Raw genomic sequence first — 55,238 nt, forward strand, 5'->3', positions numbered from 1 at the left:
ACGCGGCCCGCCAGCACATTCTCAAGGGTAATGTCGGTTAGCGGCTTGCCGCCAGGCGTCCGGATTTTCTCCGGGCAGCGGGTGGCTAATGGGTAATCCTGCGCGGTCATGATGTTGTCGTTCATGGTCATTCCCTTACCAGTGCAATATGCAACGTGACAGGCGCAGCATCCTGCACCACGTGTTTGGTTTCTTTGATGTGAAACAGCGCGGCCTTGGCCATAAATTTAGGGCGCACCATCTGGTCATTGACCACTGGCACCGGCGAAGGCGACTCTTTGCGTGCATAGCGTGCGGCGTTTTTACCAATCTGACGATAGGTTTCCAGCGTCAGCAGCGGAGCCTGAGAAAACAGTTCCAGGTTACTTAGCGGCAGCAGATCGCGCTGATGAATCACCGTGGTTCCTTTCGACTGGATACCAATCCCAATGCCTGAGCCGCTGAGATTTGCCGCATCCCATGCCATAAAAGAAACATCTGAGGTGCGCAGGATCCTCACTACTCGCGCATGCAGCCCCTCTTCTTCGATGCCAGCAACCAGCTCTTTCAAAATCGCGTTGTGCGGCATATCAATCAAGGTTTTATGCTGATACTTATCAAAGGCCGGGCCGACGCCTATCACGACTTCATCCACGCGTTCGTCCGCTTTAGCCGCCTCGCCTTCGCTCACCTGTAAGATGAAAACCGGCTTACGTTCAGTTGTGCATTCCACTGTGTACCGCCTTATTCGATCGAGCCGGGCTGAACCACGCCCGCAATATTTTTAATTTCCGCCCAGCGTTCGGCACTGATGCGATAGCCGGTACCAGGTCCCTGATAATCATTGATGTCGTTGACGGCGCTGACGACGTCGAACTGGCGATCCAGAATAGCCGACGTTTGCAGGTAATCACCGGTAACACGCTGTCTCAGCATATTGAGGATGTTACTGGCGATATCTTCGAAACCGCTACGGCTTAGTGCGCCGACGATATCCAGCCCGGTGATATTGCGCTTCATCATCTCTTCCACGGCGGCCAGATCTTCCACCACATTGCGCGCGGGCATATCTTTGCTGCCGTGAGCATAAGTAGCAGCTTCGACTTCTTCATCGCTAATCAGCGGCAGGCCCAGTTCGCGGAACACTGCCTGAATGGCGCGTGCCGCCTTGTTGCGGATGGCGATGGTTTCTTCTTCGGTTACAGGACGCAGACCACCATCAACCATCAGATCGCGTTGCAGAATGTTGTAATCATCGAAGTCTTCCGCGTCGAAGTTCGACCCGGCAAACATGTTGTCGTAGTTCGGTACGGCGCTATAGCCGGAGAAGATAAAGTCGGTGCCGGGAAGCATTTGCATCAGGGTACGGGCGGTACGGCGAATATCAGAGTGGGAAAAGGTCTGGTCATTGGCGGAGGCCACTTCAAGGTCGAGCATTGAGGCAATCAGGTTTTCCGCCAGCACCGCGCGGATCCCCGACGGCACCGCGCCGGTCATGCCAATACAGCTGACCGCACCGTTTTGCAGCCCCTGTACGCCCGCGCCTTTGGTGATAAAGATGCAGCGCGACTCCAGATAGAGCATCGATTTACTCTCGGAATAGCCCATCAGCGCTTCCGAACCGGTGCCAGAGGTGTAACGCATTTTCAGTCCGCGAGACGCATAGGCCGAGGCGAGAAACGCTTTGGACCACGGCGTATCATCGCCGTCGGTAAACACAGACTCTGTACCGTATACCGACACGGTTTCGGCGTAGCTGGTTAACCCGCGCATCCCCAGCTCCAGCTCAGTCGCCTCCTCAACGGAACATTGCGTCAGCACGCCGGGGCGACCGCACTGGGAACCGACCAGCAGCGCCAGGGCGTTAAACGGCGCATAGCGGGCGATCCCGACCGTCGTTTCCTGTTCTGAAAAACCACGGATCCCCGCTTCAGCCGCATCGGCGGCAATCTGTACCGGGTTGTCTTTCAGGTTGGTGACATGGCACTGGTTGGACGGCGTGCGTCTGGCGCGCATTTTTTGCAGCGCCATCATCATTTCCACCACGTTCATTTGCGCCATCACCTCCACCGCTTTCGCCGGGGTGATAGCGGTGGTAATAGCAACAATCTCTTCCCGGCTGACGTGGATATCCACCAGCATTCTGGCGATCTCCAGCGCGTCGAGCCGCATTGCCCGTTCAGTTTCAGCCACGTTAATCGCGTAGTCGGCAATAAAACGGTCAATCATGTCGAACTCGGCGCGGCTCTTGCCGTCCAGCTCAACAATACGACCATTCTCTACCTTCACCGACGAAGCCGGATCGTAGGGGCTTTCCATGGCGATCAGTCCCTCTTCAGGCCATTCGCCAATCAGCCCATCCTGATTTACAGGGCGCTTCGCAAGCACTTCGAATCGTTTTGATCTTCTCATAGTTTATGGACTCAAAAGATAAAAAATAGGGACGCCGGGCCGTATTGCCGGGGACACACCTCCCGGCATTCGCCTTTCATCAGCAATGGCCGAACTCTAAATGAGCACAGCAATAAAAAAATAAAATTAATTTCGTTCCAATTTGGCACGTAATAAAAATTCATCGTTCCATATTGAAACGGTTCTCAGGAATATTCGTAGCGAATTGTGACGAAGTTAAATGATCATTATCAATAAACACTAATACACAAAATTAAATTAATACTTTTTAAATTTTCACCCTATTGACTTAATAACGCGCGGCGAGAAAATAAAGCCAAACCCAATGATAAAAAATAGCTGTATCGCGATATTTTCGTGACATCAGCCCTACAACATTTTCAGGAGAGACTGTGAATAAGAGCCAACCAATCGCCACCATTACGCTGGCGGCGGCGAAAAAAATGGCGCAGGCCGTCGAGGCTAAAGCGCTTGAGATCAACGTGCCGGTGGTCTTTTCCGTGGTGGATCGCGGCGGCAACACGCTGCTGATGCAACGCATGGACGACGCGTTCGTCACCAGCTGTGATATTTCTCTTAATAAAGCGTATACCGCCTGCTGTCTGCGGCAGGGGACCCATGAAATTACCGACGCGGTACAACCGGGTGCGTCACTATATGGTTTACAGCTAACGAATCAACAGCGGATCGTTATTTTTGGTGGCGGCTTACCTGTCATGTTAAACGATAAATTAATCGGTGCTGTCGGCGTAAGTGGCGGTACTGTCGAACAAGACATGTTATTAGCGCAAACCGCACTGAATTGTTTCTCTGAATTATAATTTAAATCTAAGAAGGTAAATTATGAGCTATCGTATGTTTGATTACCTGGTGCCAAATGTGAACTTTTTTGGCCCGAATGCTATTTCCGTCGTGGGCGAACGCTGCAAACTGTTGGGCGGTAAAAAAGCGCTGCTGGTGACTGATAAAGGTCTGCGAGCCATTAAGGACGGCGCGGTTGATAAAACCCTCGAACATCTGCGTGAAGCCGGTATTGACGTGGTGGTGTTTGACGGCGTCGAGCCAAACCCTAAAGACACCAACGTGCGCGACGGCCTGGACGTTTTTCGTAAAGAGCAATGCGATATCATCGTTACCGTCGGCGGTGGTAGCCCGCATGACTGCGGTAAAGGCATCGGTATCGCGGCGACGCACGAAGGCGATCTCTATAGCTATGCCGGGATTGAAACCCTGACCAATCCGCTGCCGCCGATCGTCGCGGTGAATACCACCGCCGGTACCGCCAGCGAAGTCACCCGTCACTGCGTGCTGACCAATACCAAAACCAAAGTGAAGTTTGTGATTGTCAGTTGGCGCAACCTGCCGTCGGTTTCCATTAATGACCCACTGCTGATGCTCGGCAAACCTGCGCCACTGACTGCGGCAACAGGAATGGACGCCCTGACCCACGCCGTTGAGGCCTATATTTCAAAAGATGCCAACCCGGTTACCGACGCCGCCGCTATCCAGGCAATTCGTCTGATCGCCCGCAACTTACGCCAGGCCGTAGCACTGGGCAGCAACCTGAAAGCTCGCGAGAATATGGCCTATGCCTCTTTGCTGGCGGGTATGGCCTTCAACAACGCCAACCTTGGCTACGTTCACGCGATGGCGCATCAGCTTGGCGGTCTGTACGACATGCCGCACGGCGTAGCAAATGCCGTCCTGCTGCCGCACGTGGCGCGCTATAACCTGATCGCTAATCCGGAGAAATTTGCCGACATCGCGGAGTTTATGGGTGAGAACACTGACGGTCTGTCCACCATGGATGCTGCCGAGCTGGCGATTCGCGCCATCGCTCGCCTGTCAGCCGATATCGGTATTCCGCAGCATCTGCGCGAGCTGGGCGTCAAAGAAGCCGATTTCCCGTATATGGCGGAAATGGCGCTGAAAGACGGCAATGCCTTCTCCAACCCGCGTAAAGGTAACGAGAAAGAAATTGCCGGGATCTTCCGTCAGGCATTCTGATCAATAAGGGGGCGCAATGTCACTTTCATCACCGGGCGTACATCTGTTTTATCACTCACGCTGGCAGGATACGCGCGTGCTTGATGAACTATGCTGGGGGCTGGAAGAGCAAGGCGTCCCTTGCCGGACAATCTGTTGCGACGAGCATGACTGCGCGCTGGCCCTCAGCAAGCTGGCGGCTAAAAGCTCAACGCTACGCGTGGGTCTCGGCCTCAGCGCCAGTGGTGATATTGCCCTAACCCACGCCCAGCTACCCGAGGATCGGGCGCTGGTCTGCGGGCATATCGCCGCTGGGATAGCCAGCATCCGCACGCTCGGCGCCAATGCGGGCCAACTGGTCAAAGTGCTTCCCTTCAGCGAGATAAAATAAATGTATCGCATCTATACCCGAACCGGTGATAAAGGCACGACCGCGCTATTTGGCGGCAGCCGTATCGACAAAGACGACATCCGCGTTAACGCCTATGGTACGGTGGATGAACTGATTTCCCAGCTTGGCGTCTGCTATGCCAGCTCGCGCCAGGCAGAATTACGCCAGGATCTGCATGCCATCCAGAAGATGCTGTTTGTGCTGGGGGCGGAACTCGCCAGCGATGAGAAAGGTCTCGCCCGCTTAACGCAGACGATTAACGCCGAGGATATTCAGGCGCTGGAGCAACTTATTGATCGCAATATGGCGCAGAGCGGCCCCCTGAAAGAATTTGTCATTCCGGGGAAAAATCTGGCATCGGCACAACTACACGTGGCGCGCACCCTGGCACGGCGGCTGGAGCGGATCCTCATCGCGATGGACAAAAAGCTGACGTTACGCGATGAACCCAGGCGTTATATCAACCGGCTGTCGGATGCGCTGTTCTCCATGGCCAGAATCGAAGAAACTACTCCAGATGTTTGCGCTTAAACTGGCTGGCGTCGATGTCGTACTGCTTCATCTTACGCCACAAGGTGGTGCGACCAATATTCAGCAGTTGCGACATCTCCTGTACTCGCCCACTGGTGACACGGGCGGCATGGATAATCGCCTCTTTTTCGATAGCGGTAAACGTCAGGCTGGCTGGCAGCAGGGAAGACGCGGTCTCCAGACCGGGACGCTCGGCAAACAGATAATCAGGTAAATTACTCAGCCGGATATGCCCGTTATCGCTACTGATAGCGATGTTTTCGATAATGCTGTTCAGCTCGAAATCATTGCCCGGCCACGAATAAGCCACCAGTTGTGCCAGCGCGTCGTCGTCGATCTTCAGGCTGGATGAGAAGCGTTTTTTCAGGCTATTCAGTCGCGTATAAATCAGCGAGGGAATACTGTTACGCCGCGCCCGTAGCGGCGGGATAACAATCTCAAAAGAGTGCAGCGCGTAATACAGTTGGCGGCTAAAGCGGTTTTGCTCCACCAGATTAGCGAGATCAACCGTAGTGGTGGCGATCACTTTCACATCCACCGGAATCAGCCGACGGGCATCAAGACGGGTTAATACTCCCTGCTTAATCACCTGTAACAGCGCGGATTGCAGCTCCGGTGCCAGATATTCAATTTTCTCCAGAAACAGCGTGCCGCCGTTCGCCAGCTCAAGGCGGCTCAACCGACCATTTTCATCATCGGTAGGCGCACTGCCCATAAAATCCTGCCCCAGCACGCTGTTGGCATACAGCTGACAGTTCACGGCAATATACGGTCCGCTGGCGCGTTCGCTTTCATTGTGAATGGCCTGGCTCAGCAGCTCTTTCCCTACGCCCTCTTCCCCACACAGCAGGATCGGGAAACTCCCCCTTGCCGCCTGGCGACCAAAATGGATCAAGCGTCGGGTTTCCGGATCGTCCGTCGACATCTGCTCAAAGGTGTGGCTCACCTTACCAAGCTGGCTGGTCATCAGCTGACGCATTTGCTCCACCGGGTGCAGCAGCAGGATAAAGCTGTTGCCCTGCTCCTCAACAATCGGCTTCAGGGTGATAACAGCATCAACAAACTGGTGCTGGCTTTCAAAAGTGACTTCGACGTGATTCAGACCGCGGGCATGTTTAATTGCCCGACGCAGCAGCATGGGCATATTGAGCAGGTCGTGAATGTTTTTGCCCTGGCTGGCCTGCGCGTCGAGATGCAAAAGCAGCGCCGCGCGCGCATTGAGGAACTGCAACACCCCCTGCTCATTCCAGGCCATCACGCCATCATCCATGCTCTCCAGCAGCCCGTACATCTGGTTCAGATGGCGGTTGGATTCTGCCAGCAGGCTGTCGGTCAGCAATGAATTGCCGACTTCTCTGGCAATCGCCAGCGTCAGGGATAAATCAGAAACGGACTCATGTTCTACCAGACAGCACAATGAGATGGAGCCAAACAGATGCCCATGGTTATCGAACACCGGCGTCGAGCAGAACGACCACGGATGCAACGCCTGTTTAAAGTGCTGAGCGCCAGAGGTTTTTGTCGGCTGCCCCGGCATCGTCGCCAGCGACAGCGCACAACTGCCGATAATGCTTTCCGCGCAATAGCTGCCGTCGCGAAATCCAAGCTCCGCCAGCTGTTCTATCGTCTGCGGATCGCCGCAACGGCTGAGAATACAGGCTGATTCATCCAGAATCAGCAGTGCGCACGGACGACCGTCCATAAACTCCCAGGCATCTTCCAGCGCGGCCTGCGCAATCGTCAGCAGCGCCGTCTTGCGACGACAAATCGACTCAAAGGTCAGCCCTTGCGCCTGATGCGGCGCCTGCCAGGTTTCCCGCTGCATAAACTTGCTGCAACGATGCCAGGACTGGGCGAGAACCGAAGAGACTTCCTGCCCGATGCTATGCGTGTGCGCCGTCATATCCCTTTCCGCTGTTTTGCCATAGACAACCCCTCCGGCAGAGACTGTCAGAGGGGGAGAAGATGCTGGGTAAATTTACCTGTGCCCGATTAACGCGCCAGCCACTGCTGTCCCAGCAGGTCTGCCGTCAAAATAGCGGCATGTACGCTTTCAGGCGTCACCGGGAACGGCATATTGTGAATAGTTTCACCTTCTGCGCAGGTGGCTTTAGCCACGGCCATAATCTTGCCGTCAATGTCGTCTTTCACACCCATTTCCGCTAACGTTACCGGCAGGCCCACTTTCTGACAGAAATTCAGCACGGTTTCGATCTCTTCCATCGGGCTGTTCTGCAGCACCAGCTGCGCCAGCGTACCAAAGGCGACTTTTTCACCGTGGTACAGATGGTGGCACTCTTCCAGAATCGTAAAGCCGTTATGGATGGCATGTGCCCCCGCAAGGCCGCTGCTTTCAAAGCCGATACCGCTGAGGTAGGTGTTGGCTTCGACAATACGTTCCAGCGCATCGGTCACCACGCCAGCCTGGGCGGCTAAGCGTGCCTTTTCGCCTTCCGCCAGCAGGGTATCATAGCACAGGCGCGCCAGGCTCAGCGCCGCCACGGTGGACTGCCCGCCCGCCATGCTGGTCGCCCGAGCGTCATAACAGGCTTTCGCTTCAAACCAGGTCGAGAGCGCATCGCCCATCCCGGCCACCAGCAGACGTACCGGCGCTTTGGCAATAATTGCGGTATCCATCACCACCATATCCGGGTTTTTCGGGTAGATCAGATACTCTTCAAACTCACCCGCTTCGGTATAGATAACGGACAGCGCGCTGGTTGGCGCATCGGTTGAGGCGATGGTCGGGATCACCACTACCGGCAGCTTCTGGTAATAACCAATTGCTTTGGCGGTATCTAACGTTTTCCCACCGCCAATCCCAACCACGCCGCGGCAACCGTGTTTTTTCAGAATGGCAATCAGGCGATTAATTTCAACATGGCTGCATTCACCGTTGAAGCGTTCCGCGTGGCAGCTAATGTCATGGCTGTGCAGGCCATTGAGTACCTTTTCTCCCGCCAGCTTCATGACGAAGTCGTCCGCAATCACGAAAAAGCTGTCCGCCAGATTTTTAGCGTATTGACCAAATAAGGTAGAAGCGTCAGGACCCTGGAGATATTTGGCTGGAGATTGAATAACTTTTAGCATTCCTTTCATCCTCAAATAAGTACATGTTTTTACATGGTGAGCCCTGGCGTTAACCCGTTTAGCCTGATGTTGACGGCGAAAGCGGACGTACCGGAGCGATGTAATAACTGTATGGCGAGGCGTGTACAAAAAAATCTTTCGTCATTTTGTTCTGATATGGAACAGATAAAAATGACATGCGTTTCATATTGGAACGCTTAACCACAAAAATAATGAGATTTGCGATCTCGATCCGTTCCGTTACCGCGAAATTACCGACAAACACGATGATAAATTTCCCCAATTACGCGCCATCCTGGGTAAAGCCCCGCAAAAAAGACTGACTGCGCCGTGTGGCCTGCTCTGATCGCAGGAGGAAAAAGTCGAGCGAGTTCGCATTGTGATGATTTCTCGCCTAATTAAGTTTCATTTCGGAACAAAAAACAGCAATCACGTTTCGTAATGAAACTCATTTTCGTGTTGTTTTTTTCCATGCTGACTTCGCCAGAATCTCTCTATCGCCTCCGCACCATGAACATGCATTCGGGGGTTTGTCTTACACTCAACCTCGAGGAGCCGTTATGTCTCAATTCTTTTTTAATCAACGCCCCCATCTCGTTAGCGACGTGATCGACGGTACAATTATCACCAGCCCGTGGAATAACCTGGCGCGTCTGGAGAGCGATCCGGCCATTCGCATCGTGGTTCGCCGCGACCTTAACAAAAATAACGTGGCGGTGATCTCCGGCGGCGGTTCAGGACACGAACCCGCGCACGTTGGGTTTATTTGCGACGGCAGATCGATTCAAAGGTCAGCCCCTGCGCCTGATGCGGCGCCTGCCAGGTTTCACGCTGCATAAATTTGCTGCAGCGATGCCACGACTGGCTGATAACGGCTGAAACTTCATTTTCCGCACCCTGAGTCTGAGCTGTCATATCCCTTTTCCGCTGGAGTTAACACAGTTAAAACGACAAAACCCTCCGGCAGCGGCTGCCGGAGGGAGGAGTTGATGCCGCAATGCGCCGCGGCATAGAACCTTGTGAAAGACTTAACGCGCCAGCCACTGCTGCCCAAGCAGGTCCGCGGTAAGGATGGCGGCGTAGACGCTATCCGCGGTGACCGGGAACGGCATATTGTGGATGGTTTCGCCTTCCGCGCAGGTGGCTTTCGCCACCGCGTGGATTTTGCTTTCGATACCCTCTTTCACGCCCATCTGGGCAAGGGTGATCGGCAGGCCGACTTTTTCACAGAAGCCCATCACGGTTTCGATCTCTTCCAGCGGGCTATTTTGCAGTACCAGCTGCGCCAGGGTGCCGAAAGCGACTTTTTCGCCGTGATACAGATGGTGGCACTCTTCAAGGATGGTGAAACCGTTGTGAATCGCGTGCGCGCCGGCCAGGCCGCTGCTCTCAAAACCGATACCGCTCAGATAGGTGTTGGCTTCGACAATACGCTCCAGCGCATCGGTCACCACTCCAGCCTGAGCCGCCAGGCGTGCTTTTTCGCCTTCCGCCAGCAGCGTATCATAGCACAGGCGCGCCAGGCTCAAGGCCGCCGCCGTGGACTGCCCGCCCGCCATGCTGGTGGCTCGCGCATCGAAGCAGGCCTTGGCTTCAAACCAGGTGGAGAGCGCATCGCCCATCCCGGCCACCAGCAAGCGTACCGGCGCTTTGGCGATAATCGCCGTGTCCATCACCACCATATCCGGGTTTTTCGGGTAGATCAGATACTCTTCAAACTCGCCCGCCTCGGTGTAGATAACCGACAGCGCGCTGGTCGGCGCATCGGTTGAGGCAATTGTCGGGATCACCACCACCGGCAGCTTCTGGTAATAGCCGATCGCCTTCGCTGTATCGAGGGTTTTCCCGCCGCCGATACCCACCACGCCGCGGCAGCCGTGCTGCTTAAGAATGGCGATCAGGCGGTTGATTTCCGCATGGCTGCACTCGCCGTTAAACCGTTCCGCATGGCAGCTAATATTGTGGCTATGCAGGCCGTTCAATACTTTGTCGCCCGCCAACTTCATCACGAAGTCATCGGCGATAACAAAAAAGCTGTCGGCCAGGTTTTTAGCGTATTCGCCAAACAGCATGGCGGCATCAGGTCCCTGGAGATATTTGGCTGGAGATTGAATAACTTTTAGCATTCCTTTCACCCTCAAATAAGTGCGTATGTTGACACGTGAGCCCAGGCCGTCATGCCGCGGCGCCTGATATCAATGGCGCTTACAGCCACGCTGCCGGAGCGATGCATCCACTGTAGGGCGAGCCGCGGCGAAAAAAATTTTTCCCTTTTTTGTTCTGTTCTGAAACAGATAAAAAAATAATGCGTTTCACATTGAAACAATGTGACTGAGAAAGCGATGGGATTGCGATCGCGATCGGATCATTTTGGCAAAAAAGCCGCTATCGTCTCCCCTCTTTAACGCAGAAAATCGCCTCAATGCGGCACAATGGCGAAAAAAATCATCCTTGCCCCATTTCTGATAGCAGAAAAAAACGGACAAATTATTAGCGCTGGCTCGCATTTCTCCTGTTTATCGGCAATTAATGTTCCATAAAGGAACAAAAATTCTTTTCTACGTTCCGTTATGGAACCAATTTTGACGGCATTTTATTTTGCGCCCGCTCAGCCAGAATCACTACATCGCCGGGCTACCCTTATAGACAGGCGACCTCCCCCTACCCTACGGAGCATAAACAATGAAAAAACTGATTAACCGTGTGGAAGATGTACTGAGTGAACAGCTTATCGGCCTGGCGAAGGCGCATCCTGAACTGACGCTGCACCAGGACCCGGTCTATGTCACCCGCGCTGATGCACCGGTCGCCGGCAAAGTGGCGCTGCTCTCCGGCGGCGGCAGCGGACACGAACCGATGCACTGCGGCTACATCGGCCAGGGCATGCTCTCCGGCGCCTGTCCGGGGGAAATTTTCACCTCGCCGACGCCGGACAAAATGTTCGAATGCGCGATGCAGATTGACGGCGGCGAAGGCGTCCTGCTGATTATCAAAAACTATACCGGCGACATCCTGAATTTTGAGACCGCCACCGAGCTGCTGCACGAAAGTGGCGTTAAGGTTACCACCGTCGTGGTGGATGACGACGTGGCGGTAAAAGACAGCCTCTATACCGCCGGACGCCGCGGCGTCGCCAATACCGTGCTGATTGAAAAACTGGTCGGCGCCGCCGCCGAACGCGGCGACTCGCTGGAAGCCTGCGCTGAACTGGGCCGCCGTTTAAATAACCTTGGTCACTCGATTGGCATCGCGCTGGGCGCCTGCACCGTACCGGCCGCCGGACAGCCCTCCTTTACCCTGAAAGATGATGAGATGGAGTTCGGCGTCGGCATCCATGGCGAGCCGGGTATCGACCGCCGCCGCTTCAGCTCGCTCGACCAAACCGTCGATGAGATGGTCGATACCCTGCTGGAAAACGGCGCATACAGCCGCACGCTGCGCCAGTGGGATAACGTCAAGGGAGCGTGGCAGGAAGTGAAACAGAGCAAAACCGCGCTGCAAAACGGCGATCGGGTTATCGCGCTGGTCAATAACCTCGGCGCCACCCCGCTTTCCGAACTGTACGGCGTTTACAACCGCCTTGCCCAGCGCTGCGAAGCGTCCGGCATTGTGATTGAACGCAACCTCATCGGCAGCTACTGCACCTCGCTGGATATGGCGGGTTTCTCCATCACCCTGCTGAAAGCGGATGATGACACACTGGCGTTATGGGACGCCCCGGTCCATACCCCAGCGCTGAACTGGGGAAAATAAGGAGCACGACATGTCACTGAACAGAACGCAAATCGTCGACTGGCTGTACCGCTGTGGCGACATTTTCACCAAACAGAGCGATTTTCTCACCGGCCTTGATAAAGAGATCGGCGACGCCGACCACGGCCTCAATATGCATCGCGGCTTCAGCAAAGTGGTCGAAAAGCTGCCGTCGATCGCCGATAAAGACATCGGTTTTATTCTCAAGAATACCGGGATGACGCTGCTTTCCAACGTCGGCGGCGCCAGCGGCCCGCTGTTCGGCACCTTCTTTATCCGCGCCGCCCAGGTCACCCAGGCGCATCAGAGCCTGACCCTCGACGAGCTTTATCAGATGATCCGCGAAGGCGCGGACGGCGTCGTCAACCGTGGTAAAGCGGAGCCGGGCGATAAGACGATGTGCGACGTCTGGCTGCCGGTGGTGGAATCCCTGCGTCATTCCAGCGAGCAACATCTGTCTATCCCTGCCGCGCTGGATGCCGCCTGCGAAGTGGCCGAGCGCGCCGCCCACGCCACCATCACCATGCAGGCGCGTAAAGGCCGCGCCAGCTATCTCGGCGAGCGCAGCATCGGGCATCAGGATCCCGGCGCGACCTCGGTGCTGTTTATGGTTCAGATGCTGGCTGCCGCCGCCAAAGAGTAAGGAAATCGCGATGGTAAACCTGGTTATTGTTTCTCATAGCGCCCGGCTGGGCGAAGGTGTCGGAGAACTGGCCCGGCAGATGTTAATGAACGATGGCTGTAAGCTGGCGATCGCCGCCGGGATCGACGATCCCGACAGCCCGATCGGCACCGATCCGATTAAAGTCATGGAGGCGATCGAATCCGTCGCCGATACCGACCATGTTCTGGTGATGATGGATATCGGCAGCGCCCTGCTCAGCGCCGAAACCGCCCTCGATCTGCTCGATCCGGCGATGGCGGCAAAGGTGCGGCTGTGCGCCGCGCCGCTGGTCGAAGGGACGCTGGCGGCCACCGTCAGCGCCGCCTCCGGCGCCGGGATCGACAAAGTTATCGCCGATGCCATGAACGCCCTGGAAGCCAAGCGGGTTCAGCTGGGTTTACCTTCGCACACGCCTGACGCCGCCGCCCCAACGCTTGCTGACGACGGCGATGCTAAATCGGTTTCAGTCATTATTAACAATCACAACGGCCTGCACGTGCGTCCGGCATCAAAGCTGGTCGCCGCGCTGGCGGGTTTTAACGCCGACCTGGTGCTGGAGAAAAACGGCAAATGCGTCACCCCGGACAGTCTGAATCAAATCGCTCTGCTACAGGTGCGCCGCCACGATAAGCTGCGCCTGCTGGCCCGCGGTCCGGACGCCGATGCGGCGCTGGCGGCGTTTCAGGCGCTGGCCGCCGATAACTTCGGCGAGTCGCCGGAGGCGCAGCCGACAGCGGAACCCGCCATACCTGCGCGTGTTGAAGGCGCCGCGATGATTTATCCGCAGGCGCCGATCCAACCGGCGCTCCCCGCCGCCGCCGACATCGCCCGCGAGCAGCAGCGCCTGCGCCAGGCGATCGACCAGACGCTGGCCGATCTCAATGCGCTCACCGAGCTGGCGGAACACAAATTTAACGCCGATATCGCGGCGATCTTCGCCGGTCATCACACCTTGCTCGACGATGAAGATCTGTTTGATGCCGCCAACGATCGCCTGCTCACCGAACAGTGCTCGGCGGAATGGGCGTGGCATCAAGTGCTGATGGAGCTCAGCCAGCAGTATCGTCAGCTGGATGACGCCTATCTGCAGGCCCGTTATATCGATGTCGACGATATTCTGCAGCGCACGCTGCGCCATCTGCAGGGTATTAAGGAGACGCTGCCATTCGCCAGTGAGCCGACGATTATTATCGCCGACAATATTTATCCCTCGACTGTACTCCAACTGGATGCCAGCAAGGTCACCGGCCTGTGCCTGCGCGACGGCAGCGAACAGGCCCACGGCGCGATTATCGCCCGCGCGGCGGGGATCGCCTGGCTATGCCAGCAGGGCGAAGCGCTGAATGATATTCAGCCTGGCGAAGCCATCACGCTCGATATGCGTCTGCAACGTCTTATTCGTCGCTAAATCCACTTTGACCGTTACCACTCCGGGGGCCCGCCTCCGGAGGGTGAGTTTTCGCTTACTGATCAGGAACCACTATGTCTCAATTCTTTTTTAACCAGCGCGCCAGCCTCGTTAACGACGTGATCGAGGGAACCATTATTGCCAGCCCGTGGAACAACCTCGCCCGCCTGGAGAGCGACCCGGCGATCCGTGTAGTGGTACGCCGCGATCTGAATAAAAACAACGTGGCGGTGATTTCCGGCGGCGGCTCCGGCCATGAACCGGCGCACGTCGGCTTTATTGGTAAAGGCATGCTGACCGCCGCGGTCTGCGGCGATCTGTTCGCCTCGCCGAGCGTCGATGCGGTACTCACCGCGATTCAGGCGGTGACCGGCGAGGCGGGCTGTCTGCTGATCGTTAAAAACTACACCGGCGATCGGCTTAACTTCGGCCTCGCGGCGGAGAAAGCGCGCCGTCTTGGCTATAACGTAGAGATGCTGATCGTCGGCGACGATATTTCGCTGCCGGATAACAAACAGCCGCGCGGTATCGCCGGGACTATTCTTGTGCATAAGGTGGCGGGTTATTTCGCCGAGCGCGGCTTCAACCTCGCCACCGTCCTGCGTGAAGCGCAATACGCCGCCAACCATACCGCCAGCATCGGGGTGGCGCTGGCCAGCTGTCACCTGCCGCAGGAAGCGGAAAGCGCGCCGCGCCATCAGCCCGGCCACGCCGAGCTGGGGATGGGCATCCACGGCGAACCGGGAGCCTCGACGATCGCGACCCATAACAGCGCGGAAATCATGCAGATTATGGTAGAGAAGCTGACCGCCGCCCTACCTGAAACCGGCCGCCTGGCGGTGATGCTCAATAATCTCGGCGGCGTGTCGGTGGCCGAGATGGCGATTCTGACCCGCGAGCTGGCCAACACCCCACTCCATGCGCGCGTTGACTGGTTGATTGGCCCGGCTTCGCTGGTAACGGCGCTGGATATGAAAGGCTTCTCGCTGACCACTATCGTGCTGGAAGAGAGCATTGAAAAGGCGCTGCTGTCGGATGTCGAAACCGCCAGTTGGCAGAAGCCGGTGCAGCCGCGGGCTGTTAATATCATGCCGTCCGCGCTCGCCAGCGCACGCGTCGCCTTTACGCCATCGGCCAACCCGCAGGTGGGCGATTACGTGGCGCAGGTGACCAGCACCCTCTCCGGCCTCGAAACCCATCTCAACGCGCTTGACGCCAAAGTGGGCGACGGCGATACCGGCTCCACTTTCGCCGCTGGCGCGCGTGAGATTGCCGCTCTATTGCAACGCCAGCAACTGCCGCTCAATGATTTACCCACGCTGTTCGCGCTAATTGGCGAACGCCTGACGGTGGTGATGGGCGGCTCCAGCGGCGTATTGATGTCGATTTTCTTCACCGCCGCCGGGCAGAAGCTGGAGCAAGGCGCCAGCATGGCGGAAGCGCTGAACGCCGGTCTGGGGCAGATGAAATTTTACGGCGGCGCCGATGAGGGCGACCGGACGATGATTGACGCTCTACAGCCGGCGCTGGCGGCGCTGCTGGCCGAACCGGATAATCTGCAGGCCGCTTTCGCCGCGGCGCAGGCCGGCGCGGATCGCACCTGCCAGTCGAGCAAAGCCGGCGCCGGACGCGCCTCCTATCTCAATAGCGAGAGCCTGCTCGGCAATATGGACCCCGGCGCCCACGCGGTGGCGATGGTGTTTAAGGCGCTGGCGGAACGCTAAGCCTCACCCGGTGGCGCTGCGCTTACCGGGGCGACATAACACCATTGAAAGGTAGCCCGGAGAAGGCGCAACGCGCCGCCATCCGGGTTTACCACACTGCCGATTATTTGCTATGCCAGTACGCCTGCGAACGCACCAGTTGCTGATCGATACTCGGCTCCTCAAAGCGCGCCAGCAGCGATTTCACCACGCCGCCTTCTCCGGTCAGCCAGATAAAATAATCTTCTGACGGCACCTTGACCTGAGCCAGCCGCTCGGCGACGAACGCCGGGTTGTGGCCTACCACCCATTCGATATTAAAGCCGTCGAGATCCGCCAGATAATCTTTATACGAAGCATCCGCGACGGTGACGATGGCCGTCACCTGCGGCGTCACCGGCAGCTGACGTAATCCCAGCAGGCGACGGCGCAGCGCCGGCATGCCCGACTCGTCACAGACATAAAGCTGCCAGGCGTAATCTTCCGGCACCACCAGCGAGCCGCGCGGCCCGCCGATCACCAGCTTATCGCCGATGTTGGCTTCCAGCGCCCAGCGGCTGGCAATACCGCCATCGTGGATATAAAAATCGTAAGCCAGCTCGTGGCGTTCGGCATCGTACAGCGGCGTGTAGTCGCGGGTCGCCGGGCGCACGCCCTCGCCCCAGTTAATGCCTTCGTCGGTCACTTCCGGCGGCGTAAATACGCTGCCCGCCTGCGGGAAAAACAGTTTGGTGTGGTCGTCAAAACCTTGTGAAACAAAGCCATCCAGCGCCTCGCCCCCCAGCACGATCCGCTGGAACGCCTGGCCGATACGCTCAACGCGCAGCACGGTTAATTCGCGAAAACGTAGTTCGTTACGCACGCGCTGTGGGTAGCGTGAGGTGTTTTTTGTCATTTTTTCGCCTTCGTGAAGATAATACGATATATCTAAATTTATTTTTAAATGATAATGATTGCTAATCAAAAAGATTGCAAGCACTTTTTTGATATAGTCAGCTTGAGATTAAACAGCTATCAGCAATCCATAAAAACCATTAATAATCATTAAATTAAACAAAAATTATTTTATAGACTTGCAAGTCGATAAACTTTAGATATAAATTAGATATATCTAAATAACATCAGGAGACGATGATGCAAAACCATCATGAAGGTTGCTGTAAACATACAGAGCACCAACACGAAGGCTGCTGCAAGGGTGAAGGACATCACCACGAAAGCCGCCACAGTGAGCACCATGCAGGCTGCTGCAAAAGTGAAGAGCATCGCCACGCAGGCTGTCACCAGGAACATCACCACGAACAGGGTGCGGACGCCGCCACGGTCGCGGCGGAGGTGGTGGTCGTCGCCAGTGCATCTCCGTCACTAACAACGAAGTCGCTGCCGACGAACAGAAAAAATTGCGCGAACAGGGCTTAAGGCCTGGAGATCCTGATTGGGAAAAGTGGGGGATCTGTGATTATATCACCAAACCACGTGTACAAGCTGCTATCACAGGCAAAACGCCGAATGAACAACCGATTAAGGTCAATTATAGGTTTACAGACGAGTTCCCAATGTCTGACGGTTTTGAGGAAAATGCCGAGTTTTTCACTCTGACCTACGAAGCTGAGAAGTCGGTTAGCCACAACTTGGCCTTTGTTCGCATTGCGCCGTTGCTATGGCTACGCGCGGGTGCGCGCGGCGAACGTATTGAAAAAATACCTACTAAAGGATGGGAAGTGACCGATGCGTACGGTCTACTGCTAGGGAAGGTGCGAATAAGCAGGTCATTTCTTCCCAAGCTGACTCGCTGATTAAAATTTCGCGGATCTGGGCCGATTTTTTTCCCGCAAACACATCGAATCAGCCTATTTAGGCTATTTTTTCCACCATTTCTGGCGTTATTTCCGGTTTTTACTGAGATCTCTCCCACTGACGTATCATTTGGTCCACCCGAAACAGGTTGGCCAGGGTGAATAACATCGCCAGTTGGTTATCGTTTTTCAGCAGCCCCTTGTATCTGGCTTTCACGAAGCCGAACTGCCGCTTGATGATGCGAAACGGGTGCTCCACCCTGGCACGGATGCTGGCTTTCATGTATTCGATGTTGATGGCCGTTTTGTTCTTGCGCGGATGCTGCTTCAAGGTTTTTACCTTGCCGGGACGCTCGGCGATCAGCCAGTCCACATCCACCTCGGCCAGCTCCTCGCGCTGTGGCGCTCCTTGGTAGCCGGCATCGGCTGAGACAAATTGCTCCTCTCCATGAAGCAGATTACCCAGCTGATTGAGGTCATGCTCGTTGGCCGCGGTGGTGACTAGGCTGTGGGTCAGGCCACTCTTGGCATCGACACCAATGTGGGCCTTCATGCCAAAGTGCCACTGATTGCCTTTCTTGGTCTGATGCATCTCCGGATCGCGTTGCTGCTCTTTGTTCTTGGTAGAGCTGGGTGCCTCAATGATGGTGGCATCCACCAAAGTGCCTTGGGTCATCATGACGCCTGCTTCGGCCAGCCAGCGATTGATGGTCTTGAACAATTGACGGGCCAGTTGATGCTGCTCGAGCAGGTGGCGGAAATTCATGATGGTGGTGCGATCCGGCAGGGCGCTATCCAGGGATAATCGGGCAAACAGGCGCATGGAGGCGATTTCGTACAGGGCATCTTCCATGGCACCGTCGCTCAGGTTGTACCAATGCTGCATGCAGTGAATACGCAGCATGGTCTCCAGCGGATAGGGCCGTCGGCCATTGCCCGCCTTGGGATAAAACGGCTCGATGACAGCGGTCATATTCTGCCATGGCAGAATCTGCTCCATGCGGGAGAGGAAAATCTCTTTTCGGGTCTGACGGCGCTTAGTGCTGAATTCACTATCGGCGAAGGTGAGTTGATGGCTCATGATGTCCCTCTGGGATGCGCTCCGGATGAATATGATGATCTCATATCAGGAACTTGTTCGCACCTTCCCTAGCTGAGCGCATTTTGCAACGCGGACTGAGTGGTCAAGGTTGACCTTGTCGAATTCAGCCTTCAGTTGCTCATCTGGCTTAGCTTCGTTAACAGTTACCAGAATCCGACTAGCATACTCGCTACCCTTGGCTTGATTGCCTACCATCTTACCCAGTACACGGCCAGCTTTTGATTTCGCTTCAGTCAAACGTTCCTCGCCATTTTCGAGGTAGTCTTTACATGCGATAACAGCAGCAATCTCGGAAGCATGAACTTTCATCACGTCATTCAGTTCGTCACGAGATGGAGAGCTTTCCGCTGATATTGCGAAACTTGATGCATTAATTGCAAATAAACAAACAACCGCATTTAATATTATTTTTCTCATCACAGGTTTCCTTTTTATTGGTTACGAGGCAATGCTGCTTCAGACAGCTGGTAATTCAATATTGATAAGTAGGCCAGAGGTATAGTTGCTGCCGGGATTAACCATTCATACCTGAGCGAAAAGTATGACCACGAAAGTAAAACAACACCAGAGATAGCTGAAAATGCGAACAACGGCCCAATATTCATAAAAGTACTTTTACAAATGACTGGTATACTTTTCAGCAGAGAACCTTTACACCGCGTAACTGTTGGTATGAATAAAACGAGCATTGGCGTAGCGATAAATACGCTCAAAGTGGCAAGGGCGTACATATTGAAATACACTATTAGGTTGGAGTAAGCCAGACTAATGCTTGTTAATGTTGGTTGTTTATATTCAACATGGTTGGTTTCACCCGCAACCGCTGAAGCAATCATAAATTTGACTAACCACAATATTACGATCATTAGTACGGTCAGGAATAATGCATAAACTAACACAACGATAAAGTTGCGTAGTTCTTCCCAGATATTCAATCTTAGCTCTGAGCTTTGATATCGGCATAAGATAGCCGTAAGGTAGAGGGTGAGTACAACTGGCTGTAAGATAAAAAATGCAAGCCCCTCCATTGTCACATTTTTCATGATGAGTGTCAGGAGTCCACCACCAGCAATTATCGGCAAGAATATTGCCAAAATACCATGAAGAGATGCCATTGTTTTCATGGAGGACAACATTATTTGTTTGGTATCTTCGAAAGATAATTTATTGATGAGAAATGCTGACATTGTGTTTCCTCTTCATGTAGTTGGCTCAATTGTCGCATGTTGAAAAATTTGAATAGCATTTAACATCGACAAACTGACGGCTTTTTCTCTATCTCATTTTTTCTGTTCAGTTACGGGTGACGAAATTAACTCGACCAGCTCTTCCTTTCCCCACTATTCATGGGCATCAACGGAGAAAAGTTTTATGGATTCTGCGGTTCCTTCAAAGGCGTTGTCATAGCAACCCAGAATATTGATGTCGTAACCGGGCCCAGCTTCTCGGGTTAAAAGATGCTCCTTTGCGCTCCCTGGCAGTATTGCTATCAAGCGTCCTCCCGGTTTCAGGAATCTCATCGCATGTTGAAAATGTGCAATCCAGCGTGAGTCACTAAATGGAGGATTCATCAGAATTCTTTCAAACAAGCCGGTATTTTCAGGCTTGACCAATAGAAAATCATTAAGGGTGACGTTCCAGCGCAGGCCAGTAATTGCAACAGCTGCGGGGTGTATATCAAAACCAGTAACATCCACCCCCTCTGGTAACCCTTTCAGTAGCGCACCAAGACCGATATTCGGTTCCAGCAAACGCATACCTGAAGCCACCATACATTCATCAATTGCTCGTTTCTGGAGTTCTCCGACCGTTGCATAGAACTGGTGCGTATAGCGGTCAGGTATAGAACCATGTAATGCCAGAAGTTTGAATGCTTCAACGGGGCTAAAGTCAAAGTCATATACTTCTCTATATCTTCTGACAGCACCCAATGACTCCCATATGTTCACCAGTTCTTTTTTCTCACTAACAGACTGGTTGTCCCGCAGGATAAAAGTGTGCGGCCCCGGTGACAGGTGTTTGCCCGCGTTCAAATGGTCAGTGGCATATGATATTAAGGAGTTAACAGCAGAGAATGATATCAACTGCGACCGATATTCATTGGTTTTTACAGTTCTTGCGGAGTTATGGCCGGTGGTGTATCGGCGATCGAGAGGAATGCAGCCTGGCATTAAATGGGATAGTACCAGATTGAGATTGTCACAAGTTTCCTCCTCAATCAGGATATGCACATTGCCGTTAATAAACCCCTTCACTTTAAGACTATCGTTATCAATACTTACCCATTCGCCAGGGTTACTCATCATGTACTCTTTGACCGCAGCCGAATTCACATCCTCAGCACCGCTTCGTCCATACATCAGTCCAATAACCTTACGAAGGTCATTAAAATAGTTGAGATAGTCATAGGATCTGCGGTTATCTCTACTTGGTAAGCAGCTGGCTATGATGAGTTTGTTGCTGAAGCCCTGGGCACGGTTAGTCTTATGCAGAGCGGAGAGCTTTTCAAACACACCATGAACCATCTGGGCGAAGTAGTCTTTTTTCTCTTCATTCAATGCGAATGCGGTAGAAAAGATACTTTCTTCGTTGAAGGGTACAGGCTTAAGCTTCTCAAAATTTGATTCTGATGATTTTCGCCATGCCCTCAATCCTTCGTTCCAGTCATCGTATCTTTCGGTGGGCATAAATGGTTTTACGCCGGTCAGATCGAGCAGCTTTTGCCAGTACTTTTCATCGAGAGCACAGCGGGCCCGTTCTATACAGAACAAATTTTCTACAGCCAGCGTATATTTGATGGAATTGTCACAAGAATCACAGAACATGCGCCATGCTTCATCATGCCGGTTCCGCATCACTGCATCATACATGGCCTGCATGTGCTTCAGTGTTGTGTTGTATTCCACCAGCAGATCGCGCATGGCATTTAGTTTTTGAAAGCCGTCATGTTCAATGAGGCCACTTTGACTGTCTACGGGATTAGCATAAAGGCTGAGGACGTCTGATTCATTTTCATCGTTATTCGCTAATACAGCTGTCGGTAGGTTCATCAGATTTCTCCAAATAGAGAAATTATGAGACAGGTATGGCAGGTGACGAAGCAAATCGACGAACTACATAAGCCGGGATATTTGGGGATACCGTGAAGTACATAGCACGGCGGAAGTCCAAAAAAAGAGACCCCAGTAAGGGGTCTTAAATGAGGTATATATAACTATCAGATCACAGAGCCCGAAGCAGACTACTCAACGTCCTGAATTTCAGGAAGCTTCAACCCTTTCGGATAGAAGATTGTATGAACAGTCAGGTCAGCCAGGAACGTAGATTTGATAATTAATTTTATTATAGGGTTAATACTATCCCAAGAATCGGGCGAATTCCAGATAGTGGCATCACAGCTTTCAGGATACTGGTTAACTCCAGGAGCATGGCCAGCCGTGCAGCGCATTGGGTCGGTTGATTCATGCTCGCATTTAGGGCAAATATAGCGCCGCAGCTGGTGTTCACCTAGGTCTTGGTCAAAATCGTGAGGAGTTTCCCAGCAATGAACATCTTCAAGCTCAGGTAGCCTGGACGGAGTGTAAAAAGCCCACGGCACTTCCGTACCTCGCAGTACCTCAAGTGCGTGTATCACCCGCTCAGGCTCGATTTTAAGCACGTCACTGTATGCTTCTATTCGATCACGTAACAGGCTGGCCATTACAGAGATTGTATGGATATCGATACCGGCTGCTTGAGCGTCCCTTTCCAGCTGCTCAATAACGACATCAATACTTGCTGGTGGTGCAGACATAAATAACTGCGTTGCGGCTTCTTGTCGTGACATATACGAAGGTTCCTTCGGTTACCGGTGACAGTAACCGATATTTTCCCCTCGCTACAGCTGGTCACGAATTTTTTCAGCTTGTACATCGGATACCAGAACACAATCACCTGTTGCAGAATTACAAACGTAATATTTTCCGTCCTGATGCTGACCTGCTCCCCGTTGATTAGTACACCCCGATGTTAGTAATGTCTTCATAAGCCACATGAGGACATCCCCATGAAGAAGCGTTTTTCCGACGAACAGATCATCAGTATTCTCCGCGAAGCCGAAGCTGGGGTACCCGCCCGTGAACTCTGCCGCAAGCATGCCATTTCCGATGCCACGTTTTACACCTGGCGTAAGAAGTATGGCGGTATGGAGGTGCCTGAAGTTAAGCGCCTGAAGTCGCTTGAGGAAGAGAACGCCAGACTCAAGAAGCTGCTTGCCGAAGCCATGCTGGATAAAGAGGCGCTTCAGGTGGCTCTTGGGCGAAAGTACTGACGACAGACCAGAAGCGGGAAGCCGTGATGTTGATGTGTGATGCGACCGGTCTGTCGAAACGTCGTGCCTGCAGGCTTACAGGTTTATCCCTGTCGACCTGCCGCTATGAGGCTCACCGTCCGGCTGCTGATGCGCATTTATCAGGGCGCATCACTGGGCTGGCACTGGAGCGCAGGCGTTTTGGCTACCGTCGTATTTGGCAGTTGCTGCGCCGTGAAGGGCTTCATGTTAATCATAAGCGTGTGTACCGGCTTTATCACCTCAGTGGCCTGGGCGTAAAACGCAGAAGACGTCGTAAAGGGCTGGCAACAGAACGTCTGCCGCTGCTCCGTCCGGCGGCGCCCAATCTGACCTGGTCGATGGATTTCGTCATGGACGCACTTTCCACCGGTCGCAGGATCAAGTGTCTTACCTGCGTCGATGATTTCACAAAGGAATGCCTGACGGTCACTGTTGCCTTTGGGATTTCAGGCGTTCAGGTCACGCGTATTCTGGACAGCATTGCACTGTTTCGAGGCTATCCGGCGACGATAAGAACTGACCAGGGGCCGGAGTTCACTTGCCGTGCACTGGATCAATGGGCCTTTGAGCATGGTGTTGAGTTGCGCTTAATCCAGCCGGGCAAGCCAACGCAGAACGGATTTATTGAGAGCTTTAACGGACGATTTCGCGATGAATGTTTGAATGAGCACTGGTTCAGCGATATCGTTCATGCCAGGAAAATTATTAATGACTGGCGGCAGGATTATAACGAATGCCGCCCGCACTCCACGCTGAATTATCAGACACCGTCTGAATTTGCAGCGGGCTGGAGAAAGGGGCATTCTGAGAATGAAGATTCCGACGTTACTAACTGAGTGTTGTATCTAATCGTGGGGGCAGGTCAATGCTGCTGTAATTTCAGTTTTGTACCCGTAAGTGACACTGTAACGCCACTTGCTTCAAACTGCCCTTTGTTGGTGATGAAAAAGTTGTTTTTTGCGAGGGTTCCGGCTTTCAAATCAACGCCTCTGATCACTTCACCCAGGTCCCATTCGTTCATTACTGAGCGTTGTTTATGGATCAAGGAGCCAAGACAGACAAACACCACGACACTGATTGCAGCAAGACCCATAAGGTTTTTAAACGAATGGTGGGCTTTCAGGTCAAGCGTCTTCGCTTCTACCAGCTGCTCGGACGTTAACTGGACAGCTCGATTGTTACGCGAAGGACGTTTACGTTGGTTAGCAGTCATGGTTCACCTCTGTTTGAAGGAGAGATAATTTTAAACCTGCCAGTATATAAGCGATCTGAATTGGGTGAAGCGAATCATCAATGCTCATGGCCAGTCTACCCTTCTGATTGGTATCTACGGCTTTGCTGCCTCGGTACTGGTATCCATATCTCTTCCTGGCAAGTTCCAGGCCAGCCAGCATGTACTGGACTTGCTGTAACGATAATGAATCAATTTGCAGAGACTTGAGCCTGTTTTTTTGCTGGCACAGACCAAATAACTCCCTCGACTCGAAATCGTCGGGGTAAGAGTGTAGTAACCCATCAACTGAGCAGGCATTCAACTTATCGAATTCACGTTCAATACCCTCGACCGAGAAATGTCGGTCTCGAACGGACTCGACTCTACATTTGCTGAGCTGGCCATCTGGTGTGGCTACAAATATAGTTGCGCCTTCGGTCAGGTCTCCAGTCCAGTTTGTATGATTAGTCATATACGCTCCGTAATGGGCCTACTAAACAATATTATCACGGCTGAATATTTGACGAAGCAGTGCGCGATACGCGCCATGATAATGTTAAATTAGTCGTTTATTTGATAGCACCATTTTTCTCTGAATACTGTTCAAACCAGAAAACAATGGGTTTCTCTACAATGCTTATCTGGCCGAATCTTTCTGCCGTTCTGAAATTCATACTACTCTTCCGTGCCCTTTCAACCTGTAAACTTATTTGTTTGCGGAACATTTCCAGTGAATATGTTGTTTTGAGCAGATTGCAGGGCGCACAGGCTGGGAAAAGATTTTCTAAGCAGTTGGCACTTTCATTAAACACTTCACCGGTAGCCTTAAGCTTAAATTTCCCTCTGGCCGCAGCTTGCATATCCTGGACGGATTTCCTTAGCACAGGTTCTACGTGATCAGCGTGCCAACCTTTTTCTTTCAGTACCTCGCCACAATATGCACATCGACCACCAAATTTAGCCCTCAGTACTATTCTTTGTTTTTTTGACAGAGACATAATAAATTCCTTGTGGAACTAAGAGAATCGGCCATCGTCTATTGATTCAGCGATGTTGACTGCCAGGGCGTTATCGTCCAAGCCTGACAACGTTTCATAGCGAAAGACAGGAATGTGAGTTCTTTTAAAAAGGGCAATAATGAACTCTCCTTCAGGCTGAGCGCTGATAGCATCTTCATTGATCATTGCTAGCACTAGTTCCCCGGTATGCGCATCGGAGAGAACAAAATCGAACACGAATTCATCTGCGTACTGTTGCGCCTGAAGTACGTCAACCGGGGCAACCGGTTCATCTTCGAGCTCCAGCTCTACTAAGTCCCGGGCAAGCACCTGGGGTGCGATAATGTACTGACCATTGAACACCGCACTCAAGCGCACATAAAGATCCATCAGGACTTTTGGCAATATCGAATTTTTTTTGATGAAGTACTCGCTCAACCCATCAAGTGCGGCGTTCTCGTCGGCATCGGCATTAATATCTGCCTGCTGATCATGCTCGTCCAAAGGTTGCTGAGTTTGTTGTTGTTCTCGTTTTGTTCGACTCGCGTAGATAAGTATGAAAGCTGCAAAGCACACAAATGTCAGAAATATTGCGAGAGCGATTATATATTTTAGAGTCATGGGTTCATTCCTATAGTCTGGAGATACTCAGGCTCCTTGAACTTCATATTTTCGGGTATATGCCGCATCACCTTTTTGATGTATGGTTGTTCAATTCTCTTAAGCGTATCTAATTGAGATTGATAATCCTTAGTTCTCAAATCATGCTCAGCACCCAGTTGTCCTAATAACGTCTGAAGTTTCTTTAAGGCTTTGCTGCACTGCACTTCGGCATTATCCAGCTTTTCAATATTTAACCAGGAGAGAATATCGATAACAGGATTTATAGTCAGATCGACAAACAGATCAAGCGTGTCATCTGGTAAATTTGAATCAATAGGTGATTGCCGGGCAGGCATTTCATCTGCTAATCGCTTAAGCGCACCCATAGCTCTCTTTAACGAACTACTCGCAGAGGATGTGTCTATTGCTGAAAGTATGGATATTGCTTTACTGGTAGTAACCATATCCAGAAATTCAGTTGTGGAAGCACTATTACATTCATCCTTTGCTGTTTTTAATAGTTCACGGGCATTTTCTGCAAGTTTGAGTCGTCTGCCTGACTCGTTATATTTTATCTGAGCTTCTTTCCAGCAGTTGACTAGATGCTGATAAATCTCACAATCTGGTGATTTCGAAATTTCTTCCAACGAGGACATAACTACGTATTGAAGAAAGATGCTCCTGCATTTTGGCAGCAGCAGGTTAAGATGCAATTCACATTCGTTCAGCTTTTTTCGCGCCGGTGTCTCTCTGAAGAGACCAATAAATAGCGCCCACAATGAAAACTGACGATCTCTTGTCTCTTTAACCAACTCTTTAACTGCCAGGACTCGGGCAATGTTAGCATTTTCAACCTGGCGTGATAACTCTTGGAGTTCTGTAGCTGTAATCATCTCTCAGCCCTTTAATGGAAGGTTTTTTCTGGTTGTTTGGCTTCTGCCGCGACACCTTGTTGTTCGTCTGACGGCGTTGTGATGAGTCCTGGGCTTTCACCCCCGAGGGCTTTTATCATTGTGTCCAGAACCTCCATAACAACAGAGGTAAACAAAACGAAATCGGCATCAAATCTTTGGGCGTGATCTTCTGGCGAAATGTCATCGTTCTGTTCAATAAGTTCTTCCGTAAAGGTCAGTCGTGAAAAGATGAAATTGTCATTCAGGATGAAAAACATCTGGTTCATCCAGCCCAGTGCAACCTTTGTCACAAGCTTTCCGGCCTCGATGTGATGAGCGATCTCATCACATATCAAATCCTGGCGTTTTGTTGTAACGACCCCCCCGTTTTCGAGCACATCTTTGAGCGTGGCTTCGTCGCATAAAGCTAGGCCAGGCGGCAGACTTCCTGTTTTGACCCACTCTGTTAACGTCAGTTCTACCGGCGTTTCCAGCGTGAATGGGATAATTGGAAGTGAGCCAATAGTTTTACGTAGCAAAGCTGTTACATCATCTGCTTTTTTATGGCTGGTGGTCTCAACAAGCAGTAGACGTGATTTAGTATCCACCCAAATGTTTGTAGTGCTGTATTTGCTGAAAGCCTTTGGTATGAGCTCAGCGAGCACGGCATCGTTGACGGCCTGGATCTCCATTTTCTTTAGCCTGCGGTTTTGCTCTTTCTCCAGTTTCTGAACCCGGGTTCGCACAATTTCTTTGATGGTCGCGGGAGGAAGTATTTTCGATTCGTGCTTAACAGTCAGAAGAATGAGATTATTCGACTCATGCTTTAACAGCTCGACATCTTCACCCAATGGCGGGATCCATCCTGACCGTGCCATATCATTAGGCCCGCAGGGAGTGTATTTCAACTCACTTAACTGTTCATCCAGCTTGTCTAATTCCAGAGCTTTTTGGATGCGGTAGACTACAAGGCTTTTGGGTTTAAATTGGCTCATCGTGGCCCTCAGCTGTTGCTTGATTAATTTTAATAAGGTCAGAGACACGCTCGCGGATCACGACACACTCCCAGTAAGTTAGAGGCTTAGAGCTCAGCACTTGTTTAAACTGCGCCACGGCAATATCAGGTGCTGTCCGATATTGTTCGGCGATATCCTGACAAAATTTCTCAGTCTCTGGGTTATGCAGCTTTTCAGAACAATGGAAGCGTTTCATGCCGCAGCTCCCTTTTTCGAGTTATCCGCTAATTTGACCGCGAAGATTTCTGAAGCTTTTTTCCCATCCCCGCTGCCTTTAAATATGCTTCTCCGGGCAGTCACACCATGAATAGCGAAGGCTTGATAAAGCTCACGAATATCAGGCGCATCGTGGCATGATGCGATGACATGAACCCCGCGTTCAGGCAGCAACTGGAGCAGTTTGGTAAGCTCAATCTGCATAGCGGGTGTAAAACCGCTGGCATGGTAAGCCGTGAATCTGCCGGGATTAACATATGGTGGGTCGCAATACACCACATCACCCGGGCGGGCCATTGATAGCGTGGTCTGGAAGCTGGCGCAAAGTAAAGTTGCTGAGGACATTTTCTCAGCCATTGCGTATAACTCTGTCTCTGGGAGATAGGGGTTGGCGTAATAACCCCAGGGGACGTTAAAGATGCCTTTCCGGTTGTATCGGCATAGTCCGCGATGGCCAAACCTATTCAGATAGATAAACAGAGCAGCTTGAGTGTCACTTGCACTATCATGATTATTGAACTGGCTTCGCAGCTCATAATAGGCGTCCTCAGAACGCCCGAGACAGTAAAGGCGTTTAAGCTCAGAAAGTACCTTTTCAGGCGACTTAAAAATACTCTGGTATGTATCGATCAGGTCGCTATTAATATCGGCCAAAATGTATTCTGGGTAATTCGTATTCATCATTACAGCGCCTGAACCGCCAAAGGGCTCAATAAGCCGACCACCTTTCGGTAGTACATGCTTAAGACTTGCCATAATGTTGTGTTTGGCTCCTACCCACTTCAGAACGCTTTTCATTTCATTCTGGCTCCAGAATATTAGGACGCAGTGATCGCGACCAATGGGAGCGAGATGGCATATAGCCATCCCGTCAGGAAGCTTGTTTTAACGTTATCACGCCCATGAAATTGGCTATTTCGAAAAGGCCGACAAAACGAGAGCGTTTTGTCAGACACGGACAGGCATGATGATGTCGTAATTGTTTTTGTTTACTGAAATCAATATGCCGGTCGTTGTATCACGCAAAGCAATCTGTGCGGCTTCTCCTTCTTCCGAACACGCCCCCAGGCTTGCCAGTGATTCCAGGAGGTAATCGGCATTCATACCGATATCAACAATTGTTTCGGGCTCGCCTGCCTCTTTCGCAATGTCCATCACCTCTTTGCAACTGATTGCATTTGAGCCGGGCGACTTAAGCTGTAGGGCGTTGTCTTTGAATGACATCACACAAACACTGGTGTTGTTTGGCGAGCCCTCTTTAAGCAATGGGGTTGCGCGTTTTAGTGCGGTGGTGAGTTCAGAAGGATCAACCTTAAACAGTTCAGTATTTTTGGCTACCGTGCTGGCCACGCGCTTCCAGTCCGGGTAACGGCCATCGACAAGATTTGAAATGACTGTATGGCTTCCGAGCGTAAATGTCAGGTTACGGTTGCTGTAGTCAATTTTGAATTGACCCTGGCTACCGCTCAGGATTTTATGGAGCACGGGGAAAACCCCGTTGGGTAAAATCACACCTGCATTCGTGTTACTGATAGAGGTAGGAGCTGTCGGAGATTGAATCTCATCGCCCACGTCATCGCTGAAGTCGATATCATGAGAACTGACGGCCATACGATGTCCATCAGTGGCTACAGCAATAAATTGGCCATTATCGATACCGAGGTAGACCCCATTCATATAAAAGCGGACATCGTTCTGAGCCGCAGCGTGGCTGACACGCTTGATAATCTGACTCAGCATCTGCGTTGGAAAGTAAACGCTGTAATTATGTTCCAGCGTCTCAGCCTGAATTTCGGGTATATGGTCTAAGCAAACCGGGATGTTATAGGAGTTTTTGTCGGTGCGAATGACAAGATGGTTTTTTGCCGCATGGAAGCGGACGTTAATTTCATCTTCGCCGCGCATGTTGCGGATTAAAGAAAAGAGTTGTGTTGCAGGTACTGATACGTCCATATCACCATTGCCCCCCGATACCGTCCCTTTACTGGTAATTTGGGCAGAGTTTAAGTCAATGCCAAGGGCAGAAAGACAATCCCCACGTAACCGCAGCGTGATCATCTCCAGTACTTTCATTGCAGGAGACCGGCGAATAACCATACACGGCATTTCGATAATTTTGAGAAGTGCTTCAGCAGAAATATCAAACCCTGGAAGCTCTTTAAATGATAAGCGTCTTGCCTTTGGTTGAACTGCGTCTATTGTAGATGCGTCTGTCATTTTACTGTCTCCCATAATTATCCGTGTTAAATTAATCGTACCCCCGGTCAATCAAGTGACGAATAGCAAATTATGAAAAAATGAAGTTTATTTGTGGTGACGGCGATAACCTAATTCAAACGCGAACTGCCATTGGTATTCATTTAAAGCACATCCAAGAGATGTGATGGCCTCAACAATTTCCTTTATAATGAGGTTGCCTGAATTCAATCTGTACTCGTAGTACCAACCTATATCAAATGCGATAAGCTGGAGGCGGAAAAGATGGATCTGAGGAACGTAACCAGTAACGCCGCTAAGCGCTTTTATATAAATGAGTTCCCCTTCCATTTCTGATAGAAAAACCATGTCAAGAATATTGGACGCGAAATTCGTCATGGTGAACATAAATTGAGCCTCTTTATTGAGCCTCGCGTAACACATCGGATGCCTTAAAGTAGCCGAGTCGGTGCATCATTTTATTGATCTGACCTACTTTGCCATCAGACCCTTCATACTTACTCAACCGGTGAAGTAAGATACGCATGGACATCAACACACTGTCTGATGCGTTATCACCACGGGTAAGTAGTTTATCAGTACTATCTGAGTATGACCCCGTAAGTGCCGCGCTCACCAAATCACCGGCAATAGCATCCGGGTGGCACAATGCCATCAAACCGATAATCAATGCCTGCCGATTAAGTTCCGTTTCTGTCAGGCCTGTTTTTGAAGTGAGTTCTGCTAGTAAATTATCAGTGCTCATTATCATGCTCCTTTTGCTTATGTTCTCCCGGTTGAATGGCGGAAGAGTCTTTACTACTGCGTGAAAATACATCCGCGACCAGAAATTTAGCTTTCTCTGAAGGACTCATAAATTTCCAGAGTTCATCAGGATATTCATCGTCATGCTTTTCAGATTTTTTCAATCGGGAGATTCCTTTTAATTTTGCAGCCATGCGGCTCCGTCCATACGGACGGATTGGCATTGTAAAATTTTGCTGCGAACTATCAATCAGACCAGTAAAGTGACGACCCATATAAATACCTCTAAGTGCAGTAGTTATTTTTTCCCGATTCAAAGCTCCGCCTTTAACGTCATACTACGGGATAGCATTACTGCAACGAAATATTCAGGGATTGTTTACGGCGTTTTGAAGGTGTTATCCATTACCGTTTTACTTCTCGCTACCCAGTCGTTTGCATCACTGCAATTGATGTTTGACGCTACGACCTGACGGGCGGATGTATAGATTGGACTTGCATAACCACCATTCCCGGCAACTACCAGACGGATACTGTTGAGATATGCGTAAACAGGATCCTGTAGGATTGTAGAATCGATGGATGCCTGCTGTTTACAGCTATCGCTACGCATCTTTACTACATCAGTTGCGACCATGACGCATTCAGGACATTCATTTTTAAGCTGAATGAACTGAGTTGGTGTCTGCCCCGCTGCCGGACTTCCATCTGCTCTAAGAGGAATATTGGCTTCAGCAATATTGATGCAGAAAGTCGATCCCGCAATTAGCGCCAGCAATAATTTCGTTTTCATATAACCTCGCCTTATTTAATTCAGATTTATCGAACTGAGCTTACTGCTTTAAGTGGTGAGTAAGAAAAAAAAAGGGTGACAAAACGGGGGGTGTTTTTTAACCTTAATCATATCCCATATGATTAGGTTGATTATGAACAATGCCAATATGCAGGGAGATGGTACTGAACATCGCCTGGAGCGCTTTTCCCGTATTCAGAAGGATGCGTTGGTACTTCTTCTTTTGTGCAAAGAAAAAGGCACTGCGATAGTGCCATTCACCAGGTTGCTGGGGTTTATTAACTCTGTTCCAGACAGCCAGGATGTAGCTGAGCCCAACCTACGTAAGTCACTCAAAACATTGCAGCAAAATGGCTATGTATGGAAGTACCGGAACAAAAACGATCTTACAGTTTCATTTGAGTTAACTTCATCAGGAGAACTCCAGGCAACTTCATTTCGGGTGCGAAGATTAGAGGCATGGGGCCAGGCAGACGAGTAAAACTCGTCTGCTGGTGGTTACACAGAAAGATACTTTTTACTGATAGTTAAAGCGCTGCGTCGTTTTAATGCAAATGGACGATTATCAGAAAGTCTGGAAGCATTACCGGCGCGAATGAATATGCGTTTCATCCTGCGGTCAAAATGTTCTTCTGACCAGCCGAAGGGATACGTACCCTTAATACCATCTATTGGCCCGGCAAGAATGCGAGCGGTTTCGCTACGAAGAGTACTTCCCCTTAAACCAAATGAGCTAAGTTTATTTCTTATCAGACTTACAGAAAATTTCCTGGGTTTTAAAACACCCTTAATACAGTACAGATGTTTACTCATAGCATTACCCTTTTATTATGGGAACGATTAGCTGCGCTGCATAAAGTCGATGGATTGGCGTTTGTTTTCTTCGATTATCTTCATTGCCTCTTCAAGCCATCCAGCATCTTCACCCCGGCTGGTTAGCTCTTTGTGCTTTAGTTTGAGTGCAAATACTGCGTCATCAGCACCGGCAGTAAACAATTCTTGTCTGACTTGTTGTGTGCTGGTTGTACCATTTATAACACCAACCATATAATTCACGATATCAATAACTTGGGGGAGTAAATCTGGATCCTCATGATTAATCTCCTCGATACTGACAAACGGCAGTAACCGGTCAATCAGCATATGGGCTAGGTTGGTGATATTCAGCAGGAATAGGTTATCGTTCTCGGTGTCGCTTTTGCTTTTTACTTCTGATGCGGTAAACGACTGAACCCGGCGATTGTATTCGCACTGCCACTCCTTACAGGCACTGATCATCCAGTTCTGTATCTCTTCATCAGAAGCGTTGGATGATGGAATGTCCATCGCAGCAGGGAGAACTTGATCCCACGGGTAAACATGAGAATCAATCATCACGCCTTCCGCGTTACGCATTAACTCAGATAAAGCCACTATGATGCGGCGCATCAGATGGTTTTCAGTGAGGAGAGTAAACTCTTGTTTCGATGCACCAACGAGCTCGACGTTGAGTCCTGTCAGCGAGTCGTTAGTGTTTGGCATAGTAACAGGCCTCCTGCCCTAAAAGATGATTATGAACCAGTCCGTGGTCGCAGGGTTTAGTAGTGCCAGTCAGCGTATCCGATTTTACGCTTTCGTCTTGATCACCAGTGTTCACTGAGGGTAGTAAAGTTTTGACGACGTTTTTCATAAAGACCTTATACTGTCATGACAGTCGTATGTAATTTTAGATAAGTTCTATAAGACATCTCAAAAAATAATGGTAATCCGCGAGCAGATTACCATTCAGGCATTCATCAATCATAATATGCTACGGTTATTATTTTATAATACCGCACTGCTTTGCTATCTCGATAACATCGCCATTTTTTATGATGATACCCAGAGTTTGCGCATCCTCAATGTGTCTAGTGGCGCATCCACCGACAGCTTTAACCTGCTCGATGAGACGGTCTGAGGCAGCAGCAGTATACGCCAGTGTACTGTCTGGAGTGTTGAGACTGAACAGATAAAAGCCTGAGACAATTCCCAAAATTACCAGTAGTCCACTTCTGAGTATCGCCGAAAAAAGGGCCGCAACGCAAATTGCACCACCGGCATAAATAGCAGCCTGGCCATATGACATAGACCCATTTTCCAGTATCGTCTGGAGTGCGTTATTGAATTCATTCACGGCAATAATTCCCCATTAGTTATGATACAAATTAAAACAGATATGCTGCTAATCATTAAAAGGCTATCTCAGTTCCATAAGCACCAGTGCTTCCTGGAACTTCATCCTGATTTCCCAAATAATAATTTTCCATTGTTGGGGGCGAGTTGCGTGGTGTTGCTGGCCTCGCGTTCGTGTTTTGTGGCCTGCGGCTATAACTGGTATTCTGCCGGTGATCCTGCCCACGGTTCTGCTGGAGGTGACGACTCACCAGTTTATTACCGCCTACATTGACTTTGCGAAGAACATGCCCCTTCACGGGGTTGACAAGTACGTCCATAAAGAAGCGTTCTTTACCATCCTCCTTGATTAGGCGGGTACGCAATTGGGCCTCCAGGTACACTCCTGTCCCGACATGAAGATGATTGCGGGCCACATCAGCAAATTGACCAAGCAAAATGATCTGATAGTGTTCTTCCGTAATTTTCTCCAGACCAGATTTATCCTCCATTGAGGACTCAGATGTTGTTACATAAATCTTTGCGTAGATGCCGTGGGTAGGGTGTTGTCGGATTTCAGGCTCACGGCCTACAGTACCTTCGATAATTACTTTGCTATAGCCACGATTAGTCATACACCCTCCCCAGCTCTGTATCGGATGACATTATTATCAGCCTGTCCGGTCTGGTGACGAATGGTAATTCGTTAAATAATTGCACTGCACATCCATAAAAATAGTCAGGATATTAAGTTTGTGGTGAGAAGGACGGCACATCAGACAAAAAAAATCCCGGCCAGGCCGGGAAAGGTGATCTTTATGCCAGCGTACTCGCCAGCGTTCTCTTTGTTATGTCCCCATACTAAACATGTATGGCCCAGAGTGAAACAATTTTTGAAACCTGCAATGAAAATACATTGTGTTTCCATTTTGTTTACCTGAAAAGAGACGAAATGTATTATTGCTTGAGATGCCTTTTTGCCATACGTTTTAGGGTTTGGAGTATTGTTTGGTAAGCAGCGAGTTCATTTTTGTACTCAGCAATCTCCGTCTCATTCTTAACATAGTCGTTTTCAAGCTTAGCTATAGTATCAGTGTATTCTTGCATACTCTGTTCAACTTTTTTTGTTGCTGTACGAAACGCAGCGCTTTTAGTCGTTCTGATACCAACGGGGAATGTTTTCCCGATTTCCACGTCATGTTTATAGAAACTGCTGATGCTTGTATTCCAGACGCTTGGCTTTTTGTCGCTAGGCCGAATTTTGATAAATGTGATTCCAGGGATTTTATCCACAAGAAAAACAGTTTTTTCACTGCCTTCTGCCGCATTCTTTTTCATTCGAATTGTTTTTACGCCAACTTCTATTAATTCGACGCTGGTTTTTATTTTCGACGGGTTGTCTACGTCCATATCAATAAATACCCGCCAGCATGACTGGCCCTCTTTTATCGATGAAGGACACGCTTGTGGAAAATGGTCTTTGTACATGGTAAACCCCAACAACCTGAAATATGTAGGATAAAGATTAAGGGCATTTATGCTGCTTACGAAATTCGGGGCGACTCACTAATCACAGGGTGCGCTGGATTGACTCTGCGGCCTGTTGCCTTAGTGCGTTGCTGATACCAATTGCTTCAGCGAGATAAGCAAGATTATCCACCAGCACACATCGTGTCCCGGAACTGAGATCTCCAGTTACTCCCCAGCGGAGCATTTCACCAGGAGCCGGTTCATAATTATCCAGTTCACACTCAGGAAGGTCTACTGGCTCTCCCAGATAATCAATTAAGACCGGCCTGATATCGCTATATTCGGCATCAATACCAAGTGGCAGATCTTTCCTGACATATTGCCTCAGAACAAATAAATCCCTTTCGCTACATTGAGGGAAAATTCCAACCGGCAAGTTTGTGATAAGAATAGCTGCACCTTTTGAATCGCCAATTTCCTGAACGAGTTTTGCGGCGCACCAGACCGCCCCCTTCAGGAACTCCAGATTTTCATGCGATTGCTGTAATGACATATGACCTCTTTCTTATTGTCTGGCCCGCTTAAATCCATCGTTGCCATATGATTTAAAATACTCAGTAAACCCCTTATCGCTTTCACGAGTGTCGGCTGCGGCTTTTGAATTTGCCTCTTGCATGTCTCTTTCGCCTTTTTCCTGGCTGAGTTTCATGAAAGTCTTAATGTTATCGTCATTAGGGTCAGCCAGTACTTTCTGATAAGCCTTCTGGTAGCGCTCATCCAGGCTTAACCCTATTCCGAGACTCTGGCATCCGCTAATGCCGGTTATGAAAGCAATGATCAGAAACTTTCGTAGGTACGCACATTTCATCATTACTCCTACCGGGATGACCCGAGCATTTTGTTCCAGGCCGTAATCAGTGACTGAATCCCAGAAGTGGGCACAGGAGCAACCCATTTACAGCAGCTGAACCACAGGCGGTTAAACCGGTGAGGCATTTTCGTGATGTAGTTTTCCTTATACTCAAAGTTGTATTTATCACCAACGATGCGCGGAACTTCTTTGCAGAACGGACAGCGTTGAGCACCCGCGCTCATTTCAGGAACGATGATGAACTCGGTTTCCCCCAGCGTATCTGGATCCCACGGTTCGCGTTCACGCCAGCATGTGCCTTCTGGGAGCACGATATTCTCGTCGCATACGATGTATTCAAAGGTGGGAAATAACAGTTGATGAACACCGTGTTTACGCCAGCGCACTAACGCCAGAAACTCAATATGTTCTGAGCTATCGGCTTCCCGGGGAACAATAAAACGGTATACACCTGCTTTAGTCGGTAACCCTTCGCCCCGGATGCCAACTGGAGTCCAGCTTGGTTCTGTTGAGATACGGCGTAGTGCAGTCATAGTTACTCCCATTAAATTTTCTTCGTTCAATTTCCAGAATGAATCGATCTTTAAATCACTCTAACGGTAACTATTCCGATTACGAAATTCCGTTACCTTTAGGAATGATCGTGTTAACAGCCAGCATTGCATTTTTGAAGAAGTGTGCATTGCTACTTCTTAACTTAACAGAAGCATTAGAACTGACCGGGCTCAATGCCAGTAATGCGGTGCTGCGTCCCAGCCAGCGATAATATGAGAATAAACCCCACGAATTCAGGAATTCTCGTTTCATAATTGACATCAATTCAGATCTATCAGTCTGGTTAACTTTTGGGAACGTAATGAAAACTGCGCTATCCGGGTTCCGGGACAACCAACTGAAAACCTCTTCATTGGTGTAATAATACTTACCTTGCGTAAACACTCGCCCATTAAATCCTAATCGCACGACTGAGGACGGTATAATGTTATGGCAATAATCGAGCATGGGATATCCCATTTTCATCTGAGCGATATCAATGCGATTATCGCTCGGAATGCTTGCAGGTGCATTTGCATTTTTGAAACCGCGAGTACTGATCGAGTAATGACCGTCATCTGCATTCTGATAAACCCAGAATGGCTTGCAATACTCTTCTGAGTCTATAGCGGCTGTAAGATACGCTTCATCATAACTTTCAAATAACTTTTTTACTTTAGTCTGGTGGTCTGCAATATTTCTGGATTGAAGGTCTGGCCTGATTTTTAAAGGAATAGAATACACCGGTTCAAATGCCTTGACCGTATGGCCAGAACTCGTATGGTTTAGCAAATACCCAACCCACTCACGTTGAATTCCTTTTCCTATATACTCGCCGCTGTTCGCCCCTGCGTTGGTATCAAAACGCACGATAGATGTTCCACGCGCAGAAAGCATATTTTCAAATTCAGCACGGATAATGTTGGTATTTTTGCTAGTTAACGAATTCTGGAGATCATGCATATGTAGCCACCATTCATGTTTCAGCTTCGACTCTCACTATAATCACATGTTGAAATTTATTGTTACAGTGAGAATGAGGACGTTTTGCACCCAAAAATAAATAGCTTTTTCAACCGCAATTTGTGGGCATAAATGGTTTTTCTTAGCGTAAAAAAATAGCCGACTATGTCGGCTATTGTGACGATTCAACAGCTGGTGGTCAGAAAATGCACATCGAGGCGTATGCCGTCTTCTGGGAAACTTCAGTAGGGTTACGACCAATGAAAATACTACGGTTATTTTCTTTCTCGCTACGCATGAAGCGGTAGAGGTGGATGGCTACTCCATGAGCTTTCTGCACATCACGTCGGTGCAGCACAAGGTGCATTCTTTTTGGTGGTATGTGTGGGAAACGTTTCGCCAGAATTTGTCCAAGCACGTTAAGTGATTCACTGTTCTCGCGTAGCTGGTAAAGGTCTTCCACGATGAAAAAGATGTTATTCCCCCTGTCGAGTTCGTCAGGTACGGGGCACACTTTTAATCGGCACTCGATGACTTCACAACTCCAGTCACGATGAGGCAGAGACATGATGATGTTTTCTTTCTGCAAGACATTCGACATAAATCCCACCTCACGGTAAAAGCTGTATCAGTTTAACTCCCAAAACCCTTCGGCTGTGGGTTCTGCATTACGCACCGGCTCTCAGATTCCTTAAGGCTTTGATCCAGTATTATTCTTGAGAAATTTGAGTTCAGAACTACCCGGCTTCCCTTTTTGGGCCGTCTTGATAAATTCCCGCTCTTTGAAATACCACCGTTCAACAATTTGTGAAGATAGCGTATTGGATTCCAAGGCATAAGCCTGCAACTCCCTCCATGCAGCTATGTTATGCGGTTTGTATTTTGCCAGCTTAATATCCAGTTCTTCTTGCCAAGATCTGGCGCGTTTTGTAAAAACCTTTCGACCCAGCATTGGGAAAACCAAGAGCCCTGCTATATTGCCGACGAACTGTACAGACCAGTCAGAGGTTATGTAAAACCATATCCCGGCATTAACCGAAACCAGAACCAATAACCATGTTCCATACGCTCGCTGAAATGGAGGGAAGCAGTTATCTCGCCACATTCGAATACTTTTTCCAATGCTGTTCAGCAGGTTTTCGTTTGTTTTCATCAGTTATCTCTGTTCCTCTTCAGCATAGGCCGTTTGTATCAATTCAAACCTGTTCACCCTGACTACTTGAAGAACTATCTGATCGGTAATGCACCTAACCGGCGTAGTGCATCAGTAACCTCGTCTATGCCGAATAAAGACATTGGCGGGACTTTATCTCCAGAGATTGAGCAGGCTGTACACAATGCATTGTATGAGCTTACTCGTTCACGATGTAGAGACTGAAGGCTTACGATCAACAGATCTCGCTCTGGGCCCGTGGTAGCTCCTATAAGGTCAAATAAACTTTGTTTAACCACTTACGTAATCCTCCGTCAAAATCAGTCAAGAGTGCGCTCATTCTCCTCAGTTTCATTTTTTAATGAACGGAAAAGGTCGACAAATCAGGCGGTATTAAAGACACCATCGTCTTTTAGTCCCATCCGTGTGTATACATCATTAATATGCTTGTGAATATATTGAAGATCACTTGCCTGCTCATGCTGTCTGATACGGTCTTCATGGCGAGAATTGGATAACCGAATGCAACGTTCCCGTTGTTCAACAATGTACTCAGTACACTGGGTATGTTCAAACATGACCTCTCCCCATTGCCTGGCAGCGCGGAGATACAACCCTCTTTCTTCCAGGTCCCGGGCAAGTATCACCGATTTGGTCGCTGGTATCTGGTACATTTCTTCAGCGAGCAGGAACGCTGCTGCACATTTTCTTTGTCCCATATCTACCTCTACCCTTTGTATAGAGTCGACATCTGGGCAGAAGTGAATGAGATTAACTCTTCAACCTGCCATTCGCTGATACTCTCCTGGTGGATAACCGAGTCCAGAAGTGAGCAGAAGACCCGACCTTCACAGAAGGCATCGAATAAGGTTTGCCAGGCACCGGCGAATCGCCCGGCCAGTTTACTTCGCTGACGTTTACTGCGGCAGCGATGCAATTCTTGCTGAAACAAGGATTCGTTTTCCGCACTGCTTTTTTCATGCAGAGCATCCCATAACTGGTTGAACCGTGTTTCAGTACAATTTCTGGCCGTTACCATCGTCATAATATTTCCTTCAGAGGCGGTTAAGCCTGTATCAATGTTGCTATTTGATATCTATTTTCCACGTAATATTCAGGTGACGAAATCTCAGCTATAAATCGCTGATGGCTAATTAGTCTGACCCGCATTTCTCCCGGTTGTACGCCCCACCAGGTAGCACCCATTCTTTTGACATGTTAATGACGGGCAATGTATAGACCGGATTTACCGCTTGCAGCAGCGCTTCCTCATCCGTGATATTAATAGGAGAAATATTCTGGCTTAGATCCAGAACATTTATTCGTTTACGACTGATAGTGACCCCAAAGCGGTTTTCATAGTTGGCCATTGCGTGAATACGCTCGGGGAAATAATGTTTGATGGTTGCCCATATGCGAGCACTGTTGTATATACACGTTAAGCATGAACTGCGACCCCATCCAAGACGATACGGTACTGGGGCTGTAACACGATGTTTTGCTAAAATCTCCCAGACTTGTTCTTCAGACCATTCAAGTACTGGCCTCCAGGCATCAACTTGTCTTTTTTTGCAACTGCTGGTATGTGGCTCCAGTTGTAAGTAATTGAATCTATTAGAGCTTTCCGCTCTCCTTTCCCCCGTAATAAAAAGCACCTTTTTTCCGTCAAAGCGTCTCTGATTTGTGAGTGCTCGCCGACCAACATCAATTTTTAGTGCTGATGAGCACCAACGTGTTTTAAGGCTTGGTGATTGCTGAGGGAACCGAAGTCGCGTGGCGGGAGTGCTTCGCTGGATATCACGTTCCGCGATTATTAATCCATCTGGGGTTTCGATACATTGCGGGCGACTGTAGCCATTCTCTTTCAGCATCTCACCTTCCATTCCTCCCTGAAGCCAGGAGAACATCAACGGTATCTGAAATGTTGAAGCTATTTTGCGGTTGTAGTCGGCCATAAATGGCCAGTCCATTAAAGTACTTCCCTCGCGGCCATCAACATCGTGATGCCAGAGTTCCACCCTGGACAGATCGACCCCGATGTCAATTAAGTGGAGAAGGCAGGCTATGGAGTCTTTTCCGCCGCTAAGGCAAATGATTATCACGTCATAGCAAGATATGTCGATATCTGGAGCGTTCCTGTACGTTTGTCCTGATAGTGGCGTGGTGATGCCTGCTATGCTACTCAGTGCAGGAATAATAAAGTTATCGTCGATTAAATCACTCACTTGCCGCGCTCCTGCTCTGAAGTGAATTTGTCAGAATCGCAGCAAGTCTAGTCTCGCCTAATGATGAGGCCAGATCTGATAGCGCTAGTTTACCTGCTGCTTCCATACCAAGTGCCTTTACTCGACTGGTATCAAGAACTGCAATTCTTTGGCCTGTTGCCTTACAGACAAGCGCATATCGACATACGCTTAATGTGCGATGGATGATGAATGAGAACATTTGATTGTCGATTTGTGCGCTGAATTTGCAGATCACATTTACTTTATGCGTCAACCCATTCTGGATTATGATTGTTGCAACATCGTCTTTAGGCATATCTACCTCCGGCTTTTTACTAAGCCTAATACGACGCTAACAGCTGACGAAATTTGCTTACAGATATAACTTTCACTGCAAATATCGTGTTATGAGTGACTGATTACTGCTTTGGAGACAGAATGGATTTTTCTAAAACTACTGTAGTGAAACCCGGTTTAATTGGTGATAACAACGCGTATTGGGCGATGCACTTTTGCTCAATTATTGAAACCCTTTATGATAATAACCGGATGAAGGTACGTTTTAATTCCCCTCTCATGGGGAAACATACACCAACAATGAGAAACCTAGTTTCATTAGCTGGTGAAGGATATTTTTCTTTAATTAAAGATCAGTTCAGAAACTTCGGTCTACAAAATTTGCTCTGCCACTATCTGATGAGTTATGAAGGTAGAGAAGTCTTAAATACTATACTTATTAATTTGTCTGATTATCGCAATGTCGATATCCTCGCTAATATGAGCCAGTTTGGTGTATTCATTAGCTGCCGTGACTTTAGAAGTGGCACTAATTTTGCGGTAGAGCATAATCCTTATCTACTTGGCCATGAGAATGTCTTTTATAATTCAGTTTATAATAGCTTAAAGTTTGCAGATCTATGCATTCTTTTCCGTATGAGAACGAATCCTAACCAAGAATCAGCTACTTTGTTTGGCATTCTTGGAGAGGTCGAAGGAAACAATGGTCAGGACTTGAAGAGACCGGCCTTCTGGGGAAGGAAAGGTTTGTATTTGTCTTTTGGTATTGGAGTCAATCCTAAACCCAAGGGGGAAAAACGTTCTAATCAATTTCAGCTTAATGACTGTACTTGCCAGTGGGTAAACGCTGCTGATGGTTATAAATTTGTCGCTATTTTTGAGTCAGAACACCATCTTGTTACAGATTATCTCGATGCAATAGGTACTATTGAACACCTTAATAAATTTGGCCCCAACCATCCTTTTCTAACACATTATCCAGCTCGGCACATTCTAAACATTGTGAGAGATGGCTGGGATAAATCAGTTGATATATTGATTACTGAACTGCGACGTTATCTTGCGCCTAACGAATTAGCTTCGCTAGGAACAAATCCAGTAATACCCTTTATACCCTCATTCAAACATTAAAATAAATGGGGCTACGGCCCCATTTTTTACTCACGATATAAGATGTAATAACATTTTCTGACCTGCATACTGTTGTTCAGGTAACCACAAAGTGCTTCACGACCATCCTGACTACGACCTATCCATAGGCCAGCCAAGCGTTTATCTGGTTGCTCAGACAGTATGAAAATTTTGCTGTTAATAAGACCAATGAATGGGCGTTCTACTCCCTGGGGGACTACAAAATTCCCCAGCGGTTTGTAACTTTCCAGGTTCAATACGATCGCAGCTGTCTGGTCACTGGAATTGTCAGCATCGTCCTGTTGCTCGCTGGCAGCAGGTTGTTGGTAGTTTTGAGAAGGCTGCTGAGCATAGAAATCGTTCGGATCGATCGATTCTGCGCTGGTTATGAAGGGCAATAGTGCTAAAAGGCCAAAAACAGCTTTTTTCATATGTCCACCATAGGGTTATGCGTTTAAATATGATTAGGCTATCAGTACCAATGCTGTCAGGCTAAAAACAATGGGGACAAATTGAGGGCTTTTATGTTGTGTTTATTGCTATTTTTGTCCTGCAATAGCATCTATTTCACACAATACACAGTGACATTTAGCTGGTGGCTCAAGTCGTTCGAATTGCGTCAGATTATGCAGACGTAATCGAGGTATACGTCTGACAGCATGATGGCCACACGAAAGTTCAAGAAACCAGATTCGTCCGTTACGGCTCCCGTCCTGAACCTTTACGTTTACAACTTCTCTCCATATGCGAATCATGGCTAACCTTCTGCCGGGCTCGGTGGTTCATCGTTGTCCTGGGTAATTTTAACGTAATCACCCTGATTGATAACGATTACTTCATTAAGATGAGGGCTGTAACGTACCCTCTCTACTTCGTCGAGATAGTCCACATGTCTACGCGCCTTGTTATTCGAGAAGCCGAGCGCTTTCCCTATTGCGTGAACTGATGGCCCACGGCCACCATTTCTGTTCATGTATTTTTTGACATACGTGATGATTGCTTTCCTGTCACTGGTCATGTCCGGGAGTTCGGCAATGTCATCATGACCTTGTCCTTTCGCTACGCGCAGCGTCATAGACTTTCTTTCACCATCGATAATGATTCGTCCCTGGTCATGCAACTGCCGGATACGCCGGGAAACGAGCCCTTTTGAATACCCCAGAGAAGAACAGATCTGCTCGTAAGACGGTGCTGCACCCTGCTCTTTGATTTCTGTCACAATGAAATCAAAGAGCCTGTCCAGGTGGGCATTTGCTTTTGGGGCGTTCTGTGCTTTTCCAGAAACACTACCGGCGTTGTCTTCAGTCATATCCCTTCCGTCCAGTTGGTGGTTGTTAATTAATGCGGGCTATCGACGTTCTTCGTCGAACTGAGACTAAAAGGCACGACGTCCGCTTTTACATCAGTTAAGGAGTGATTACCGCAGAGTTGCCCTTTAACTTTAGTCAGGCCCACCAGCGCATCCTCAAGCAGTTCTGATTCCTGAGATGTCACATTACTACCCAGTTCCATACCGATTTTTTCGCCCGCGTCCTTGAGGATACTGATAGCACGATCGATAGATTCACTGTACATAATCGCCACCTTGTTCGTTTTGTTAACATAGCCAATTAGTGCGTGTTCAGCTATAGCTGAGTTGTTTTATCACCTGTTTATGCGGCCCTTTTTCTTGCCAGGCAGCGAGCTAAAACCCGTTCCCTGGCTTCATGCTGCTCATCGATACAAAGCTGAATTCCCAACCCCAGGATGTAACGCTCCTGAAGTTCTGCCGGATGGAGGAAATTGAGCGCGGTGAAACCAGCTGGCACGGAACCATATTTGGCCAGGCTGTCTTCGTAACGTCGCTGGGCTATTTCACAAATTAAGTTATATTGAGCAATAGCTGCCTCACGTCCAACTTGATTGAATATTTCAACCGCCAGGACTTCCGAACATGTCTGCATTTTTGTGACCTGCCCCCACGATTAGATACAACACTCAGTTAGTAACGTCGGAATCTTCATTCTCAGAATGCCCCTTTCTCCAGCCCGCTGCAAATTCAGACGGTGTCTGATAATTCAGCGTGGAGTGCGGGCGGCATTCGTTATAATCCTGCCGCCAGTCATTAATAATTTTCCTGGCATGAACGATATCGCTGAACCAGTGCTCATTCAAACATTCATCGCGAAATCGTCCGTTAAAGCTCTCAATAAATCCGTTCTGCGTTGGCTTGCCCGGCTGGATTAAGCGCAACTCAACACCATGCTCAAAGGCCCATTGATCCAGTGCACGGCAAGTGAACTCCGGCCCCTGGTCAGTTCTTATCGTCGCCGGATAGCCTCGAAACAGTGCAATGCTGTCCAGAATACGCGTGACCTGAACGCCTGAAATCCCAAAGGCAACAGTGACCGTCAGGCATTCCTTTGTGAAATCATCGACGCAGGTAAGACACTTGATCCTGCGACCGGTGGAAAGTGCGTCCATGACGAAATCCATCGACCAGGTCAGATTGGGCGCCGCCGGACGGAGCAGCGGCAGACGTTCTGTTGCCAGCCCTTTACGACGTCTTCTGCGTTTTACGCCCAGGCCACTGAGGTGATAAAGCCGGTACACACGCTTATGATTAACATGAAGCCCTTCACGGCGCAGCAACTGCCAAATACGACGGTAGCCAAAACGCCTGCGCTCCAGTGCCAGCCCAGTGATGCGCCCTGATAAATGCGCATCAGCAGCCGGACGGTGAGCCTCATAGCGGCAGGTCGACAGGGATAAACCTGTAAGCCTGCAGGCACGACGTTTCGACAGACCGGTCGCATCACACATCAACATCACGGCTTCCCGCTTCTGGTCTGTCGTCAGTACTTTCGCCCAAGAGCCACCTGAAGCGCCTCTTTATCCAGCATGGCTTCGGCAAGCAGCTTCTTGAGTCTGGCGTTCTCTTCCTCAAGCGACTTCAGGCGCTTAACTTCAGGCACCTCCATACCGCCATACTTCTTACGCCAGGTGTAAAACGTGGCATCGGAAATGGCATGCTTGCGGCAGAGTTCACGGGCGGGTACCCCAGCTTCGGCTTCGCGGAGAATACTGATGATCTGTTCGTCGGAAAAACGCTTCTTCATGGGGATGTCCTCATGTGGCTTATGAAGACATTACTAACATCGGGGTGTACTAATCAACGGGGAGCAGGTCATTTGCATCCGTTTTGTTTACCTGACATCAGTATCACCCCGATGTGCTGGCTAACGAAATTTACGGATAGATGAATGTAATGAGGGGAATAGAACGTAATGGAATGTTTATACTGAACCCAAATTATGGGGAGCTTGATAATCAAATGTGGAAGTCTGTTGAGAAGCAGACTTCCAGACTTGGTATTAACTGGTTTTCTGACTATTAAGCCAGCTGATTAGCTCATCTTGCGTGTCAAAAGACGCGACAAAGGTCTGCTCCTGATCAGGACGTTGTGCATCCCTTATCGCTCTGAATGGAGCTTCACCGCTATAGTAGAATATTGGCTCCGCACGGCGTTTGACCCATGCTGATTGCTCGCGCTCTGCGAGCTCGCAGGCTTCTTCGTAATTGTCCGCTACTCCCAGCACTGTCGAACGATCCCAAGCTCCTCCATTCAGGCATCGAACAGTGATTTTCCCGTCCGGGCAAGTAATGCCATATGGATGATCCCACCAGGCATCAAGCTGAGACTTTGAGCGCTTTTCATTAGGTGTATCGTCGAAGTTTTTAGGTAATACCGGATTAAGGGGTATGCAGTTTGGCACTTGGATTCTCCCTGTAGCCTGAATCTACAAATAGGCAGTAAGCAATGTTCGTCAGGTTAACATGTACCTCCTGTTAGGTAATTAAGTACTTCGTTCCATTTTCGATATTCGCGTTATCTGACTCATTTTCTCCGACTTCAGGAGATCTCCATGCTGCTACGTAAGCCATGTGAATCAGGCTTGTTTTTCGCCCCGCTTTGACCCCATTTCCATGATGTTCTCAAACCTCGCGCTGTTACAGTAGGACAACTGCTACTGACGAGGTGAATATGACCAGATACCTTGGATACTGCGCCCTTGCGCTCCTTACCGTCCTGCCGACCGCTTCGGTATATTCTGCTGTACAGAATGATACAATGGGCCTATACGCTCCCGATCCCAGCTACACACCTGACATCCAAAATTCAGCACCTGTAACGCCTTCTCCGGGGGATGACAGTCTGTACAGTGATGACGTACCCGATTCATCTACCGCTCCAGAAAGCACCATTACCCCCCTGAATAGCTTTGATGTTATGTCTTTTTCTATAGGGCCGGTAAGCCTGCGGATGACAGCTTCTGAAGCGATCACTGCTATCACTGACAAACTTGGCCAGTCTGCTGGTGAAGAAATTCAAAAGCGCTACAGTAACAACTCATTGAATAGTATTTTCTGGGGAGATGCTCACCAGGAGACGGTGGTCTATTTTATCCCCGATACGGCAGTTGACCCCATTGAGCCGGTGGCTTACAAAATCCGCTTTTCATTCAGCAACCCTGATCTCTTACTGAAGTCGGCGATCGAGAAATATGGAGAGCCTTCAGTCTCTGATGCCCAGAGAGGTCGTTATATCTGGTGCAAGGCACTGGCGGAGAAAACGAATAAGTGTGATGACAGTAAATCTGAGCTTACGCTGACAACGCGAGAAGTTGAAGACACTGGCATCCTGACTCTCAGCGACCCAACGGTCTCATTTGATGCCTCGCGGACTGCAACGGCCACCCCGGATAAAGACCAGGCTGCGACTGAAGATAACCAGGGGCCATTGCCACAGCTCTGAAGTCGTCCGTCGCTGTCCAGCATCCTTTTGCAGGATTACTAAACCGACTGAATTCGTCAGCCGGTTTTTTTATCTGAATTTTACATTAGCGTCTGAAAGTACGCTTTCCAAACGGGCTTATCTCTTTGACGTGAAAACCCGCATTAGTCAGCATCCTGGCCATGACAACTGATGCAGGAAGACAGGATGCCTCCACTTTATGGCCGGGAGTAGCATCCAGAATACTTTGCAACATGGAGCGCCCAAATCCTTTTTGTCTTTGACTCCTGGTAACACCAAACATCCTGATTTCCAGATGTGAAGCAAGTCCATTTGCACCATTTTTGCCCGTCAGTAGGGCAAAACCTATCGCTGCGCCATTATGTTGAGCATCAAAGACAAACAAGAAATCGGCGCAATTCTCTCCCCGTTCCCGCCTGGCAATGGCTTCTGAGATCTGACTTTCGAACTGAGACAGTCCGTCATCATCATCAAAGTTAAAATACCCATCCCGCATACCGTCGCGAATCACCGCTATGATAAAGGGAACATCCTGTTTGGTTCCAAAGCGCATTTCAGGGGCAGATAACACCGTCATCAGTTTGTCTCTCGTAACCGTTATTATTCCATCAATTTGATTACATGGAGGTAAAGAGGTCAATAGAAATGAACGGGGTATTTCGCTGATGACCATTTGATCGGTGTTAGTGGTTTCAGTAGCAGAGCCAGGAGGTATATAAGGCCAGCAAAAATGCCAGCCTTTTTCATTTAAACCGGTTTTCTTATGATTCTCTTGATCGGCATTCCTGCCTTATCAAAATATCGGGTTGGCCATATTTCTTGAGGTTCTTCACCAATTGCATTAGCGATGATGATCTCGCCTCTAGGCCAGTCACGTGTCAGTGCATTTGCCAGAGTGCTGCTTGAAAGACCGTTAGCCCTACTCAGTGAGGCAAGTGACAAACCTTTCTTATGTAGCGCAGCTATGATGTCTGCCTTATGCCAGTCCTGTTTTTCCATCTCCATTTCCTTTGGTGGTGAATCGGAACATGGTTTGCAGTACCAGCTAATGACGACTGGCGAGCCGTAAGGCTCCCACGCCCCGACCCACCATTGACAAAAAACAGGCGAGCGAGTGCGAACCGTTCAAGTACATGAACGGCGTGTCATTAGTCGGGGCTGCAAATCCCCACTCTTACGATTTAGTAAGGGCTACAACAGTTTACAGCATTTAAAGGGTGTATCAGAAGTGTTAATGCCGTAAGTTTGCGAGTCGGTTTGAAATTCAGATAATAACTATGCTTAATGGCCTGTTCAGGAAAGCACTTCGATGCTGTTCATATAGCCAAAGCCGAATATCCGCTTTCTGCCGATCCCGAAAGCGTATGCCTGTTCAAGTGCGCCGACATCTTCAATCACGCATTCAGCATCGTACTGGCTCATCGGTACAATGATCTTGTGGGATGTACGGCCAACGCTCCCGGGCTTAATAATATGGAACTTGGTGCTTCGAACGATACGTAACCGTCCACAGATCACTCCGGCCCGTTCCAGGTGATAGTGGATATAATCCGGGAGTTCATGGGCAGGTGGACAAATCTCTCTTTTCCGGCCTCCAGCTTCCTCGCGTCGAATAGTGGCCAGCGAGCCGCAGATTCGAATTTTCTGGCCAGACACAAACATGATTTCCTTCATGACTTCGCCAGGGAGCCCGAGTGCAACAGCCGTTCTCAGAACAACCTGGGTGTCGGAGGCACTTTGTTTGCGAGAGTAGAAGGTGTATGGGAGTCGCGACCCAGAACGTTCCTGGACTACCTTATCCAGTTGCTGGTGGATCCCATACACGTCACCTGGGGCGATTCTGAACCTGAGCGCACATTCAAAGTATTTCACGCCACATTCCTTGCTGAACATAATGAATTTTCAATATTAGTTTCAGGGTATGGCATGGACGGCGAGTGACGAAATTATGAGGGGGGAATACGGCCAGTCCTTTGGCCGGTGTGGTCAGAGAATCATTTCGATACTTTCGCCGTGGAATATACCGATCACATCTGTCTTGAGGCGGTTACTCCTCGGCTTTACTTCATTGGCCACGAACTCTGGCAATGGCCGAATTTTCACGTGCTCATCCTGAATGATAATGAACGGCATAGATGAAGCGGCAGAAAGACGCAGTATCTGGTCGGGGTGTTCAGGATCAGCCATCGCGATGTTTGCAGCTGGATGCACTTTAACCGGACGGCGTAAGCGAAGCTTTTCTTCCGGTACACGCGCAATAGCCTTAATCAACGAGTTGAGTCTGACTGATTTATCTTCATCTTCCTCGATGTCCTTGCCCATCTTCTGGAGCAACTCGATTTTGTTAACCCTGCTAAAAAGCGTCTTTTGCCTCCAGCCGAAACTGACCAGATTGACGTTAGCATTATCAAACATACGCAGCTGCCGATAGAGATGCAGGGTCATGACACCAGGGCAGGCGCTATGCAGCGCGTTGAAGCGCATGTATTCCGGTCGGCGATCACCACCGTAGTTTTCGATGATGTGGCGTTGAATGCTCTCTTTATGCTGGTTGATGGATGTCACCAAACGGGTAACCAGCTGAGAGAATTCCGCATCTGTATTGTCGTACCATAATACGCCGGTAGTGCGCCGAGCGGACTTCTGCGAATAGCCATCCCTGATATGCAGGTCAGCGTATGCCGCGCAGGCAGCATGGACAGCATCGTGTCCCTGTTTCAGCTCAGGCATGATGTGTTCGATGGCCATATCTTCTTCGCCATCAGCAACGGCTGGCAGGACGCAGACACTCGCCTTGAGCGGAAGCCGGGAACCCAGCACTCCACGAAGTTGTGTGATCTCGCTCTCCAGCGTCTGGAAAGTTGTTGAGATATTCATTTCTATCCCCGAAAAAGGGCTCTAAACTCCCTCCGCTGCACGGAGGACTGTATGTACATACATACTCATAACAAGCGAAACCGAGTATATCAAGTTCGTTTTGTTTACAGACGAATTTTATCGATGACGAATGAAGTTTTCACTGCTGATTAGCCAATCCTGACGCGAGGGATTTCATTAATGTTAGTGAGATAGGATGGTGACAATAACTCCCGCCGCATCGTCCAGTCTTTGTCGATGCCCTGGCCCGCAAACCATAATTTCCCCCGACCTGACCGGTTAATTCTATCCATCACGCCCATCAACGCTTCACCATTGGCAAAGAGTCGGTTCTCACCAAACAAATCGAGCTGGCTGGTGGCGCTATCATAAAAGTCAGATAGCATCACTCCGGCTTTATGGTATCGGTATCCCTCCTGCCAGATATGCCGGAGCCCTGCGACCGCAGCCGCAATGATTTCCCGGGTATCGGCGGTGGGGTTTTCCAGCTTGACTGTCTGCTGGCCACTGTAAGGGGCCGTTTTCGAATAGTAACTTGTGCCAATAAAAACCGTTATGCAGCGACAGTATTGCTTCTCTTCGCGCAGCTTCTCGCCTGCACGTTCGGCATACTCACACACCGCCTGGTGCATTGCTTCGTAGTGCTCTATTTTCTGGCCGAATGAACGCGAGCTGATGATCTGCTGCTTAACCTTCCTCACCTCTTCCAGGGCTATGCAGGACTCGCCATTCAATTCGCGCTGCGTTCGCTCCAGTACGACTCCAAATGTGTTACGGATAAGCGATGTTGGCGCATTGGCCAGATCGAGAGCAGTCCTGATGCCCATGCTGTTCAGTCTGGTGGCATATCTCCGGCCCACCCCCCAGACATCGCTTACGTCAATATATGGCAATAATTTACGTTGTCTTTCTGGACTGCTGAGATCAACCACTCCGCCTGTTTTAGTCCATGTTTTTGCAGCTTTATTTGCTAGTTTTGCCAAAGTTTTAGTTGTCGATATGCCCACCCCCACGGGTATATGGGTGCTCTTTAATACGGTTTTCTTTATTTCTCTTCCATAGTCATCAAAATTATAATTTTTCTGCATTCCTTCAAACGAAAGGAAAACTTCATCAATACTGTAGACCTCAGTATTACTGGAGAATTTAAATAATGTCTCACACACCCTACGGGAGATCTCCGCGTACAAGGCATAGTTAGAACTGAAAACATGTACACCGTTAGCTTCAAAGAATGCTTTCTTCTGGAAGTACACGTCACCATTCTGGATACCTAATTTTTTAGCTTCCGCTGAACGTGCCACGACCATGCCATCATTGTTCGAAAGGCATACAATTGGCTTGTTCACCAGATCGGGCCGAAAGACTCTCTCGCAGGAGGCGTAAAATGAGTTGCAATCCACCAGGCAGAACATCACAAGGCCTTGTACACGATGAAGGTCACCACGCCAAAAATGGCCAGTTCTTCGCCTTCTTTCAGATAGATCGGTGACATCCGGCTATTCATTGGCAGTAGCGCGGGAGCCGGGCTTAGCTGCAACCGCTTAATGGTGAAATCACCATCAACGGTCGCAATCACAATATCCCCCTCTTTCGCCTCAAGTGAGCTATCCACGATGACCAGATCGCCTTCGTGAATACGTGCCTCTACCATCGATGAACCTGTTACTCGTAAGAAGTAGGTTGCAGATGGATGTTTGATGAGGTGAGTATTTAGATCAATAAATTCATCAACATAATCGGAAGCGACTGAAGGGAAACCTGCGCTGACAGGCTCAACGAACAACGGGAATTGGCCTGGTGATTGTTGTGTCACTGGGATAAGTTTCATAATGCTCTGCTCTTCGTGGTGCTGTATATCCATACAGTATTATAGACAGGAGCCAGGAATTTTCGCACCTCCTTTTCCGAAAGTTATTTTCCGCTATCACTCTTCAGGTTTTTCTTATCACTTGTCCAGAAGTGGGTAACTGCACATAACAAATTGCAACCATATGATTCCTCAGTTCATTTTCAGAATTTACTCGTGCTTACTTCGTATACAATTCGGAATTTATCCGTACATTTTATAAGGAGTAATAACGATGAAGCAGTTTACAAATGAAGCAACTCAACAAATGCTGGCCGACTTTGACAAATCCCCTTTCTCTGACGCTGATCTGGCCGCAATGGATGTGGATGCTCGACAAATTATTGAGCAGAACGCTGAAAGGGATCGCCAACACCCGGTAACAGCAATCTGGCGTGTTGCGGTCGAGGGAAGCCTGACTGCGCGAGGTGGTGTCGTAACCGCTGTTGATAGCGCCAGGGTTATGGATCTAGGCAACGGTCAAATGGTCAAAATCGCAGTGGAGGGTGATGCAGTCACTTATACCGATGGTTCATCTGCACGGATTGTTTCAAGCGCTGGCCAGAAAGCTACACACTTCGAGAAAGGGCTCGCGCTGGTGGGCAGCGTACTGGATAACGGGGATGAAATTGTCTCGACCCCGCAGGACAGATTAGTGCTGTTATCGCGCAAAGGTATGGCTGAAGCCCCCGACTTTCTGGCAATACCCGGAGGCGTGACTCATGGGGTATCGAACTAACAATTATGGCCGGGGCCAGGCGCTCCACGGAGATAAAACCACCACAGGCGCGACCGTCCTTACTTGGGGTCAGTTTGGATATCGAAAATTATTGTACTATAAGGGCTTCCCCGGCATGTCAACGCCGGTGTTTACGGTTTCTGTCTGCACTATAGTAAAAAAATAAAGGGGAGAGACTGCGGTACTATAAACGGTCATGATGAATCGTCATCGATTCGGACCCTGATGAAAGACGCTCGTGAGGCTCTAGTTCGTTAGTCGGGTACACTTGCCCTGTACAATAAGCAGATATACCTCACGGGGTCTAACCCTTTATCATCAACGAGTTGCAGAACAGATGGTCATACAGCTTTGTACTTTAGCTGGCTGAGTACAACCTGAAATCATCACCGTAATGCAATGATGCCCAGCACAGTCTTGCATTTTTGGCAGCGATGGCAACAACAGCGCGCCAGTATCCTCTGCGTTCGACCAGTGAGCAGACCCAACGACTGAATAAATCAGTCCTTTTCTCCGCCCCGATCAGTACCGAGCGGGCACCCTGAACCAGAAGTGTTCTCAGATACGAATCGCCAGCTTTCGTTATCCTGCCAAGCTTCGACTTTCCGCCGCTGCTGTACTGCGATGGTGTCAGTCCCAGCCAGGCTGCCAGCTGGCGCCCATTCTTAAAATCATGTGCATTACCGATACTGGCGACCAGCGCACAGGCCGTTGTGGGGCCAACGCCCTTCAATTCCATCAGCCGCTGACTGCGATGATCTGTTTTGGCCATGCGGGACAAAATTCGGTCATATTCAGCGATGTTATCTTCAATGCGAGCAACGTGCTCCAGCAAATCATCAACACATTGCTGAACCTGAAGTGGTAAAGAATTCTTCTGCTCAAAAACTATGTGGCGCAGGGCATCTGTACTTTGTGGGGCGATAACGCCGAATTCAGATATCAACCCCCGGAGACGATTATATGTTGCTGTTTTCTCTTCGATAAAACCCTGTCGGGTACGATGCAGACACTGCATTGCCTGCTGGCTCTCATCCTTAACCGGCACAAACCGCATATGTGGGCGACGAACCGCCTCGCAGATAGCCTGAGCATCAGCTGCATCATTTTTCCCTGATTTACCAGCCATGCGGTAAGGCGATACAAATTTAGCGGCCATCAGACGCGGCTCATGACCATACTGCCGAAACAGTCTTGCCCAGTAATGAGCCCCGGAGCACGCCTCCATCCCGATAACACAGGGCGGCAAACCAGCAATCAGCCCGGGAAGAGCTGCGCGGGTTACTCTGGATTTAACCAGAACGGTTTTGCCATTCTGGTCAACGCAATGAACAGCGAACACATTTTTAGCAAGATCGATACCGACAGTAGTAATGGTCATAACGAATCCCTCCGGGGTTGTGTTTACCCCATGATTGCACAAGAGTTAATCAGGCGCATAATCAGGGGAAGTCCCTTCCATTCGTTAAGGCTATTTTTTGACCTTTCGACTTTAGCGGGTCTCAACCGACGAAACTTACCGGAAGCCGGTATCCGGTTGCTTTTCCAGATATAATCGCCTGTCAGATTGATATGCTCCCAGCCTAGCGGGGACAAATGCGACAGCAATTGATCGTTGATCTTCACCCCTTTACGCTTCAGGGCATCGACCGCTCTTTCCATATAGACGGTATTCCACAGCGAGATAGCTGCCGTCAGCAGCGTCAGTCCACTGGCGCGATAGCTCTGATTTTCCGGTTTACGATCCCTGATTTCACCCAGACGGTGCAGGAATACCGCGCGCGCCAGCGCGTTACGGGCTTCTCCTTTATTCAGTCCCGCCTGGACCCGCCGACGAAGTGCCGGATCGCGGAACCAGTCGATCATAAACAGCGTTCGTTCAATACGGCCAATTTCTCTCAGTGCTTTGGCAAGTCCATTTTGCTTTGAGTAGCTGGCAAGCTTTTTCAGCATCAGGGATGCCGTCACTGTTCCCTGCTTTATCGAGGTTGCCAGACGCAACACTTCACGCCAGTGAATTTCGATCTCTTTCAGGTTCAGGCTGGTCGTTGATATCAGTGACTGAAGCGCCGGGTACTGGTCTGCTTTCCCTTTGATAAACAGCTTCTTGTCATGGAGATCCCTGATTCGCGGACAGAACGCAAATCCCAGCAGATGCATCAGGGCAAAGACATGATCGGTGAAACCCGCGGTATCGGTGTAATGCTCCCTGATTTTCAGGTCACTTTCGTGGTACAGCAAGCCATCGAGAACATGGGTTGAATCCCTGACCCGACTTATTATGCAGGTGTAAAACGGGCTGTATTGATCCGAAATATGGGTATAAAACTGTCGTCCGGGCTCCTGCCCATATTTCGGGTTAACCT

General features: G+C 49.6%; 66 protein-coding genes and 5 pseudogenes (2 of these 71 running past the window's edge). 16 read left to right on the forward strand and 55 right to left on the reverse strand.

Going from position 1 to position 55,238, the window contains the following annotated elements:
• The 3 genes in view from Y71_RS28720 to Y71_RS28730 are tightly spaced (at most 11 nt apart) and all read right to left on the reverse strand, a layout consistent with a single transcriptional unit that may run on beyond the window.
• On the reverse strand, positions 1-125 hold the start of the coding sequence (locus tag Y71_RS28720; RefSeq protein WP_007372193.1) for a diol dehydratase small subunit. The gene continues 304 nt to the left of window position 1, outside the view; only the first 125 of its 429 coding nucleotides appear in the window; the start codon lies at positions 123-125; its stop codon lies off the left edge, out of view.
• Between the two features lie 2 nt (positions 126-127).
• Positions 128-712 (reverse strand): propanediol/glycerol family dehydratase medium subunit, encoded by a 585-nt coding sequence (locus tag Y71_RS28725; RefSeq protein WP_009652918.1) that lies wholly within the window; start codon positions 710-712, stop codon positions 128-130.
• 11 nt (positions 713-723) lie between these two features.
• Positions 724-2,391, reverse strand: coding sequence for a propanediol/glycerol family dehydratase large subunit (locus Y71_RS28730; RefSeq protein ID WP_016241522.1), 1,668 nt, complete (start codon positions 2,389-2,391; stop codon positions 724-726).
• Between the two features lie 392 nt (positions 2,392-2,783).
• On the opposite strand from Y71_RS28730, the gene Y71_RS28735 reads away from it, so the two are divergent.
• The 4 genes from Y71_RS28735 to Y71_RS28750 are packed head-to-tail and all read left to right on the forward strand — an operon-like array spanning position 2,784 to position 5,299.
• Positions 2,784-3,212, forward strand: coding sequence for a GlcG/HbpS family heme-binding protein (locus tag Y71_RS28735; RefSeq protein ID WP_007372190.1), 429 nt, complete (start codon positions 2,784-2,786; stop codon positions 3,210-3,212).
• Positions 3,213-3,234: 22 nt separating this feature from the next.
• The gene (gene dhaT / locus Y71_RS28740) at positions 3,235-4,398 is read left to right on the forward strand and encodes a 1,3-propanediol dehydrogenase (RefSeq protein WP_007372189.1); all 1,164 of its coding nucleotides are present in this window, start codon (positions 3,235-3,237) and stop codon (positions 4,396-4,398) included.
• 16 nt (positions 4,399-4,414) lie between these two features.
• The gene (locus Y71_RS28745; RefSeq protein WP_007372188.1) at positions 4,415-4,768 is read left to right on the forward strand and encodes a glycerol dehydratase reactivase beta/small subunit family protein; all 354 of its coding nucleotides are present in this window, start codon (positions 4,415-4,417) and stop codon (positions 4,766-4,768) included.
• Positions 4,769-5,299 carry a cob(I)yrinic acid a,c-diamide adenosyltransferase gene (locus Y71_RS28750; RefSeq protein ID WP_007372187.1) on the forward strand — a complete coding sequence of 177 codons (531 nt, stop codon included), beginning with the start codon at positions 4,769-4,771 and terminating at the stop codon, positions 5,297-5,299.
• Here the strand turns inward: Y71_RS28750 and dhaR are convergent.
• Both dhaR and Y71_RS28760 read right to left on the reverse strand, forming a co-directional pair.
• Complete coding sequence (gene dhaR, locus Y71_RS28755) at positions 5,277-7,202, reverse strand: dihydroxyacetone kinase operon transcriptional regulator DhaR (protein ID WP_009653098.1); 1,926 nt, start codon at positions 7,200-7,202, stop codon at positions 5,277-5,279. The two genes, Y71_RS28750 and dhaR, sit on opposite strands and share 23 nt — an antisense overlap.
• Before the next feature lie 89 nt (positions 7,203-7,291).
• The gene (locus Y71_RS28760; RefSeq protein WP_007372185.1) at positions 7,292-8,389 is read right to left on the reverse strand and encodes a glycerol dehydrogenase; all 1,098 of its coding nucleotides are present in this window, start codon (positions 8,387-8,389) and stop codon (positions 7,292-7,294) included.
• Positions 8,390-8,949: 560 nt separating this feature from the next.
• Between Y71_RS28760 and Y71_RS28770 the strand changes: the two are divergent.
• Positions 8,950-9,165, forward strand: a pseudogene (locus tag Y71_RS28770) (dihydroxyacetone kinase subunit DhaK); the annotation flags it as partial.
• Here Y71_RS28770 and Y71_RS31155 read toward each other — a convergent pair.
• Positions 9,155-9,304 (reverse strand): annotated as a pseudogene (locus tag Y71_RS31155) (hypothetical protein); the annotation flags it as partial. The pseudogenes Y71_RS28770 and Y71_RS31155 overlap by 11 nt on opposite strands.
• Positions 9,305-9,417: 113 nt before the next feature.
• Entirely contained in the window at positions 9,418-10,515 is a 1,098-nt protein-coding gene (locus Y71_RS28775) for a glycerol dehydrogenase (protein WP_007372182.1), read from the reverse strand.
• Between the two features lie 556 nt (positions 10,516-11,071).
• Here Y71_RS28775 and dhaK point away from each other — a divergent pair.
• The 4 genes from dhaK (at position 11,072) to Y71_RS28795 (ending at position 15,938) form a co-directional block, all read left to right on the forward strand.
• The gene (gene dhaK, locus Y71_RS28780; protein WP_007372180.1) at positions 11,072-12,142 is read left to right on the forward strand and encodes a dihydroxyacetone kinase subunit DhaK; all 1,071 of its coding nucleotides are present in this window, start codon (positions 11,072-11,074) and stop codon (positions 12,140-12,142) included.
• A gap of 10 nt (positions 12,143-12,152) precedes the next feature.
• Positions 12,153-12,785 (forward strand): dihydroxyacetone kinase subunit DhaL, encoded by a 633-nt coding sequence (gene dhaL, locus Y71_RS28785; RefSeq protein WP_007372179.1) that lies wholly within the window; start codon positions 12,153-12,155, stop codon positions 12,783-12,785.
• A gap of 10 nt (positions 12,786-12,795) precedes the next feature.
• The gene (gene dhaM / locus Y71_RS28790; RefSeq protein WP_007372178.1) at positions 12,796-14,214 is read left to right on the forward strand and encodes a dihydroxyacetone kinase phosphoryl donor subunit DhaM; all 1,419 of its coding nucleotides are present in this window, start codon (positions 12,796-12,798) and stop codon (positions 14,212-14,214) included.
• Between the two features lie 74 nt (positions 14,215-14,288).
• Positions 14,289-15,938 (forward strand): glycerone kinase, encoded by a 1,650-nt coding sequence (locus tag Y71_RS28795; protein WP_007372177.1) that lies wholly within the window; start codon positions 14,289-14,291, stop codon positions 15,936-15,938.
• A 103-nt stretch (positions 15,939-16,041) separates the two neighbouring features.
• On the opposite strand, the gene Y71_RS28800 is transcribed toward Y71_RS28795, so the two are convergent.
• Positions 16,042-16,812 (reverse strand): siderophore-interacting protein, encoded by a 771-nt coding sequence (locus Y71_RS28800; RefSeq protein ID WP_007372176.1) that lies wholly within the window; start codon positions 16,810-16,812, stop codon positions 16,042-16,044.
• 239 nt (positions 16,813-17,051) lie between these two features.
• On the opposite strand from Y71_RS28800, the pseudogene Y71_RS30875 reads away from it, so the two are divergent.
• Positions 17,052-17,269: pseudogene (locus tag Y71_RS30875) on the forward strand (PadR family transcriptional regulator); the annotation flags it as partial.
• Positions 17,255-17,662, forward strand: a pseudogene (locus Y71_RS28805) (site-specific DNA-methyltransferase); the annotation flags it as partial. The pseudogenes Y71_RS30875 and Y71_RS28805, both read left to right, overlap by 15 nt.
• 151 nt (positions 17,663-17,813) lie before the next feature.
• Here the strand turns inward: Y71_RS28805 and Y71_RS28815 are convergent.
• The 5 genes from Y71_RS28815 to Y71_RS28835 form a co-directional block, all read right to left on the reverse strand.
• Entirely contained in the window at positions 17,814-18,794 is a 981-nt protein-coding gene (locus Y71_RS28815) for an IS5-like element ISKpn26 family transposase (RefSeq protein WP_000019445.1), read from the reverse strand.
• Between the two features lie 45 nt (positions 18,795-18,839).
• Entirely contained in the window at positions 18,840-19,232 is a 393-nt protein-coding gene (locus tag Y71_RS30480) for a hypothetical protein (protein WP_032951328.1), read from the reverse strand.
• Positions 19,233-19,246: 14 nt separating this feature from the next.
• Entirely contained in the window at positions 19,247-20,002 is a 756-nt protein-coding gene (locus tag Y71_RS28825; RefSeq protein WP_009654999.1) for a hypothetical protein, read from the reverse strand.
• Between the two features lie 153 nt (positions 20,003-20,155).
• On the reverse strand, positions 20,156-21,865 hold the full coding sequence (locus Y71_RS28830; RefSeq protein ID WP_007372173.1) for a DUF4942 domain-containing protein: 1,710 nt from the start codon (positions 21,863-21,865) through the stop codon (positions 20,156-20,158).
• 191 nt (positions 21,866-22,056) lie between these two features.
• Complete coding sequence (locus Y71_RS28835; RefSeq protein WP_032951326.1) at positions 22,057-22,641, reverse strand: hypothetical protein; 585 nt, start codon at positions 22,639-22,641, stop codon at positions 22,057-22,059.
• Between the two features lie 219 nt (positions 22,642-22,860).
• On the opposite strand from Y71_RS28835, the gene Y71_RS28845 reads away from it, so the two are divergent.
• Positions 22,861-23,981 (forward strand): IS3-like element ISSen4 family transposase gene (locus Y71_RS28845; RefSeq protein ID WP_107224802.1). Its coding sequence is split into 2 segments (ribosomal slippage): positions 22,861-23,119 and positions 23,119-23,981, totalling 1,122 coding nucleotides; the frame shifts between segments, so codons are not numbered across the junction.
• A 26-nt stretch (positions 23,982-24,007) separates the two neighbouring features.
• Here the strand turns inward: Y71_RS28845 and Y71_RS28850 are convergent.
• From Y71_RS28850 to Y71_RS28910, 13 genes are all read right to left on the reverse strand, one after another.
• Positions 24,008-24,358 (reverse strand): hypothetical protein, encoded by a 351-nt coding sequence (locus tag Y71_RS28850; protein ID WP_007372172.1) that lies wholly within the window; start codon positions 24,356-24,358, stop codon positions 24,008-24,010.
• Entirely contained in the window at positions 24,348-24,830 is a 483-nt protein-coding gene (locus Y71_RS28855; RefSeq protein WP_032951323.1) for a hypothetical protein, read from the reverse strand. The genes Y71_RS28850 and Y71_RS28855 overlap by 11 nt, the downstream gene beginning before the upstream one ends.
• A 97-nt stretch (positions 24,831-24,927) precedes the next feature.
• A complete protein-coding gene (locus Y71_RS28860; protein ID WP_032951321.1) occupies positions 24,928-25,356 on the reverse strand; it encodes an HNH endonuclease in 429 nt (142 codons plus the stop codon).
• Positions 25,357-25,374: 18 nt separating this feature from the next.
• Positions 25,375-25,977 (reverse strand): hypothetical protein, encoded by a 603-nt coding sequence (locus Y71_RS28865; RefSeq protein ID WP_223226832.1) that lies wholly within the window; start codon positions 25,975-25,977, stop codon positions 25,375-25,377.
• On the reverse strand, positions 25,974-26,852 hold the full coding sequence (locus tag Y71_RS28870; protein WP_007372168.1) for a hypothetical protein: 879 nt from the start codon (positions 26,850-26,852) through the stop codon (positions 25,974-25,976). Before Y71_RS28870 ends, Y71_RS28865 begins: the two co-directional genes overlap by 4 nt.
• Before the next feature lie 11 nt (positions 26,853-26,863).
• A complete protein-coding gene (gene rdgC, locus Y71_RS28875) occupies positions 26,864-27,847 on the reverse strand; it encodes a recombination-associated protein RdgC (RefSeq protein ID WP_007372167.1) in 984 nt (327 codons plus the stop codon).
• Positions 27,834-28,064 carry a hypothetical protein gene (locus tag Y71_RS28880; protein WP_007372166.1) on the reverse strand — a complete coding sequence of 77 codons (231 nt, stop codon included), beginning with the start codon at positions 28,062-28,064 and terminating at the stop codon, positions 27,834-27,836. Before Y71_RS28880 ends, rdgC begins: the two co-directional genes overlap by 14 nt.
• Entirely contained in the window at positions 28,061-28,882 is an 822-nt protein-coding gene (locus Y71_RS28885) for a DNA adenine methylase (protein WP_007372165.1), read from the reverse strand. Before Y71_RS28885 ends, Y71_RS28880 begins: the two co-directional genes overlap by 4 nt.
• 150 nt (positions 28,883-29,032) lie before the next feature.
• Positions 29,033-30,301: a DNA polymerase III subunit beta gene (gene dnaN, locus Y71_RS28890; protein ID WP_223307982.1), complete on the reverse strand. Its 1,269-nt coding sequence runs from the start codon at positions 30,299-30,301 to the stop codon at positions 29,033-29,035.
• An 87-nt stretch (positions 30,302-30,388) separates the two neighbouring features.
• Positions 30,389-30,688 (reverse strand): hypothetical protein, encoded by a 300-nt coding sequence (locus Y71_RS28895; protein WP_009653866.1) that lies wholly within the window; start codon positions 30,686-30,688, stop codon positions 30,389-30,391.
• 13 nt (positions 30,689-30,701) lie between these two features.
• Positions 30,702-31,046 (reverse strand): hypothetical protein, encoded by a 345-nt coding sequence (locus Y71_RS28900; RefSeq protein WP_032951317.1) that lies wholly within the window; start codon positions 31,044-31,046, stop codon positions 30,702-30,704.
• A complete protein-coding gene (locus Y71_RS28905; protein WP_223226827.1) occupies positions 31,036-31,320 on the reverse strand; it encodes a hypothetical protein in 285 nt (94 codons plus the stop codon). The genes Y71_RS28900 and Y71_RS28905 overlap by 11 nt, the downstream gene beginning before the upstream one ends.
• A gap of 104 nt (positions 31,321-31,424) precedes the next feature.
• A complete protein-coding gene (locus Y71_RS28910; protein ID WP_007372162.1) occupies positions 31,425-31,838 on the reverse strand; it encodes a hypothetical protein in 414 nt (137 codons plus the stop codon).
• Positions 31,839-31,971: 133 nt separating this feature from the next.
• Here Y71_RS28910 and Y71_RS28915 point away from each other — a divergent pair, with 133 nt between their 5' ends.
• A complete protein-coding gene (locus tag Y71_RS28915) occupies positions 31,972-32,319 on the forward strand; it encodes a hypothetical protein (protein WP_127649446.1) in 348 nt (115 codons plus the stop codon).
• Positions 32,320-32,336: 17 nt separating this feature from the next.
• On the opposite strand, the gene Y71_RS30295 is transcribed toward Y71_RS28915, so the two are convergent.
• From Y71_RS30295 to Y71_RS28990, 15 genes are all read right to left on the reverse strand, one after another.
• Entirely contained in the window at positions 32,337-32,651 is a 315-nt protein-coding gene (locus Y71_RS30295) for a hypothetical protein (RefSeq protein ID WP_127649449.1), read from the reverse strand.
• 27 nt (positions 32,652-32,678) lie between these two features.
• Complete coding sequence (locus tag Y71_RS28920) at positions 32,679-33,359, reverse strand: hypothetical protein (protein ID WP_007372161.1); 681 nt, start codon at positions 33,357-33,359, stop codon at positions 32,679-32,681.
• A 277-nt stretch (positions 33,360-33,636) separates the two neighbouring features.
• A complete protein-coding gene (locus Y71_RS30485) occupies positions 33,637-33,990 on the reverse strand; it encodes a hypothetical protein (RefSeq protein WP_154050669.1) in 354 nt (117 codons plus the stop codon).
• A gap of 55 nt (positions 33,991-34,045) precedes the next feature.
• Positions 34,046-34,603, reverse strand: coding sequence for a single-stranded DNA-binding protein (gene ssb, locus Y71_RS28930; protein WP_008786804.1), 558 nt, complete (start codon positions 34,601-34,603; stop codon positions 34,046-34,048).
• Between the two features lie 322 nt (positions 34,604-34,925).
• Positions 34,926-35,456 (reverse strand): hypothetical protein, encoded by a 531-nt coding sequence (locus tag Y71_RS28935; protein WP_007372158.1) that lies wholly within the window; start codon positions 35,454-35,456, stop codon positions 34,926-34,928.
• Between the two features lie 82 nt (positions 35,457-35,538).
• The gene (locus Y71_RS28940) at positions 35,539-35,991 is read right to left on the reverse strand and encodes a hypothetical protein (protein WP_007372157.1); all 453 of its coding nucleotides are present in this window, start codon (positions 35,989-35,991) and stop codon (positions 35,539-35,541) included.
• A 12-nt stretch (positions 35,992-36,003) separates the two neighbouring features.
• Complete coding sequence (locus tag Y71_RS28945; RefSeq protein ID WP_032941601.1) at positions 36,004-36,309, reverse strand: hypothetical protein; 306 nt, start codon at positions 36,307-36,309, stop codon at positions 36,004-36,006.
• Positions 36,310-36,314: 5 nt separating this feature from the next.
• The gene (locus tag Y71_RS28950; RefSeq protein ID WP_007372155.1) at positions 36,315-36,842 is read right to left on the reverse strand and encodes a hypothetical protein; all 528 of its coding nucleotides are present in this window, start codon (positions 36,840-36,842) and stop codon (positions 36,315-36,317) included.
• A gap of 79 nt (positions 36,843-36,921) precedes the next feature.
• On the reverse strand, positions 36,922-37,806 hold the full coding sequence (locus Y71_RS28955) for a hypothetical protein (RefSeq protein ID WP_007372154.1): 885 nt from the start codon (positions 37,804-37,806) through the stop codon (positions 36,922-36,924).
• A 199-nt stretch (positions 37,807-38,005) separates the two neighbouring features.
• Positions 38,006-38,407 (reverse strand): hypothetical protein, encoded by a 402-nt coding sequence (locus Y71_RS28960; RefSeq protein WP_020996135.1) that lies wholly within the window; start codon positions 38,405-38,407, stop codon positions 38,006-38,008.
• Positions 38,408-38,497: 90 nt separating this feature from the next.
• Positions 38,498-38,959 carry a hypothetical protein gene (locus tag Y71_RS28965; RefSeq protein WP_009653863.1) on the reverse strand — a complete coding sequence of 154 codons (462 nt, stop codon included), beginning with the start codon at positions 38,957-38,959 and terminating at the stop codon, positions 38,498-38,500.
• A 383-nt stretch (positions 38,960-39,342) separates the two neighbouring features.
• On the reverse strand, positions 39,343-39,678 hold the full coding sequence (locus Y71_RS28975; protein WP_008786801.1) for a PerC family transcriptional regulator: 336 nt from the start codon (positions 39,676-39,678) through the stop codon (positions 39,343-39,345).
• 8 nt (positions 39,679-39,686) lie between these two features.
• Entirely contained in the window at positions 39,687-40,004 is a 318-nt protein-coding gene (locus Y71_RS28980) for a hypothetical protein (RefSeq protein ID WP_020996134.1), read from the reverse strand.
• Positions 40,005-40,113: 109 nt separating this feature from the next.
• Positions 40,114-41,184 carry a phosphoadenosine phosphosulfate reductase domain-containing protein gene (locus Y71_RS28985; protein ID WP_007372151.1) on the reverse strand — a complete coding sequence of 357 codons (1,071 nt, stop codon included), beginning with the start codon at positions 41,182-41,184 and terminating at the stop codon, positions 40,114-40,116.
• The gene (locus Y71_RS28990) at positions 41,177-41,500 is read right to left on the reverse strand and encodes a hypothetical protein (RefSeq protein ID WP_020996132.1); all 324 of its coding nucleotides are present in this window, start codon (positions 41,498-41,500) and stop codon (positions 41,177-41,179) included. Before Y71_RS28990 ends, Y71_RS28985 begins: the two co-directional genes overlap by 8 nt.
• A 122-nt stretch (positions 41,501-41,622) precedes the next feature.
• Here Y71_RS28990 and Y71_RS28995 point away from each other — a divergent pair, with 122 nt between their 5' ends.
• The gene (locus Y71_RS28995; RefSeq protein WP_007372150.1) at positions 41,623-42,612 is read left to right on the forward strand and encodes a hypothetical protein; all 990 of its coding nucleotides are present in this window, start codon (positions 41,623-41,625) and stop codon (positions 42,610-42,612) included.
• 26 nt (positions 42,613-42,638) lie between these two features.
• On the opposite strand, the gene Y71_RS29000 is transcribed toward Y71_RS28995, so the two are convergent.
• From Y71_RS29000 to Y71_RS29030, 6 genes are all read right to left on the reverse strand, one after another.
• Positions 42,639-43,043 (reverse strand): hypothetical protein, encoded by a 405-nt coding sequence (locus Y71_RS29000; protein WP_008786799.1) that lies wholly within the window; start codon positions 43,041-43,043, stop codon positions 42,639-42,641.
• A gap of 326 nt (positions 43,044-43,369) precedes the next feature.
• Entirely contained in the window at positions 43,370-43,921 is a 552-nt protein-coding gene (locus tag Y71_RS29005; protein WP_007372149.1) for a LexA family transcriptional regulator, read from the reverse strand.
• Between the two features lie 29 nt (positions 43,922-43,950).
• Entirely contained in the window at positions 43,951-44,187 is a 237-nt protein-coding gene (locus tag Y71_RS29010; protein ID WP_007372148.1) for a hypothetical protein, read from the reverse strand.
• A 77-nt stretch (positions 44,188-44,264) separates the two neighbouring features.
• The gene (locus Y71_RS29015) at positions 44,265-44,555 is read right to left on the reverse strand and encodes a hypothetical protein (protein WP_007372147.1); all 291 of its coding nucleotides are present in this window, start codon (positions 44,553-44,555) and stop codon (positions 44,265-44,267) included.
• Positions 44,556-44,589: 34 nt separating this feature from the next.
• Positions 44,590-45,710, reverse strand: a protein-coding gene (locus Y71_RS29020) for an IS3-like element ISSen4 family transposase (protein WP_107224802.1) whose coding sequence is annotated in 2 segments (ribosomal slippage) — positions 44,590-45,452 and positions 45,452-45,710 — 1,122 coding nt in all. Because the reading frame shifts where the segments join, the coding sequence is not laid out codon by codon here.
• A gap of 255 nt (positions 45,711-45,965) precedes the next feature.
• On the reverse strand, positions 45,966-46,367 hold the full coding sequence (locus tag Y71_RS29030) for a hypothetical protein (protein WP_008786797.1): 402 nt from the start codon (positions 46,365-46,367) through the stop codon (positions 45,966-45,968).
• A gap of 356 nt (positions 46,368-46,723) precedes the next feature.
• On the opposite strand from Y71_RS29030, the gene Y71_RS30880 reads away from it, so the two are divergent.
• On the forward strand, positions 46,724-47,407 hold the full coding sequence (locus tag Y71_RS30880) for a hypothetical protein (RefSeq protein ID WP_008786796.1): 684 nt from the start codon (positions 46,724-46,726) through the stop codon (positions 47,405-47,407).
• A gap of 85 nt (positions 47,408-47,492) precedes the next feature.
• Here the strand turns inward: Y71_RS30880 and Y71_RS29040 are convergent, their stop codons facing one another.
• The 6 genes from Y71_RS29040 to umuD form a co-directional block, all read right to left on the reverse strand.
• Positions 47,493-47,984, reverse strand: coding sequence for a GNAT family N-acetyltransferase (locus Y71_RS29040; protein WP_000217395.1), 492 nt, complete (start codon positions 47,982-47,984; stop codon positions 47,493-47,495).
• 170 nt (positions 47,985-48,154) lie between these two features.
• A complete protein-coding gene (locus tag Y71_RS29045; protein WP_001333498.1) occupies positions 48,155-48,412 on the reverse strand; it encodes a helix-turn-helix domain-containing protein in 258 nt (85 codons plus the stop codon).
• 288 nt (positions 48,413-48,700) lie between these two features.
• A complete protein-coding gene (locus Y71_RS29050; RefSeq protein WP_127649377.1) occupies positions 48,701-49,081 on the reverse strand; it encodes a type I-E CRISPR-associated protein Cas6/Cse3/CasE in 381 nt (126 codons plus the stop codon).
• 312 nt (positions 49,082-49,393) lie between these two features.
• The gene (locus Y71_RS29055; RefSeq protein WP_007372144.1) at positions 49,394-50,284 is read right to left on the reverse strand and encodes a DNA replication terminus site-binding protein; all 891 of its coding nucleotides are present in this window, start codon (positions 50,282-50,284) and stop codon (positions 49,394-49,396) included.
• 149 nt (positions 50,285-50,433) lie between these two features.
• Positions 50,434-51,699, reverse strand: coding sequence for a translesion error-prone DNA polymerase V subunit UmuC (gene umuC / locus Y71_RS29060; RefSeq protein WP_009652912.1), 1,266 nt, complete (start codon positions 51,697-51,699; stop codon positions 50,434-50,436).
• A complete protein-coding gene (gene umuD / locus Y71_RS29065; protein WP_008786793.1) occupies positions 51,699-52,115 on the reverse strand; it encodes a translesion error-prone DNA polymerase V autoproteolytic subunit in 417 nt (138 codons plus the stop codon). Before umuD ends, umuC begins: the two co-directional genes overlap by 1 nt.
• Before the next feature lie 253 nt (positions 52,116-52,368).
• Between umuD and Y71_RS29070 the strand changes: the two genes are divergently transcribed.
• Positions 52,369-52,872, forward strand: coding sequence for a hypothetical protein (locus Y71_RS29070; RefSeq protein ID WP_007372141.1), 504 nt, complete (start codon positions 52,369-52,371; stop codon positions 52,870-52,872).
• Positions 52,873-53,230: 358 nt separating this feature from the next.
• On the opposite strand, the gene Y71_RS29080 is transcribed toward Y71_RS29070, so the two are convergent.
• The gene (locus tag Y71_RS29080) at positions 53,231-54,253 is read right to left on the reverse strand and encodes an IS110 family RNA-guided transposase (RefSeq protein ID WP_001567660.1); all 1,023 of its coding nucleotides are present in this window, start codon (positions 54,251-54,253) and stop codon (positions 53,231-53,233) included.
• Positions 54,254-54,276: 23 nt separating this feature from the next.
• Positions 54,277-55,238 (reverse strand): annotated as a pseudogene (locus tag Y71_RS29085) (Tn3 family transposase); its annotated part runs 1,555 nt beyond the window's last position; the annotation flags it as partial.

The organism is Kosakonia radicincitans DSM 16656, assembly GCF_000280495.2.
In the GTDB taxonomy this organism is placed as follows: Bacteria; Pseudomonadota; Gammaproteobacteria; order Enterobacterales; family Enterobacteriaceae; genus Kosakonia; species Kosakonia radicincitans.

Coding starts and splice junctions, on each gene's coding strand:
- Y71_RS28895 (WP_009653866.1), bottom strand. CDS start 30,688: ATGTTCACCATGACGAATTTCGCGTCCAATATTCTTGACATGGTTTTT.
- Y71_RS28905 (WP_223226827.1), bottom strand. CDS start 31,320: ATGGGTCGTCACTTTACTGGTCTGATTGATAGTTCGCAGCAAAATTTT.
- Y71_RS28860 (WP_032951321.1), bottom strand. CDS start 25,356: ATGTCTCTGTCAAAAAAACAAAGAATAGTACTGAGGGCTAAATTTGGT.
- Y71_RS29045 (WP_001333498.1), bottom strand. CDS start 48,412: ATGGAGATGGAAAAACAGGACTGGCATAAGGCAGACATCATAGCTGCG.
- dhaT (WP_007372189.1), top strand. CDS start 3,235: ATGAGCTATCGTATGTTTGATTACCTGGTGCCAAATGTGAACTTTTTT.
- Y71_RS29015 (WP_007372147.1), bottom strand. CDS start 44,555: ATGCAGACATGTTCGGAAGTCCTGGCGGTTGAAATATTCAATCAAGTT.
- Y71_RS28760 (WP_007372185.1), bottom strand. CDS start 8,389: ATGCTAAAAGTTATTCAATCTCCAGCCAAATATCTCCAGGGTCCTGAC.
- ssb (WP_008786804.1), bottom strand. CDS start 34,603: ATGACTAATCGTGGCTATAGCAAAGTAATTATCGAAGGTACTGTAGGC.
- Y71_RS28775 (WP_007372182.1), bottom strand. CDS start 10,515: ATGCTAAAAGTTATTCAATCTCCAGCCAAATATCTCCAGGGACCTGAT.
- Y71_RS28855 (WP_032951323.1), bottom strand. CDS start 24,830: ATGACTAATCATACAAACTGGACTGGAGACCTGACCGAAGGCGCAACT.
- Y71_RS30480 (WP_032951328.1), bottom strand. CDS start 19,232: ATGAGAAAAATAATATTAAATGCGGTTGTTTGTTTATTTGCAATTAAT.
- dhaM (WP_007372178.1), top strand. CDS start 12,796: ATGGTAAACCTGGTTATTGTTTCTCATAGCGCCCGGCTGGGCGAAGGT.
- Y71_RS28730 (WP_016241522.1), bottom strand. CDS start 2,391: ATGAGAAGATCAAAACGATTCGAAGTGCTTGCGAAGCGCCCTGTAAAT.
- Y71_RS28870 (WP_007372168.1), bottom strand. CDS start 26,852: ATGATTACAGCTACAGAACTCCAAGAGTTATCACGCCAGGTTGAAAAT.
- Y71_RS28830 (WP_007372173.1), bottom strand. CDS start 21,865: ATGAACCTACCGACAGCTGTATTAGCGAATAACGATGAAAATGAATCA.
- Y71_RS28815 (WP_000019445.1), bottom strand. CDS start 18,794: ATGAGCCATCAACTCACCTTCGCCGATAGTGAATTCAGCACTAAGCGC.
- Y71_RS30880 (WP_008786796.1), top strand. CDS start 46,724: ATGGGCCTATACGCTCCCGATCCCAGCTACACACCTGACATCCAAAAT.
- Y71_RS28745 (WP_007372188.1), top strand. CDS start 4,415: ATGTCACTTTCATCACCGGGCGTACATCTGTTTTATCACTCACGCTGG.
- Y71_RS28965 (WP_009653863.1), bottom strand. CDS start 38,959: ATGAAAACAAACGAAAACCTGCTGAACAGCATTGGAAAAAGTATTCGA.
- rdgC (WP_007372167.1), bottom strand. CDS start 27,847: ATGAGCCAATTTAAACCCAAAAGCCTTGTAGTCTACCGCATCCAAAAA.
- dhaR (WP_009653098.1), bottom strand. CDS start 7,202: ATGACGGCGCACACGCATAGCATCGGGCAGGAAGTCTCTTCGGTTCTC.
- umuD (WP_008786793.1), bottom strand. CDS start 52,115: ATGAAACTTATCCCAGTGACACAACAATCACCAGGCCAATTCCCGTTG.
- Y71_RS29070 (WP_007372141.1), top strand. CDS start 52,369: ATGAAGCAGTTTACAAATGAAGCAACTCAACAAATGCTGGCCGACTTT.
- Y71_RS28885 (WP_007372165.1), bottom strand. CDS start 28,882: ATGAAAAGCGTTCTGAAGTGGGTAGGAGCCAAACACAACATTATGGCA.
- dnaN (WP_223307982.1), bottom strand. CDS start 30,301: ATGACAGACGCATCTACAATAGACGCAGTTCAACCAAAGGCAAGACGC.
- Y71_RS28990 (WP_020996132.1), bottom strand. CDS start 41,500: ATGCCTAAAGACGATGTTGCAACAATCATAATCCAGAATGGGTTGACG.
- Y71_RS28910 (WP_007372162.1), bottom strand. CDS start 31,838: ATGAAAACGAAATTATTGCTGGCGCTAATTGCGGGATCGACTTTCTGC.
- Y71_RS28750 (WP_007372187.1), top strand. CDS start 4,769: ATGTATCGCATCTATACCCGAACCGGTGATAAAGGCACGACCGCGCTA.
- Y71_RS28935 (WP_007372158.1), bottom strand. CDS start 35,456: ATGTACAAAGACCATTTTCCACAAGCGTGTCCTTCATCGATAAAAGAG.
- Y71_RS28800 (WP_007372176.1), bottom strand. CDS start 16,812: ATGACAAAAAACACCTCACGCTACCCACAGCGCGTGCGTAACGAACTA.
- Y71_RS28825 (WP_009654999.1), bottom strand. CDS start 20,002: ATGTCAGCATTTCTCATCAATAAATTATCTTTCGAAGATACCAAACAA.
- Y71_RS29080 (WP_001567660.1), bottom strand. CDS start 54,253: ATGACCATTACTACTGTCGGTATCGATCTTGCTAAAAATGTGTTCGCT.
- Y71_RS28920 (WP_007372161.1), bottom strand. CDS start 33,359: ATGCCAAACACTAACGACTCGCTGACAGGACTCAACGTCGAGCTCGTT.
- Y71_RS29040 (WP_000217395.1), bottom strand. CDS start 47,984: ATGACGGTGTTATCTGCCCCTGAAATGCGCTTTGGAACCAAACAGGAT.
- Y71_RS28950 (WP_007372155.1), bottom strand. CDS start 36,842: ATGACTGCACTACGCCGTATCTCAACAGAACCAAGCTGGACTCCAGTT.
- Y71_RS29055 (WP_007372144.1), bottom strand. CDS start 50,284: ATGAATATCTCAACAACTTTCCAGACGCTGGAGAGCGAGATCACACAA.
- Y71_RS28960 (WP_020996135.1), bottom strand. CDS start 38,407: ATGTCGAATGTCTTGCAGAAAGAAAACATCATCATGTCTCTGCCTCAT.
- Y71_RS28865 (WP_223226832.1), bottom strand. CDS start 25,977: ATGACTCTAAAATATATAATCGCTCTCGCAATATTTCTGACATTTGTG.
- Y71_RS29005 (WP_007372149.1), bottom strand. CDS start 43,921: ATGACTGAAGACAACGCCGGTAGTGTTTCTGGAAAAGCACAGAACGCC.
- Y71_RS30295 (WP_127649449.1), bottom strand. CDS start 32,651: ATGAGTAAACATCTGTACTGTATTAAGGGTGTTTTAAAACCCAGGAAA.
- Y71_RS28980 (WP_020996134.1), bottom strand. CDS start 40,004: ATGACGATGGTAACGGCCAGAAATTGTACTGAAACACGGTTCAACCAG.
- Y71_RS28955 (WP_007372154.1), bottom strand. CDS start 37,806: ATGCATGATCTCCAGAATTCGTTAACTAGCAAAAATACCAACATTATC.
- Y71_RS28850 (WP_007372172.1), bottom strand. CDS start 24,358: ATGACTGCTAACCAACGTAAACGTCCTTCGCGTAACAATCGAGCTGTC.
- Y71_RS28975 (WP_008786801.1), bottom strand. CDS start 39,678: ATGGGACAAAGAAAATGTGCAGCAGCGTTCCTGCTCGCTGAAGAAATG.
- Y71_RS29050 (WP_127649377.1), bottom strand. CDS start 49,081: ATGAAGGAAATCATGTTTGTGTCTGGCCAGAAAATTCGAATCTGCGGC.
- Y71_RS28915 (WP_127649446.1), top strand. CDS start 31,972: ATGAACAATGCCAATATGCAGGGAGATGGTACTGAACATCGCCTGGAG.
- dhaL (WP_007372179.1), top strand. CDS start 12,153: ATGTCACTGAACAGAACGCAAATCGTCGACTGGCTGTACCGCTGTGGC.
- dhaK (WP_007372180.1), top strand. CDS start 11,072: ATGAAAAAACTGATTAACCGTGTGGAAGATGTACTGAGTGAACAGCTT.
- Y71_RS28900 (WP_032951317.1), bottom strand. CDS start 31,046: ATGAGCACTGATAATTTACTAGCAGAACTCACTTCAAAAACAGGCCTG.
- Y71_RS28880 (WP_007372166.1), bottom strand. CDS start 28,064: ATGAAACGCTTCCATTGTTCTGAAAAGCTGCATAACCCAGAGACTGAG.
- Y71_RS28945 (WP_032941601.1), bottom strand. CDS start 36,309: ATGATGAAATGTGCGTACCTACGAAAGTTTCTGATCATTGCTTTCATA.
- Y71_RS28940 (WP_007372157.1), bottom strand. CDS start 35,991: ATGTCATTACAGCAATCGCATGAAAATCTGGAGTTCCTGAAGGGGGCG.
- umuC (WP_009652912.1), bottom strand. CDS start 51,699: ATGTTCTGCCTGGTGGATTGCAACTCATTTTACGCCTCCTGCGAGAGA.
- Y71_RS29010 (WP_007372148.1), bottom strand. CDS start 44,187: ATGTACAGTGAATCTATCGATCGTGCTATCAGTATCCTCAAGGACGCG.
- Y71_RS28995 (WP_007372150.1), top strand. CDS start 41,623: ATGGATTTTTCTAAAACTACTGTAGTGAAACCCGGTTTAATTGGTGAT.
- Y71_RS29000 (WP_008786799.1), bottom strand. CDS start 43,043: ATGAAAAAAGCTGTTTTTGGCCTTTTAGCACTATTGCCCTTCATAACC.
- Y71_RS28795 (WP_007372177.1), top strand. CDS start 14,289: ATGTCTCAATTCTTTTTTAACCAGCGCGCCAGCCTCGTTAACGACGTG.
- Y71_RS28835 (WP_032951326.1), bottom strand. CDS start 22,641: ATGTCACGACAAGAAGCCGCAACGCAGTTATTTATGTCTGCACCACCA.